The sequence below is a fragment of the Ensifer adhaerens genome, from assembly GCF_001270265.1.
Taxonomy (GTDB): Bacteria; Pseudomonadota; Alphaproteobacteria; order Rhizobiales; family Rhizobiaceae; genus Ensifer; species Ensifer adhaerens_B.
This window is the reverse complement of record NZ_LGAP01000046.1, coordinates 1-40716: the sequence shown is the minus strand read 5'-3', so window position 1 is coordinate 40716 and position 40716 is coordinate 1. Positions and strand designations below refer to the sequence as shown.

At 61.7% G+C, this 40716-nt stretch carries 37 protein-coding genes; 24 read left to right on the top strand and 13 right to left on the bottom strand.

What is annotated here, in order from left to right; all coding sequences use genetic code 11:
• Nucleotides 1–844 precede the first annotated feature (844 nt).
• Nucleotides 845–1156 (bottom strand): hypothetical protein, encoded by a 312-nt coding sequence (locus AC244_RS32950; RefSeq protein ID WP_152976220.1) that lies wholly within the window; start codon nucleotides 1154–1156, stop codon nucleotides 845–847.
• A gap of 253 nt (nucleotides 1157–1409) precedes the next feature.
• Entirely contained in the window at nucleotides 1410–2309 is a 900-nt protein-coding gene (locus AC244_RS32945; RefSeq protein ID WP_053253036.1) for a GGDEF domain-containing protein, read from the bottom strand.
• A 141-nt stretch (nucleotides 2310–2450) separates the two neighbouring features.
• Between AC244_RS32945 and AC244_RS32940 the strand changes: the two genes are divergently transcribed.
• From AC244_RS32940 to AC244_RS32920, 5 genes are all read left to right on the top strand, one after another.
• The gene (locus AC244_RS32940; protein ID WP_053253035.1) at nucleotides 2451–3554 is read left to right on the top strand and encodes an IS110 family transposase; all 1104 of its coding nucleotides are present in this window, start codon (nucleotides 2451–2453) and stop codon (nucleotides 3552–3554) included.
• A 610-nt stretch (nucleotides 3555–4164) separates the two neighbouring features.
• A complete protein-coding gene (locus AC244_RS32935) occupies nucleotides 4165–5100 on the top strand; it encodes a LysR substrate-binding domain-containing protein (RefSeq protein WP_152976219.1) in 936 nt (311 codons plus the stop codon).
• 72 nt (nucleotides 5101–5172) lie between these two features.
• On the top strand, nucleotides 5173–6336 hold the full coding sequence (locus tag AC244_RS32930; protein WP_053253034.1) for an adenosylhomocysteinase: 1164 nt from the start codon (nucleotides 5173–5175) through the stop codon (nucleotides 6334–6336).
• Between the two features lie 12 nt (nucleotides 6337–6348).
• A complete protein-coding gene (locus AC244_RS32925) occupies nucleotides 6349–7356 on the top strand; it encodes a Gfo/Idh/MocA family protein (RefSeq protein WP_053253033.1) in 1008 nt (335 codons plus the stop codon).
• Between the two features lie 180 nt (nucleotides 7357–7536).
• Nucleotides 7537–7899 (top strand): hypothetical protein, encoded by a 363-nt coding sequence (locus AC244_RS32920; RefSeq protein WP_053253032.1) that lies wholly within the window; start codon nucleotides 7537–7539, stop codon nucleotides 7897–7899.
• 114 nt (nucleotides 7900–8013) lie between these two features.
• Here AC244_RS32920 and AC244_RS32915 read toward each other — a convergent pair whose 3' ends face one another.
• Nucleotides 8014–8394, bottom strand: a complete 381-nt coding sequence (locus tag AC244_RS32915) for a pyridoxamine 5'-phosphate oxidase family protein (protein ID WP_053253031.1) — start codon at nucleotides 8392–8394, stop codon at nucleotides 8014–8016.
• A 48-nt stretch (nucleotides 8395–8442) separates the two neighbouring features.
• On the opposite strand from AC244_RS32915, the gene AC244_RS35975 reads away from it, so the two are divergent.
• The 4 genes from AC244_RS35975 to AC244_RS32890 all read left to right on the top strand — a co-directional run bounded on the left by AC244_RS35975 (nucleotide 8443) and on the right by AC244_RS32890 (nucleotide 12975).
• Nucleotides 8443–9162, top strand: a complete 720-nt coding sequence (locus AC244_RS35975; RefSeq protein ID WP_234717105.1) for a low temperature requirement protein A — start codon at nucleotides 8443–8445, stop codon at nucleotides 9160–9162.
• Nucleotides 9163–9258: 96 nt separating this feature from the next.
• Nucleotides 9259–10479, top strand: a complete 1221-nt coding sequence (locus AC244_RS32900) for an NAD(P)/FAD-dependent oxidoreductase (protein WP_053253028.1) — start codon at nucleotides 9259–9261, stop codon at nucleotides 10477–10479.
• A gap of 74 nt (nucleotides 10480–10553) precedes the next feature.
• Nucleotides 10554–12494 carry an AI-2E family transporter gene (locus AC244_RS32895; RefSeq protein WP_414735987.1) on the top strand — a complete coding sequence of 647 codons (1941 nt, stop codon included), beginning with the start codon at nucleotides 10554–10556 and terminating at the stop codon, nucleotides 12492–12494.
• A 226-nt stretch (nucleotides 12495–12720) separates the two neighbouring features.
• Nucleotides 12721–12975, top strand: a complete 255-nt coding sequence (locus AC244_RS32890) for a hypothetical protein (RefSeq protein ID WP_053253026.1) — start codon at nucleotides 12721–12723, stop codon at nucleotides 12973–12975.
• Between the two features lie 126 nt (nucleotides 12976–13101).
• Here the strand turns inward: AC244_RS32890 and AC244_RS35970 are convergent, their stop codons facing one another.
• Entirely contained in the window at nucleotides 13102–13248 is a 147-nt protein-coding gene (locus tag AC244_RS35970) for a DUF1127 domain-containing protein (protein WP_082367316.1), read from the bottom strand.
• A 405-nt stretch (nucleotides 13249–13653) separates the two neighbouring features.
• The gene (locus tag AC244_RS32885) at nucleotides 13654–14589 is read right to left on the bottom strand and encodes a LysR family transcriptional regulator (RefSeq protein WP_053253025.1); all 936 of its coding nucleotides are present in this window, start codon (nucleotides 14587–14589) and stop codon (nucleotides 13654–13656) included.
• A 199-nt stretch (nucleotides 14590–14788) separates the two neighbouring features.
• On the opposite strand from AC244_RS32885, the gene AC244_RS32880 reads away from it, so the two are divergent.
• Nucleotides 14789–16483 (top strand): GMC family oxidoreductase, encoded by a 1695-nt coding sequence (locus tag AC244_RS32880; RefSeq protein ID WP_053253024.1) that lies wholly within the window; start codon nucleotides 14789–14791, stop codon nucleotides 16481–16483.
• Nucleotides 16484–16639: 156 nt separating this feature from the next.
• Here AC244_RS32880 and AC244_RS32875 read toward each other — a convergent pair whose 3' ends face one another.
• The 3 genes from AC244_RS32875 to AC244_RS32865 form a co-directional block, all read right to left on the bottom strand.
• Nucleotides 16640–17503: an alpha/beta fold hydrolase gene (locus AC244_RS32875; RefSeq protein ID WP_053253023.1), complete on the bottom strand. Its 864-nt coding sequence runs from the start codon at nucleotides 17501–17503 to the stop codon at nucleotides 16640–16642.
• Between the two features lie 232 nt (nucleotides 17504–17735).
• On the bottom strand, nucleotides 17736–18575 hold the full coding sequence (locus AC244_RS32870; protein WP_053253038.1) for a type 1 glutamine amidotransferase domain-containing protein: 840 nt from the start codon (nucleotides 18573–18575) through the stop codon (nucleotides 17736–17738).
• A 41-nt stretch (nucleotides 18576–18616) separates the two neighbouring features.
• Complete coding sequence (locus AC244_RS32865; RefSeq protein ID WP_053253022.1) at nucleotides 18617–19324, bottom strand: type 1 glutamine amidotransferase domain-containing protein; 708 nt, start codon at nucleotides 19322–19324, stop codon at nucleotides 18617–18619.
• A gap of 102 nt (nucleotides 19325–19426) precedes the next feature.
• Here AC244_RS32865 and AC244_RS32860 point away from each other — a divergent pair, with 102 nt between their 5' ends.
• A complete protein-coding gene (locus tag AC244_RS32860) occupies nucleotides 19427–20332 on the top strand; it encodes a LysR family transcriptional regulator (RefSeq protein ID WP_053253021.1) in 906 nt (301 codons plus the stop codon).
• Nucleotides 20333–20340: 8 nt separating this feature from the next.
• Nucleotides 20341–20766, top strand: a complete 426-nt coding sequence (locus tag AC244_RS32855; protein ID WP_053253020.1) for a hypothetical protein — start codon at nucleotides 20341–20343, stop codon at nucleotides 20764–20766.
• Between the two features lie 24 nt (nucleotides 20767–20790).
• On the opposite strand, the gene AC244_RS32850 is transcribed toward AC244_RS32855, so the two are convergent.
• On the bottom strand, nucleotides 20791–22860 hold the full coding sequence (locus AC244_RS32850; protein ID WP_053253019.1) for a prolyl oligopeptidase family serine peptidase: 2070 nt from the start codon (nucleotides 22858–22860) through the stop codon (nucleotides 20791–20793).
• A gap of 153 nt (nucleotides 22861–23013) precedes the next feature.
• The gene (locus AC244_RS32845) at nucleotides 23014–23961 is read right to left on the bottom strand and encodes a LysR family transcriptional regulator (RefSeq protein ID WP_053253018.1); all 948 of its coding nucleotides are present in this window, start codon (nucleotides 23959–23961) and stop codon (nucleotides 23014–23016) included.
• 142 nt (nucleotides 23962–24103) lie between these two features.
• Between AC244_RS32845 and AC244_RS32840 the strand changes: the two genes are divergently transcribed.
• Entirely contained in the window at nucleotides 24104–25561 is a 1458-nt protein-coding gene (locus AC244_RS32840; RefSeq protein ID WP_053253017.1) for an MFS transporter, read from the top strand.
• A 147-nt stretch (nucleotides 25562–25708) separates the two neighbouring features.
• A complete protein-coding gene (locus AC244_RS32835) occupies nucleotides 25709–26908 on the top strand; it encodes a serine hydrolase domain-containing protein (protein ID WP_053253016.1) in 1200 nt (399 codons plus the stop codon).
• 68 nt (nucleotides 26909–26976) lie between these two features.
• Here AC244_RS32835 and AC244_RS32830 read toward each other — a convergent pair whose 3' ends face one another.
• A complete protein-coding gene (locus AC244_RS32830; RefSeq protein WP_053253015.1) occupies nucleotides 26977–27759 on the bottom strand; it encodes a hypothetical protein in 783 nt (260 codons plus the stop codon).
• Between the two features lie 26 nt (nucleotides 27760–27785).
• On the bottom strand, nucleotides 27786–28628 hold the full coding sequence (locus AC244_RS32825; RefSeq protein WP_152976218.1) for a hypothetical protein: 843 nt from the start codon (nucleotides 28626–28628) through the stop codon (nucleotides 27786–27788).
• A gap of 491 nt (nucleotides 28629–29119) precedes the next feature.
• Between AC244_RS32825 and AC244_RS32820 the strand changes: the two genes are divergently transcribed.
• Entirely contained in the window at nucleotides 29120–29563 is a 444-nt protein-coding gene (locus AC244_RS32820; protein WP_053253013.1) for a hypothetical protein, read from the top strand.
• A 124-nt stretch (nucleotides 29564–29687) separates the two neighbouring features.
• On the opposite strand, the gene AC244_RS32815 is transcribed toward AC244_RS32820, so the two are convergent.
• Complete coding sequence (locus tag AC244_RS32815) at nucleotides 29688–29933, bottom strand: hypothetical protein (RefSeq protein ID WP_053253012.1); 246 nt, start codon at nucleotides 29931–29933, stop codon at nucleotides 29688–29690.
• 276 nt (nucleotides 29934–30209) lie between these two features.
• Between AC244_RS32815 and AC244_RS32810 the strand changes: the two genes are divergently transcribed.
• From AC244_RS32810 to AC244_RS37780, 9 genes are all read left to right on the top strand, one after another.
• Nucleotides 30210–30464, top strand: coding sequence for a DUF1127 domain-containing protein (locus AC244_RS32810; RefSeq protein WP_152976217.1), 255 nt, complete (start codon nucleotides 30210–30212; stop codon nucleotides 30462–30464).
• A gap of 7 nt (nucleotides 30465–30471) precedes the next feature.
• Nucleotides 30472–31302 carry a helix-turn-helix transcriptional regulator gene (locus tag AC244_RS32805; RefSeq protein ID WP_053253010.1) on the top strand — a complete coding sequence of 277 codons (831 nt, stop codon included), beginning with the start codon at nucleotides 30472–30474 and terminating at the stop codon, nucleotides 31300–31302.
• A gap of 552 nt (nucleotides 31303–31854) precedes the next feature.
• Nucleotides 31855–33639 carry an IucA/IucC family protein gene (locus AC244_RS32800; protein WP_053253009.1) on the top strand — a complete coding sequence of 595 codons (1785 nt, stop codon included), beginning with the start codon at nucleotides 31855–31857 and terminating at the stop codon, nucleotides 33637–33639.
• On the top strand, nucleotides 33623–35362 hold the full coding sequence (locus tag AC244_RS32795; RefSeq protein WP_053253008.1) for an IucA/IucC family protein: 1740 nt from the start codon (nucleotides 33623–33625) through the stop codon (nucleotides 35360–35362). The genes AC244_RS32800 and AC244_RS32795 overlap by 17 nt, the downstream gene beginning before the upstream one ends.
• Nucleotides 35359–36639, top strand: a complete 1281-nt coding sequence (locus tag AC244_RS32790; protein WP_053253007.1) for an AMP-binding protein — start codon at nucleotides 35359–35361, stop codon at nucleotides 36637–36639. Before AC244_RS32795 ends, AC244_RS32790 begins: the two co-directional genes overlap by 4 nt.
• Nucleotides 36636–37961, top strand: coding sequence for a DUF6005 family protein (locus tag AC244_RS32785; protein WP_053253006.1), 1326 nt, complete (start codon nucleotides 36636–36638; stop codon nucleotides 37959–37961). Before AC244_RS32790 ends, AC244_RS32785 begins: the two co-directional genes overlap by 4 nt.
• Nucleotides 37958–38803 carry a sugar phosphate isomerase/epimerase family protein gene (locus tag AC244_RS32780; protein WP_053253005.1) on the top strand — a complete coding sequence of 282 codons (846 nt, stop codon included), beginning with the start codon at nucleotides 37958–37960 and terminating at the stop codon, nucleotides 38801–38803. The genes AC244_RS32785 and AC244_RS32780 overlap by 4 nt, the downstream gene beginning before the upstream one ends.
• A 378-nt stretch (nucleotides 38804–39181) precedes the next feature.
• Complete coding sequence (locus AC244_RS32775; RefSeq protein ID WP_082367315.1) at nucleotides 39182–40240, top strand: PQQ-binding-like beta-propeller repeat protein; 1059 nt, start codon at nucleotides 39182–39184, stop codon at nucleotides 40238–40240.
• Between the two features lie 118 nt (nucleotides 40241–40358).
• Nucleotides 40359–40520, top strand: coding sequence for a hypothetical protein (locus tag AC244_RS37780; RefSeq protein WP_202596151.1), 162 nt, complete (start codon nucleotides 40359–40361; stop codon nucleotides 40518–40520).
• The last annotated feature ends 196 nt before the right edge of the window (nucleotides 40521–40716 follow it).

Here is a 40716-nt window from a genome sequence, read left to right as displayed (position 1 = left end):
AATCAACGGGTTCATCATCGACGTCCGCAATGCTCCCAGACAAGTCCAGCAGCTCGCATTCGATAACGGCCTTATCCCCTACATCCCTGACGAAAAGCTGTAGATGTTAAGTCCGACAGGCTGCTAGCCGGGAGCGGGTTCGTCCGCGGTTATCGCTTTGCGCGAACGGGGCGTAAAATTGAAAACATGTGCATAATAGTCAAGTTTAAAATTCCGACTGGCGCCAACTTTTCCCGCGGAAGAAGGTGAGTGTGTCTCAATCGCCGCCATAGCGGGCGCCACCACTCTTAAAGCGCGTCGCGATCTCTAGGATTCGCTTGCCGCACTTTAAGTTCTTGTTTTTGCGCATGTCGTTATCGCAAAAACGCTGCACACTTTTGCGCGACAAGCATTAGGCGTGCCAGGCGCCACGAACGACGCGAAGCCGGCCAGTTTGCGAGACGCGAGATGGCTGCCACGGCAGCCCACCGGCATGACCAAAGCCCCGCGGCGATGGCGTTTGTGGCAATCCTCAAGCCGCAGAATCTGGCTGCCGCGGCAGCTTGGTCATTGATTGGGCGCAGGGCCGCCACTCCGTGCTGAACGCGCTTCCGGTCACAAACCGCGGACCACGATCCCGGTACGACCGAAGTGCTGCGTGCGACGATTGGCCTGGACGGGGAATACACAGCGGCGGTCGGTATTGGTGGAAGTGCCCGAAACCTGGTGATTGCTCGCGGGCACCCTGCCTGAACCCACAGGTCGCGCCAGCTCCGGACGGCGTATCCAATCAGCGGCCAACGCTGAACCTTCGCGGATGATGGGCGGCATGCATGCGCCAATGCCGCAGTTGACGGATTGGCGGCTAGCTCCGCATAACTTTCCGCATGGTATCGTCGCGGACGGTGGTATCGGAGGCGCCACCGACGAGGAGAACCTTCTTCGCCGCGTCTTCCGCGAGCGCCTCCCAGCTGTTTCTGATCGTTGTCGCCATCTGGATCCAGGATCGGTCGACACCGTTCTCCTCAAGCGCCACGATCAAAACATCCATCCGCTCGACGCACTCGTCGATGTTCACATGCAGCCGGGATACCTGGTCGAGGGTAATGCCGGGATGACCCAAGAGCCTTGGTATGGTTGTCGCCGCCTTTTTGACGAGCTCGTCTTCTTCGATCAACGATCGCTGCCACGCCTCACACATACGCGCCCCCATACTCATACTCCGCACGACAGGATCGGCGCAGGCTCCACGACGGTCAACTCACCAAAACGGGCATGAACGCGGCCATGCATCCGTCATACGGTGGAACCTTAGTCCCTCTGGACAGGTTGCGCGCCGCGAAAGATCGCGAACGAGCTAGGGAGTGATGATGGCAACAGATGTTTTCCGGCGGATCTACGGACGTAGCACGCCGCCGATCGCCATGGCGTCAAACGACCGTGATCTGATTGCGGCCGTTGCGTTTGGATTGATAAAGGCCCTCATCGGCCCGCCGCAAAATATCGCCGATCGCCGCGTCCGACCGGGAAATTTCCGTGAGGCCACCGCTGATCGTGGAGAAAAGCTCCAGCTTGTTCTGCAGTTCCAACGAGATCTGCTGACGCAGCCCGTCTGCGATCAGCTCGCCCTCGCCGCACGTCGTCGCCGGCATCAGCACAACGAACTCGTCGCCGCCAAGCCGTGCCAGGACGTCGTCCGGCCGCAGTGCCCGCCGGCAGACGGCCGCAATCGTCGCCAGCAGATCGTCGCCAACAGAGTGCCCAAGTTCGTCATTGACTGCCTTGAAATTGTCGACGTCGAACATCAGCAGGCATGTCGGCCGGCGAATACGTGGGGCCAGATCGAACTCGACCGCAAGCACGTCGAGCAGCTTTCGGCGATTGTAAACTCCGGTCAACGGATCGGTTTCGCTTTGCAGGCGCAGCTGATGCTCTACGGCATTCTTTTCAGTAATGTTGCTGGCAACCCAGACCACGGCGTCCTCGCCGTCGACGGGGAAATCGAGCGCCTGCACCCGCCCTTCAAACCAGATCGGATGATCGGGGCCGGCAGCTTCAAGGCCCTTAACATCGCTTCCTGCAAGACTGTATTCGACGATGTGCAACGCCTGGGACGCAAGCGCCTTTTCGATTTCCAGGGCAAACCACAGGGCCTTGTCATAGGCAAGAACATCAAAAACGCTTTGTCCGACAAGACTGCTGCCGTCATGATAGTAGCGGTGGTCGGCACCACCGAACAGGGCCGCATAGCGGCCGCTGCGCGTCAGGATAAACGCCGAGTCGGGCAAGGCGGCAAGAATGAGAGTGAGCTGATCGCGGGAGAACCGCACCTCGTTCTTCGCAGGTGCATCCTCAGCGGCATGACTAGACTAAATGTTCGCCTGGGACCGGGTGACCCGTCTCACAATATGCAGGTATCGAGGGTTGCGTAAGTTATCCTCGCACAGAGCCTCATGCATAGGAGACGGGCCATGGACGATAGTATCACGTATGTCGGTTTGGATGTTCACAAAGAGACGATCGCGGTGGCACTTGCCGATGGCGGGGGGCGCGGCGACGTGCGTGCATTCGGCCAAATCGTAAATACCCCTGCAGCTCTGGCGCGTATGCTGTCGAAGCTGTTGCAGCCAGGGCGGACGCTGAAGTTTTGCTACGAAGCAGGCCCCTGCGGCTATGGCATTCAGCGGCAGCTGTCTGCCGCAGGTCATGACTGCGTGGTCGTCGCTCCCTCTTTGATCCCTCGAAAGCCGGGCGATCGCATCAAGACAGACCGTCGAGATGCCAACAATCTGGCAAGGCTTCATCGCGCTGGGGAACTGAGCGCGGTTTGGATCCCCGATCCCGCCCATGAGGCGATGCGCGATCTGGTTCGGGCGCGCTTGGCTGCCGTGCGTAGTCTGCGGCAGGCTCGCCAGCAGCTCAGCGGGTTTCTACTGCGTCATGGCTGCCATTATGGCCGTCCAGCCTGGACGCAGATGCACCGCCGTTGGCTGGCAGGCCTTCGCTTCGAGCAACCAATCCACCACATTGTGCTCGAAGATCATATCGCGACGATCGAGGCTGCAACCGACCGGCGGGATCGGTTAACGAAACAAATCGAGATGATGTTGACCGACTGGTCGTTGGCACCCGTCGTGCACGCCCTGCAGTCGTTGCGCGGCATGGCTCTGGTGACGGCTGCCACGATGATTGCCGAACTCGGCGATCTCAGTCGCTTTACAAATCCTCGTCAACTCATGGCCTATCTGGGGCTTGTACCATCGGAGCATTCGAGCGGCGGAACTCGACGTCAGGGTGGAATCACCAAAGCAGGGAACACAACAGCACGTCGAATGCTGATTGAAGCGGCATGGAGTTACCGGTTTCCCGCAAGGATCAGCCGCGAACAATTGCTGCGCCAGGAGCAGCTCCCAAAAACGATCCGCGACACGGCATGGAAAGCGCAGGAGCGGCTGTGCCGTCGCTATCGAAAGCTCACGAAGGCCGGAAAGCCGGCCACGACCGTAACGACGGCGATTGCCCGTGAACTGTCTGGCTTCGTCTGGGCGATTGCCTGCCAGGTCGCGCCGCGTTGAACGCCGCCAAAGTGTAGATTAGCGAGGAGGAGAAGAGCCAATCAGAAAGCCATGTGCACCTGGGCAAGGCTGGGGGCACGGTCACGGCAGGAGAACCCTCGCTTCGACTATCAGCCGGTTTAATTCCGACGCTGCCAACTAGACTGAGGAAGCTCCGCGACGCATCAGGTCCGGCGGTAACCAACCCGCGTATCAGAGCATGATCAACCGTCGTTCATTGACCGTGCCTCCTGCTTTCCCCAGGACGCCCCCATACGAAACACCACGTCCGAGAAAATCGGGCGTGAGAATTTCTATTCCTGCTACTTGAAAAGGCGAACATGAGAGTCGATACGCTCATGACGATGGCATCCAGCATTATCTCCTTCCCTTGTCTCCTCTGCCAGGCACGGAAGAGCAGACGGCGTAGGCTTGCCTCGGAGCGAGGCTGTCGCACAAAACCTTCGAAATACTCAATTTTCCTAAGCTGCATCCATCAGCGTGCGTGGGGGATCCTCAAGGGCGCATCCGGAGGTGTGGAGGAACGCAAGCCACAAGTGGCAATGCCATGTTCGACAGCCGGTGGCCTCATGGTTTATGCACCAGACTCCGATGACGCCGGAGGCGCATAATGCAAACAGACGAACTGCAACTGAAATCCATGCGTCCGTTGCCGCCGCTCAATGCGCTGCGCGCCTTCGACGCGCTGGCCAGGTGCGGCAGCCTGCGTGCGGCCGCGATCGAGCTCGGCGTCGTGCCCGGTGCCGTGCGCCAGCAGCTTGCCAGTCTTGAGGAGCATTTCGGCTTTCCCCTGCTCGATCGCCAAGGTGGACGCGTGGCGCTCAATCCGGCAGGTCGACGGTTGGCCGATGCCGTCGGTGTCGCCTTCGACATCGTGTCCCGTGCGGCGGAAGAGATATCGTCGAGCGGCAGCACGGTCCGGCTGCGACTTGGCGCGCCGATGCCGATGGCATCGGCATGGCTCATGCCGCGCTTGGCGGCGTTGCAGCGCGCCGTCCCAGGACTCGAGGTCGACATCGTTCCGATTGCCGTCAACCAGTCGCTGACCGATATGCCCGAGATCGATGCCCTGATCGTCGGCGGCGAATACCGACCGCTGCCCGACATCGCTGCAACCGCTTTCATGGACGATCGGTTCGGCCCGGTGCTTGCGACCGGGCAACCGAGCCCCGGCAGTACGCCCGATCTCGCGGATATGACCGCGCTGGTCGCCCGAAACGTGCCCTACCTCTGGGACGACTGGTTTTGCGAAAGCGGCAATGCCCCGGTCCGCTTCCGCAAGCGGATCGAGATGGACGACCTCACGCTCGCGCTTAGTGCTGCCTGCAGCGGGCTCGGCGTCACCATCGCTCCTGCGGCATCGATCGAAGCGGAACTTGGTGCCGGTGTGCTCGAAGCGCCCTTTGGTTTTGTCAGCCGGCCGACCGGCTATCGGCTCTGCTGCCGCATTGCAGACAGGGATCGCAAGCCGATCGCAGCCCTTCGCACCTGGCTGCTCGCAGAGGGGCGGCGCCTGGAAGGAAAACTGCCCTCCGCCGCAGTTTAATGTCTCTGTCACGGCGCATGCTGCCCGGACTATCCTTGCCGGCACCATCGACAGACAGCCAGGACCATCACCATGAGCACCTCAAGCCAGCCATCCCGCATCGAGTGGGTCGGGCAAAGCTGCGCGCTTCTGCGCGCCACCGCCGCCGAGTTTCAGACAACCCGCCCGTTCAAGGGCTTGACGATCGGAACGGCGATCCATCTGGAGCCGAAGACGGTTGCGCTGCTGATGACGCTCAAGGCAGGCGGTGCAAAACTCGTGGCGACCGGCAATCTGAACAGCACCCAGCCGGCGACTGTCGACTATCTGAAAAGCCAGGGCATCGCTGTGATCGGCGGACAGACGACTGATGCGAAGGCGCATTCTGGCTTCATCGATGCGCTGCTCGATCATCAACCCGACCTGCTGCTCGACAATGGCGGCGACCTTTTCGCCCGTTTCGCCGAACGGCCCTATCGGAAACTGCTCGGTGGCACGGAGGAAACCACTTCCGGCCGGACACGGCTGGAGCCGATGCGCGGTGCCATCGGCCTACCGGTGCTGGTGATCAACGACAGCCCTATCAAGCAGTTTGCAGAAAACCGCCATGCGGTCGGCCAGAGCCTGTTCGAAAGCTACATGCGCTTCACCAATCGCTCGACCAATGGCAAGCGCGTAACGGTTTTCGGCTATGGCGCCTGCGGCAAGGGCAGCGCCGCTTACTTCCGCAATGCCTACAGCGCCGTTAGTGTTGTCGACGTCGATCCGGTTGCGGCACTCGAGGCCCATCTCGACGGCTTCTCGACGCCGAAACGCGATGACGCCATAGGCTTTGCGGACGTGATCGTCACGGTCACCGGCGCCGCCAATATTCTGAGGGCTTCCGATCTCGCAGCCCTCAAGGACGGCGTGGTCCTTCTCAACGGCGGGCACTTCCCGCACGAGATCGACGTTGCCGGCATGCGTGCCGACAACGCGGTGGTGGCGGCAGAAGCCTACGTCGACGAGGGCATCGAGACGCTCGTCCTTGCCGATGGACGCCGCATCCATATTCTCGGTGCCGGCCACATGGCCAATCTTGCCGGGCCAAGGGCACTTGGCAATTCGGTCGAATCCATGGATCTCGGCTTTGCGCTTCAGGCCCGCTGCCTGGAGCGGGTGGCGAGCCGCACGCTTGACGCCTCGATGTGCGTCGTGCCGGTGCCGAGGGACATCGACGCCCTGGTGGCATCCGCCTATCTCGAACTGCATCGCTGAGGGAACTGACATATGCTGCGCTGGGGAATTCTTGGAACGAGCTTCATCTCCGACACCATGGCCGAAGCCATCGTCGGGAGTGATGGATCGCGCGTCGAGGCCGTGGCCGGGCGCGATCCCCAACGGCTTTCGGATTTTTCCGCCCGGCACGGTATCGCAAAGCACTATTCCGGCTATGACGCGCTGCTCGACGATCCGGCCATCGATGTCGTCTATGTCGGCCTGCCCAACAACATGCATCACGAGGCGGTGATGCGTGCCGCGAACAAGGGCAAGGCCGTTCTGTCGGAGAAATCACTGACCACGACGATGGCCGAAGCAGACACCCTGGCGCAGGCCGTGCGCGCCAACGGCACCTTCTTTCTCGAGGGCTTGATGTATCTCTGCCATCCGTTGATGGCCAAGGCTGGCGGAATCCTCCAGTCCGGCCGGCTTGGGGCGATCCGTTCGGTATCCGGTCTCTACGCCGCCGATATCTGGAAATTCGTCAACCCTATGGGCAAGGGCACGATCTTCAATCTCGGTTGCTATCCGGCTTCGCTGCTGCATTACGTGATCCAGACGGCCTGCGGACAGGATGTCTTTTCGAGACGAGCGACCACCGCCTTCGGAAACGTTTCGCCGCATGACGGCAATATCTGCGACGCAAGCCTGTCGGTTCGTTTCGACAATGGCGTCCTCGCCACGCTGCAGTCGACCGACAGCTTCGGCATGTCCTTCGCATTTGCCATCCATGGGGAGCGCGGGTCCTTGCGGTTCCTGACCAATCCGTGGCTGCCGGTGGCGGGCGAAAATCGCTTGGAGTTTTGCGAATATGGGCATCCGCCCGAGGAGATCGTGGTGTTCTCCGAACACGACGCGTTCGGGCATCAGGTGCGACTGGTGGAGAGATGCCTGAAGGCAGGGCTGAAGGAAGCGCCGCGCTCCGCGCCACGGCTGGCAGATTCGCTTGAGATCATGTCGCTGCTGTCCGACTGGGACGAGCAGGCGAGAATGTCATCCGCCGGAAGCAGCGCGTAGCCCTCCCCTCCAAAAAGAGCTGCCGCGCCGTCGCCGCACATTTTCGACCTCCCGGGCGTGCCGAGTGGCGACGCCACCAAAAATGAATGCGGCCACACCTTGCACACCGTTTCAAACGTCATGGTTTGTGCGTAACAATTTCGAACCGCGCGAGGGGCGCGCGGCTTTTTTGGGGGACTTATGAAAAGATTGTTGCTCACTGCAGCGCTGTTTCTGGCCGCAGCCGCGGCCGGAAACGCCCAGACCGTCAATGCCGGCAAGTACACCGTCGAAGGCACGAACCTGGATGGCTCCAGCTATTCCGGTACGGCGGAAATCACGCTTGCCAGCGAGACCACCTGCGTCATCGAATGGGACACGGCCGGCGTGAAATCAACCGGCGTCTGCATGCTCAATGGCAACGCCTTCGCCGCCGCCTACGTCCTGGGCGATGCCCTCGGCCTCATCGTCTACAAGGTCAACGGCGACGGTTCGCTGGACGGCACCTGGACGATTACCGGCAAGGATGGAAGCGGCACCGAAACCCTGACCGAAGCGAAGTAACCTTCGCCACGGGGTGCCCGCGAACGGACGGGTGAAATCGAGACGCCCAGAAAGTAAGCAAACACCTGCGACGAGCAATTACCCCTCGCAGGTGTTTTGTTTTGGGCGTGAAGCCTAAGAGAGTTCCACCTTCGCGGTTTTCTCCCTGTACTCCTTCTTTGGATCGCTGCCCAAGAGTAGCTTGAGACCGGCAAACAGGCTGGTCTCATTGAGCCAGATTTCACCCTCGCTCGGCTCGAAACGCAGCAGGGCGAGTTGGGGGTCGTCCTTGCCTCCCTCGTACCAGGCGGCGATATACTGGTTCCACAGCCGATCGATCACGGCGCGGTCGTTATCGACGCGAAGGAACCCGTGAACAGTTGCAAACAGTTCGTGATCCTTGGATGCGAAGGCGAACATGGCAGGCGTCTTCGCGGCGGCATTCTGCGACACGACGGCACTCCTGACGGTGAAGAACCAGATCGGGCCTTGCTCGCCCTCGATCTGCGCCGTCATCGGACGCGTGTGCCCATGCTCCGTTCTCTCCTGCTTGCCGGCGGGTTGATGGAACTCGAGGGGCGCATCGTTATGTGGACGCTCGCCCTCATCGTCGAATACACCTCACCAGCCTTCAGATACAACGTGCCGCTCATCGGCAAATCGCATGACGAGACGCTCCATGTGTCCGGCGCCCACATGGCGGAGCGCTGCGCGCTGTTCGTGATCATCTGCCTCGGCGAAACGATCCTGACCACCGGCCGCAATGCGGCGGAGCACATGGCGGATGACATGACCTTTGTCGTGTTCTGCAGCGCATTCCTCAGCACCGGCTTCATGTGGTGGATCTATTTCCACCACGGCCAGGAGAAGGCCGCGTCGAAAGCCGAGGCGACATCGAGGCCGGAAACCTTGGCACTCAACCTTTTCACCTACGGCCACCTGCCTGTTGTCGCCGGCATCATCCTCACGGCGGTCGGGGAGGATTTCAGCCTGTCGCACGCCGAAGAACCCAGCTCGCTGACACATGCGTCGCCATGCTCGGCGGCCCGGCCTTCTTCCTCAGTGGAAACATCTGGATCAAGGCCGTGGCAACCCGGCAGTTCCCCGTCTCGCATATCGCTGGGCTCGCGCTTCTCGCCGCCGCGGTCCTCATTGTGCCTGTTGCCCCCAACTACATCGTACAGGCCGTGGCGACTGCGGTGTTGTTCATCGTGGCCCTGTGGGAATACCTGGCCCTGCGTCGTCTTGCAGCTTCGACCGCCTGAAGCTCGCGGCCCTAGGTGAACACTACCGCCTCTCAGCAGCGACCCGCCTCTTGGGCGCTGCGAGGAACTTAATCGGCGTCTGCGCATTCACGAATGCGCAGACCTGGAGGGACACTTGCACACATTGACCCGCAAACGGGACCTTCGGAAGGCCGAGCCTCTCTGGGCCGACACGCCGCGCCACGCGGTGAGAACGCAGAAGCGGCTCGCCGCTCACGATATCGACGTTCTGATCGTCGGCGCCGGGATCAGCGGTGCGCTGATGGCCAATGCTCTGATCGGCCACAATCTGCGCATACTGGTGGTCGATCGCCGAAAGCCGATAAGCGGCAGTAGCATGGCCAGCACCGCGATGATCCAGCATGAAATCGACGTGCCGCTGAACCAGTTGAATCGTCTGCGTGGAACGGTTGAGGCAGCGCGTATCTGGCAGCGCTCAGCGAAGGCTGTCGAACACCTTGCATCGCTCGTCGATGCCCTGCAGATCGCCTGTCAGTTCGAGCGCAAGAAAACGCTCTACCTCTCCGGCTCGTGCTACGGCGCGCGCGCACTTCAGGTGGAAGTCGAGGCACGTGAGGCTGCCAATCTTGCAGCAACGCTTCTGCCTCGGGCGGAGCTGCGCGACAGGTTCGACATCGATCGAACGGCGGCGATCGAGACCCAAATTTCCGCAGCGGCGAATCCGGCCCAGTTGACAGCCGGCTTTCTCCGGCATGTCCAGGCCAATAAAATCCCCATCGTCGAAAATGTCGACATCACCGATATCAGGGAGGTCGAAAGCCGAAATGCGGTTGCAACGTCCGACGGCCGGATCATCATCGCGACCCATGTGGTCTTCTGCACCGGCTACGAGTTTCTGGAAGCTGTCGCGAACAAGAACCATGCCATTGTCTCGACCTGGGCACTGGCGACCAAGCCTCGCCATCCGCGACCGGAATGGCTCGACGACTATCTCGTCTGGGAAGGCGCCGACCCGTATCTCTACTTCCGTTCGACTAAAGACGGCCGCATCATCGTCGGCGGCGAGGACGAGAAAAGCGAGGACGCGTTCCAGGATCCGGCGAAGCTAAAGGCCAAGTCTGACGTCCTGCGCGAGAAGCTCTCCGACGTCATCGGGATAAAGATCGGCGAGCCAGACTACCGCTGGGCCGCCGCCTTCGGCGTTACCGCGCAGGGCCTGCCGATGATTGGTCGTGTTCCTGGCATGCGGAACGCCTTCGCAACCGTGGGCTATGGCGGTAACGGCATCACTTTCAGCCAGATCGCCGCCGAGATCATTTCGTCGAACATATTGGGCCATGCCGACCCGGACGGTTCGCTGTTTCCTTTCGTCTAGGGTCGGCGGGCAGGCGAGCGCCTTTACGGGCCGATCGTTGGTGATAGTTTCCGATAAAACATGGGGGAATAGGCTTGGGCAAGGCAATCGATCAAATCCGGGATCTCGGCGCGCCCTCGATGCAGGGCGTGCGCCCGGCCATGCCCACGTCGCTGACCCTTGTCGGCGCCGCTGCCGTTCTCTACCTCGCGCGTGACGTTTTCCTTCCGATCGCCGTCGCGCTGCTGCTGACCTTCGCGCTGGCACCTGTCGTCGCGGCGCTGCGCCGGATCGGCCTGCCCCGGGCATTTGCGGTGATTTCCACCGCGTTGATTACCTTTACCTTGATCGGCATATTCAGCCTCATCGTTGCGCTGCAGGTCGCAGAACTGGCGAAGAACCTCCCGGCCTATCAATCAAACATCGTCATGAAGGTGAAGACCCTGAAGGAGGCCGGTTCCGAAAACGGCATCATCGATCGAATTGGAAACGTCGTCGAACGCATCAACCGCGAAATAAACCGCCCGACGGCGGAGACTCCGATCGGTGTTGAAAGCCCTGCGAGAGACCCGCTGCTGGTCGAGATCTATTCTCGCGACAATCCGATACAGGTCCTCACCAATATCATCGCGCCGCTCATCGGTCCGGTGGCGATGGCCGGCCTTGTGGTGGTGGTTGTCATCTTCATGCTGCTGGAGCGGGAGGATCTGAGAGATCGGTTCATCCGGCTGGCCGGTTTCGGCGATCTGCACCGAACCACCGAAGGCCTGCAGGACGCAGGTACGCGTGTCGGCCACTACCTGCTGATGCAGCTGATCGTGAACTCTGCCTATGGCCTGCCCGTCGCTGTCGGCCTCTGGTTCATCGGTATACCCAATGCGGTGCTTTGGGGGCTGCTGGCAATCGTCCTGCGTTTCGTCCCCTATATCGGGCCGATCATTGCCATGGTGCTGCCGCTCTTCCTGTCGGTGGCGGTCGACAGCGGCTGGTCCATGCTGCTGTGGACGGCCGGCCTGTTCGTCGCGATGGAGCTGGTGATCAACAATGTGGTCGAGCCAATGCTCTACGGCTCCAAGACCGGACTGTCTCCGCTCGCGATCATCGTATCCGCAATTTTCTGGGCCTGGATCTGGGGGCCGGTCGGCCTGATCCTGTCGACACCGCTGACGGTCTGTCTCGTCGTTCTCGGCAAGCATGTGCCGCAATTCGAATTTCTGCAGGTGCTTTTCGGCAGCGACCCGGTGCTCGCGCCGCACGCACGTCTCTACCAGCGGCTTCTGGCCGGCGATCCGGACGAAGGGACCGATCAGGCCGAGGAAATTCTCGAGGAGGAATACCTCGTCGATTACTATGCCGCTGTCGCAATGCCCGCCCTGGCGCTGGCGGAACAGGATCGTGCCCGTGGGGTAATGAACGACGAGCAGCGGCTGCGCGTGGCTGCAAGTGGCATGTCGCTAGTGTCCAACCTCGAAGACATTGCGATCGAGGAAAGTCAGGATGATGATCAGGGTGAGGTCGAGAACCTGGACGAGAAGGGCGAACCGGCAAACCAGCCCATTCCGGATGGCGAAGGAATGACCATCCTGTGCGTCGGCGGGAGGGGCGAGATCGACGACGTCTCCGCCGCCATGCTCGCCCAGGTGCTGCGCGCCGAAGGGGCCGCTGCGACGGCACTGAGTTTTCACGAGATCGAACCGGCCAATATCCGCAAGCTCCACACCGACGCCATCGACGCGATCGTCGTTTGTTTTCTCAACCGGGATTCGATCAAGCACGCGCGCTTCGTCGTGCGCCGCCTCAAGCGCGTCAATGCCAATGCGAGGGTGGGCATCGTTATCTGGGACACCTCTACCTACCGCGAAGCGGGCCAGCGCAAAGCAGATATAAGCGCGGAGGAAATGCCAGGCGCCGACTTCGTTGCATCAGACATGACGATGGCGGCAATTGAAGCGCTGACGAAACGACCATCGATCCCGCTTGCGACCCCAAGCAAGACCAAGGCACGACGGCGACTGGTGCCGCAACACGCACAATGACGCCCGTGGTGCAGGTCATCGGGGCTTACGCCGGCGACGGAAAGAGACTTAAGGATCCCGCAATCGAGCGCCTTCCCGCTCCATCGCAAGCAGGCTTCCGACCAAAGCGGAAGCCACTAATTACGCTTTAGTCAAACATTTCAGGTTCGGAACAGAGCCATACCTCGCGCGTTGACTGACGAGACCCAACCGACAAATCCGTCGGTCGGCCAAGGAGGATATCCCAATGTATGGCAAATATTTGTATGCAGCAGCGATGGTTTTCGGTCTGGCGACGCCGGCGGTTTCGCAGTCCGACATCGTGTGCGACGAGGCATCACTGACGAAGCTCGAGTCTGAGGTGAATTCGATTTCGGATGGCGCCAAGAAGATCGAGGTGACGAAGGAAGTCGGCATGGCCAAGGATGCCATGGCTGCCAACGACATGGAAAAATGCAAGTCTCATATGGGCAACGCGGTCAAGGGCAAGGACGCGATGTAGTCCGGCCGGCTTCGTCCATCCGGTCGCTCCCCATCAACAGCACATCACGATGGGCGGACAAATCAAAAGCGCCCGCTCGGGTCCGAGCGGGCGCTTGATGAAATCGTCAACGGGTCTCAGGCGCGATTAGCGGCCGAAGGCAGCCCGGGCAATGCTCGGGATGTCGGCGCGCTCGATGCCGAGGTCGCGCAGTTCGCGCGAGGACATGCGGCCCAGTTCGGAGACCGTCTGCCGGTACTTGCGCCAGTTGTTGAAAGAGCGTGCTACGTTCATGATGATCCCCTTTCCGTGGGCTTTCGAAGCCTAGCTGCCAGTCCTTGGCGCTTCGTTCGCTTCGATGAGGGGAACATAGGCGATAGCCCCCGCTTGCAGCAGCGCTAAGACTTCACTCCACCCCTGCAAGCCGCGCATGGATCATTGTGTTCGTGGCATGCCGCTGTCGAGACATGGAATGCGATGGACACTGCTGGTAAGGTCAAAGCGAGCGACGGCCGGCCTCCTGTTCGCTGGCGCTTTCCATCGCCATTTTCAGCCGGGTCCACCCGGGGCATGGGTGCCTCCCCTGTCGCAAAGACGATCCCAACACTGGGTCTGATCTCGCGGATAGCCACGGCCAGATCGCCGCCCTGCCTATCCGGCAGCCCGATATCGGTTAGCCGGAAATCGCCTGCCCGCCCCTCAATGGTCCATCCGCCATATCCGATCGATGACTTCGAAGGCGAGCGCGACGTTGGGATCAGTGCGTCGGGGCCGAAGACAGACGAAGCCGAGCGTGGTTTCGAGTTTGACCCGGTCGGCAATGACAAGGCCGTTCGCCTGGTGTTCGCTGAGCGCGATCGATTCCCGGCAGAGGCTGAGGCCGAGCCCCGTGCGAACCATGGCCAGCATCGACGTTTCCTGATCGACGAGGGCAACGACGTTCTGCCTGAGGTTCAGATCGCCGAGCTTCCTGGCAAGCAGCCGATGATGAACGGACGCCGGCGGCGTTCCGATCCAGGGCAGTGCCGCAAGCTCGCTCCAGTCCTTACCCGTGACGATGCCGGCAAACGCCGGCGGTGCGACGACGCGATAGGTCAGCCTCGACAGCGGCTTGACGAAGAACTGCGCCTCTGACTCCTGAACCTGGACATCCGTGCTTGTGCCGAAATCATCGAGGTCGCCGAGAAAGAACCCGACATCGAGTTCGTTGCGCTTCAGACCGATCGCGACTTCACCACTCATGCCCTGGCGTAGGGTGGTTTCAATACCCGGCCCGCTTTCGACCAGGGCCTGGAGAAAGGCGCCAAGCCGGGTGAACTCCGGGTCGATGATCGTGCCGATCCGCAGCTTGCCGCGAAGCTGCGCCGTCAGGTGCATCGCCGTCTGCCTGAACTCGGTCACGGACGCCAGCACCTGCTCGCCCTTGGCCGCCAGCAGCGCGCCGTCGCGCGTCAGTTCGAGCCCACTTGCGGTTCGATGAAACAGTTTAAGGCCGAGTTCCTGGGACAGGCGCTTCACCTGCAGGCTGACGGCAGGCTGGGTCAGATGCAAGAGCTCGGACGCCCGCGTGACGTTTCCTTCCCGCGCCACGGTGACGAAGGCCCGCAGCAATCGCAGGTCCAGATGATCAGCCATATAAATATCCTCTATAATTCTTAGGCGTATTTATCATTGGATTTCACCATTCGGTAGCCGTTTACTGATTTTTGGAGGATCGCAATGCCGCGATCGTCGATGGAAATTATAAACGGCACGATGGTCTTCGGCCGGCGCGCGACCTTTTTCGCCGCGGTCCGCCCATCGCCCTTTCGCCTGTATTTGGAATGTGCCTGGGATGAAGACCGACACCTCGACTGCTGATGCCGCCACCTTCGACTATGTCGTCGTCGGTGCCGGCTCGGCCGGCTGCCTGCTCGCCAACCGCCTCAGCCGCGACCCCGGCAAGCGGGTCCTGCTGGTCGAGGCGGGCCGGCGCGACAACTATCCCCGGATCCATATCCCCGTCGGCTATCTCTATTGCATCGGCAACCCGCGCACCGATTGGCTCTACAAGACCGAGCCGGAAGCGGGATTGAACGGACGAGCGCTGCGCTATCCGCGCGGCAGGACGCTTGGCGGCTGTTCCTCGATCAACGGCATGATCTACATGCGCGGGCAATCGCGCGACTACGAGAGCTGGGCGGCCCAGACCAACGACCGCGAATGGTCCTGGGAAAATTCGCTTCAGGATTTCAAGGCCCATGAGGATCACTACCGGCTCGACGATGGCGCCGATCCGGTCACCGGCGACAATAGCCGCTTTTCCGACATGCATGGCCACGGCGGTGAGTGGCGGATCGAAAAGCAGCGGCTGAAATGGGACATCCTGGAATCCTTCGCCGAGGCCGCAGTCCAGGCAGGCATTCCGCGGTCCGCCGACTTCAACAGCGGTGACAACGAGGGGGTCGGCTATTTCGAGGTCAACCAGAAGGCGGGCTGGCGATTGAACACCTCCAAGGCCTTTCTGCGGCCGGTGCGCCATCGCCGCAATCTGGTTGTCTGGACAGAGGCCGAAGTCGACAAGCTGCTGATCGAAGCCACCGCGGATGGCGCCAAGCGCTGTACGGGCGTCTCGCTCTATCGCGGCAACGATCGGGTGACGGTGCGAGCGAAGTCCGAAGTCATTCTTTCGGCAGGGGCCATCGGCTCACCGCAGATCCTGCAACTGTCGGGCATCGGACCGACCGCCCTGTTGCAGGCCATGGGGATAGCTGTCGAACGCGACGTCGCCGGCGTCGGCGAGAACCTGCAGGACCACCTGCAGATCCGCGCCGTCTTCAAGGTGAGGAATGCCAGAACGCTGAACACACTGGCGAGCAATCTTGCCGGCAAGGCCCGGATCGGGCTCGAATATGTGCTGAAGCGCAGCGGACCGATGAGCATGTCACCGTCGCAGCTTGGCGCCTTCACCCGCTCCGATCCCGACCGCGCCCATGCCAACCTGGAATATCACGTGCAGCCGCTCAGCCTCGACGCCTTCGGCGAGCCCCTGCACAGCTTTCCGGCCTTCACCGCCAGCGTCTGCAATCTCAACCCGACGAGCCGCGGCAACGTGCGGATCCGGTCGCGCCATCGCGGCAACGCACCGGCGATCGCCCCGAACTATCTGAGCACGGACGAAGACCGCAAGATCGCCGCCGACAGCATCCGGCAGATCCGGTCGATCGTCAGCCAGCCGGCGCTGGCACGATACGATCCGGTCGAATGGAAGCCTGGCGTCGAGTTCCAGAGCGACGGCGAACTGGCGAAACTTGCCGGCGATATCGCCAACACCATCTTTCACCCCGTCGGCACCGCCAGGATGGGCGACAAGGACGACGACATGGCCGTCGTCGACAGCCGGTTGCGGGTTCGGGGGATAGAGGGACTGCGCGTGGTCGATGCCAGCGTGATGCCGACCATTACCAGCGGCAACACCAGCGCGCCGACAATGATGATCGCGGAGAAAGCCGCACGCTGGATCATCGCCGACGCCCAAAGGCGGGCGTAGTCAGGGCAACGCCGGCGGTACCAGCCGTCTGACGGGGGCGCAATCAATCGGCGCGTCTCAGGCAATTGGAAGATTGCGGACAGCCCATGATGACCGGCGCATCGGAGCACGTCACCGGCGCACCTCGCTTGAGAAGGCGAGCCGCGCCGGCAATTGCTATTGGAACATGCCCTTCGGCGTCTCGCCCTTGAAGAAAGGCACGACCAAAGCCTCCAGCAGGTCCGTTTGATTGATGACGGCTGTGTGCGATGTTGCCGGCAGGATGGCGAGGCGCGACGCCGGCAGCGGCTTGCCCATGTCGCCCATGCCGCCGCCGCCGAGCAGCCGGAACATCGCCACTGTATGCTCCAGTGTCGCGACATCGGCGTCACCGGCAATAATCAGCACCGGGGTCTTCAGCGCCTTCACATCCTCTTCCCACGCCATCGGCTCCTTTTCCAGCGCGATCAGCTTGGCGGCGAGCGCGGGGAAGCCATCCGGATTGGCGGCAAGCTTGCGGTAGTCATCGGCAAACGGCATGCCCACCAACATCTCCACCGTCATCTGCGGGATGAATGCCTTGAACTCCGGCTGCCAGCCGTCGGCATCATAACCGACAGAAGCGGCCGCCAGCTTGTTGACCTTGTCCGGATGACGGATGGCGAGCTGCAGCCCGGCAGCCGCGCCCATGGAGTAGCCGAACACATCCGCCTTCTTGACGCCGACGGCATCCATGAACGCCGCCACGTCGTCCGCCAGGTTTGGATAGGTGATCGGCCGGTCGATGTCGGTTGTGCGCCCATGCCCCTGGAACTCGATCGCATAGACCTTGTTGGTCTCGGCGAGCTTGGGAATGATCGCGCCCATAGCCGGGATGTTCATATAGGCACCGTGCAGGACGATCAGCGGCTCGCCCTCGCCGGACACTTCGTAGTACATCTTCATGCCATTGACCTCGACCCGCTCGCCAACCGGCTGGCTGTCGGCAAGGGCCGGCCCGGCAATGACGAGGGCCGCGGCAATAAGGGCAGTACGGAACATATCTCTTTCCTCGCGGTTTCATGCGTTTTCGCCAACGCTGACAATAAGACGAGCGAAATCCTCGCGAGCCGACATGGGCTTGCAATTATTTTGATTGCAATCGCACAGGAACGCCAAACGGCCCTTGAGCGGGAGCGGATGGGGTTAAGGAAGCATAGTTCGACGACATGGAAAAGACCTCGCCGTCTCTGGGACAGCGAGGTCAATTTTCCGATCGTGAAGCTGATCGGCGCTATTTCAGCCGCTCGACGAGAATTTCGCCAACCTGCAAGGCAGAGGCGGGGTTTTGCCCGGTGATCAATTCGCGATCGACCACTACATTTGCCTGCCAGGGCGCCGCATTGCTCTCATATTTTCCACCCGCCGCCTCGAGCGCCGTCTGCGGATAGAACTTCATCGCGCCGCCATCGAGCAGGCCCTTGGCGAGTTCTTCCTCCTGGTTGCTGATAACGGTCATGCGGTAGCCCGAATAAATCCATGCGGGCCGATCGGGCTGCTGCGAGGCTTCGAGCTGGTCGGTGAACGTCTTTGCCTCCGCCAGTGCCGAAAGCAGCGCGATCGGGCCGTGGCAAACCAGAGCGGTGACCTTGCCGTTGTCGTGGAAGTGGGCGAGCAACTGCCCAAGCTGCCTGTCGTGCAGCAGATCCTGCATCGGCGCATGGCCGCCAGGGATGTAAACGGCATCGAAGGATGCATAGCCGATCTGCGCAACCCGGGCGAGGCCGATCACCGACGATTTTTCCGGCGAGGTGATGGCAAGCTCATCGAGCAAGTCCTGGTAGACTTTCATCTGATCGGCACTGCCGCCGAAATAGGCCGGGTCCACGGATGTCCTGTCGACCGTCGGCACTTGCCCTCCAGGCGTGGCGAAGGTGATCTCGTGGCCGGCATCGAGCAGGAGCTTCACCGGCTGCATCAACTCATTGAGATAGAAACCGGTCTGAAACACCTTGCCGTCCCTGAGGTCGAAATGATCGGAACCGGAAAGCACGACGAGCACCTTTGCGGCATTCGCATCGGCGGCGGCAAGGGTGAGCGCCAGCGCGGCGGCAAAGCCACGCAGCCATTTCATCGGATTGGTCATGATTTTCACTTTCAAAGAAGGGAGCAGCGTCAGTTTGTGTGGCCGGCAAGCAGAAGATCGCGCATGGCTTCACCGACGCCATGAGCCGATTGCGGGTTTTGGCCGGTGACCAGGCGTCCATCGACCACGACATTGGACGTCCAGTCGGGAGCGGGTTGGTGGCGGGCACCGCGCGCCGAAAGCGTGCTTGCCAACAGAAACGGCACGACCTCTTCGAGACCGACGGCGCGCTCCTCATCATCGGTAAAGGCGCTGACATTCCGGCCCGCCACGAGATAGCGGCCATCGCTGAGCTTCGTGTTCACGAGCGCCGAGGGACCGTGGCAGACCGCTCCGACCACGCCTCCCGCCTCATAGATCTCCCCGATGGCCGCCTGAGCATCGAGACTTTCGGGAAAGTCCCACATCGTCCCATGACCGCCGGCAAAGAAGATCGCCCGATATCGGGATGGGACGATATCGGCGAGGCGCCTGGTCGTCGCGATATCAGAGCGAAAGCGCGGATCGGCCCAATAGCGTGCATTGATCTCGTCCCTAAGATCGAGGCCGTCGACGGGCGGTTCACCGCCTGCCACCGAGGCGAACTCTACCGCAATGCCCGCCGCCTCAAGTACGGCAAGCGGATGCGTGACCTCGCCGAGAAAATATCCGGTCGGCTCGCCCGTCTTTCCCTTGGTGGCGTGGCTCGTCAATACAAACAGTACGGGCTTTGTCACCCCTTGGTCAGAAGCCTGCATCAGATCACCTCGTGGTTTCGCATGGTCTGGCAGGACTTTATTATCTCCCTCAGAGGCGATAAACGATCTCAACTTCAATTCATTTGTTCTCAGGAGATAAAAATGGCCCGTCGTTTCGATTATCTTGCCGATGTCGAAGTGTTCGTGGCGGTAGCCGAGCACGGATCGTTGACGGCCGGCGCCATCGCCCTTGGAACAACACCCTCCGTCGTCAGCCGCGCCATATCGAGGCTTGAAGCGCGGCTCGGCAGCCAGCTTCTGCGCCGCACCACGCGGCGGATAGGGCTCACCCACGACGGACAGCATTTCCTTGATCAGGCACGCTCCGCCTTCTCGACCATCGACGACGCCGAACGCGCGATCCAAGGTGGTGGCGGCCAGGTCGCCGGCCGCGTCCGCCTCAGCGTACCAACGACATACGGGCACTTCCGGCTGCCGCCTCAACTCTGCCGGTTCCGAGCCCTTCATCCCAAGGTCGAAGTCGAGCTCAACATCACCAACCGCAACGTCGACCTGGTTGCCGAAGGCTTCGATCTCGCCATCCGCATGGGTCCGTTGCCGGACAGTGGCCTTATTGCCCGCAAGATCGAGGACGGGGCGATGTGCCTTGTCGCCTCGCCCGACTATATCGCCCGTCGCGGCGCACCGGAGAGCATCGCCGATCTCGATCGTCACGACTGCGTGCCCTTCGTCATGCCGAGTACCGGCAGGTTCGCCCCCTGGATGTTCCGCGACAATGGCCAGGATCTCGACTGGGTGCCCACTTCCGGCGGGTTGCGGGTGAGCGACGACGTTCTCGGCGTCATGTCCATGGCCGAGCACGGTGCGGGCATCTGCCAGACCTACGATTTTGTCGTCGATCGCGCCGTCCAGCAGGGGAGAATGGTTGAACTCCTGCCCCATCTCACCGGGCGAACGAGGTCGATCTCGATTGTCTATGCCCCCAACCGCCGGCTTTCCGCCGCGTCCCGCGCACTGATCGACGTCTTGAGCGAACGGTGGGGTTGATCGGGAAAATGTGCGGCAGCATTGCGCGGCCCGACGCAATTCAGTCCGACCGCTTGCGGCGAACGCTGCTTGCCGGCGGGCTCTTTGCAGCCCTGATGGGCGTCGACGATTTCCTCATGCTGCATGAGGCGGTGGCGACCACGGGCATTCCGGAGGAAGTCGTTCTCGTGCCGCACATGCTGGTGCTTTGCGCCCTGTGCTACTGCGCCTATGCCGTTCGGGCAGCAACGCCGCGATTGCTGCTTGCCGGCTCGGTCCTGTCGATGGGACTGTCCTTCGCCGCCGACATGGCCCCGATCCATGTCGGAGGGGCCACCTTTGTCGAAGAGGCCTTCAAGCTCGTCGGCATTCTGTTCCTGACCGCCTATCCCGTCGCCATCAGCCACAAGGCGCTGCGACAGAGCGGGGCGTCGCGACGCCCGGCCGTCGGATAGGTGCCAGCATTGGCTGCACTGCGGTCATTTCGTCCCGCCGCTCAACGCCTGCTCCAGAAAGACATATTTCATCGCCGTCTGGGCTGCCTGTATCCGGCGGTCGCCGCGCCCGCCATGGCCGCCTTCCGTTTCCTCGAAGAACAGCGCATTCGAATGGCCGGCCTCCTGCAGCCGCGCGGCCATCTTGCGCGCGTGGCCGGGATGGACCCGGTCGTCGGCGGTCGACGTCGTCAACAGTACCGGCGGATAATCGGCGTCATCAGCGACGTGTTGGTAGGGCGAATAGGCCGCCAGCCAGCCCGCTTCCTCGGGCTCCGACGGATCGCCATACTCCGCCATCCAGGACGCGCCCGGCGGCAATTCGGTATAACGAAGCATGTCAAGCAACGGCACTTCGATGATCACCGCGCCGAAAAGCTCGGGCCGCTGGGTTAGTGAAACACCGGTGAGCAGGCCGCCGTTCGACCCGCCTTGAATGCCGAGCATGGCGGGGGTCGATATCCCGCGCCGCACCAGGTCTTCGGCAACGGCGGCAAAGTCATCGAACGCGTTCTGCCGCTTGTCCCTGAGCGCCGCCTGGTGCCACCGCGGGCCGAACTCGCCACCACCGCGGATGTTGGCCTGGACATAGGCGTAGCCCTTTTCGAGCCAGAGCTTGCCGCGCACGCCGGCATAAGCAGGCAGAAGCGGGACTTCGAAGCCGCCATAGCCATAGAGCAATGCCGGCACCGGCGACGGTTGGTCGCGACGTCTCACGACAAAATAGGGGATGAGGGTGCCATCCCTAGAGCGTGCCTCGAACTGTTCCGATATCAGTTCAGCCGCATCGAAACGCGCGGGCTGCGCCTTGACCGTCGCCAGCGTCTCGCCGTCATCGTCAGACCAGATGATCGAGCTCGGTGTCAGGAAATCGGTGAAGGAGAACGAGACGCTGGAGCCAAACTGGTTGATGTGGCTGATGCCGACATTACCGTTTTCGGGCAGGGCCACCGGAGTGAGCGACCATCCGCGTTCGCCACGCTCTGCAAAGACCACACGGCCACGGACATTGTCCATAAGGCTGATGAACAGACGGTCGCGCGTGTTGGCGACATGCGCGATCGAAACGCGCTCTGCGGGCGGCAGCACGGTTTCGATGGAGCCGATGTCACCCGTTTCCAGCCAACGCTTGAAATCGAAGGCGTAGAGCCCGTCCGGCAGGCATGTCACGCCCCCCGGTGCGGACCAGGCGCTACGCACGCCGAAGACGATCTGGCCTTTCAGAATGGCAATGTCGACGACATCGTCCGGCAGCGGCAGCCGCCGGTTTTCGCCGGAAGCCAGCCTCACGAAATGATGGCTGGAATAGAAATCGATCGTTCTCGTCAGCAGCAGATATTGCGCGTCGCCGTCGAACTCGAGCGAACCGCCGGCGGCCAGATCCTCGACCTGCGCTTCGAAGATCGGTGTCGCCTCGCTCAGGCTCGTGCCCCGCTTCCACAGCTTCACGACGCGAGGATAGCCGGACTGCGTCCGTTCTTCCTCCTCGAAGGCAGCGGCAACGATGACCGTATCGATGTCGAGCCAGCTGAAGTTCGATTTCGAAACGGGCGCCCGAAATCCGTCTTCGACAAAGGTCCCTGTTTCGATGACGAACTCGCGCATCTCGCTGGCGTCGCCGCCATCGGGCGACAGGCTCATGAGGCAACGATCGAACTCCGGATAGAGACGGCGCGCGCCACTGAACACCCATTTGACGCCTTCCTCATGCGAAAGCGCGTCGAAGTCGACGATCGTCTGCCAGTCCGGCTTGTCGGTCTTGTAGGAGGCGACGGTAGTGCGACGCCAGAGGCCGAGCGCATTGGTCTTGTCCTGCCAGAAGTTGTAGACATGACCGCGCAGTTCATAGCCGACCGCAATGTTGTCCTCCGCGGTCATCAGTTCCAGCGCCGTTTCGAACCGGGTCTGATAGGAAGGATCGCCCTGCAGCCTCTCCTTCGTCAGCGCGTTCTGGCGATGCACCCAGTCGAGCGCGGGCTTGGACGTCCTGTCCTCCAGCCAAAGGAAAGGATCGTCGGCAGTCGTCGAAAGATTTGGCAAAACGGGCTTGGTCATGAAATCTCCAGCGGCAATATCAGTGAAGCAATCGGCAGGTGTCGCAGCGGTATATGTTGTCCCGTCATCTGGCTTTGCAATGTCAAAGGTCGATTTAAGGCGTGCGCGGGTTGGGCCGGCACGGCTTGCCTATAGGTCGCCCGCAAACCTACGTCACTCCAACGGCATCGCGTCTGCCTCGAGCAGCTCGCCCGTGTGCCGATCGGCGAGGTGCGCCAGGCAGACGTCCCGAACGCAGGCACGCAGCCAACGATGCGCCGGATCGGCATCGAGCCGCGGGTGCCAGAGCATCGAAATCGTAACCTCAGGCACCGAGACAGGCAGAGGGAAACTGTGCATCCCGGCGCGCAGGTTTCCGGTATGCCGCTCGGGCACGCTAGCGATCAAGTCCGATCCGCGGGCGAGAGCCAGCGCCGCCGAGAAGCCCCCGACCGTAGTGACGATCTGCCGCTCCAGCCCGAGCTTTTCCAGGGCCTCGTCGATCGGTCCCTTGTCGAGACCCCGCCGGGAGACGAGCACATGCCGGCCGCCGGCATAGCCAGCTGAAGTCACTAGGCCCTGGCTCAAGGGGTGCTCCTTGCGCACGACGCCGATGAAGCGATCCCGGAACAAGGCCTGCGTGCGCACTTCGGGGCCGGTTGCCAGCCCGATCACGCCGGTTTCCAGATCGACGCTGCCATCGCGCAGCGCGCTGCTCTCCTTGTTCGGCTTTGGCAGGAAACGCAGACGAACACCGGGAGCTTCAGCACCAATTCGACGAAGGAGGTCGGGACCGAAATTCTCCACGAACCCCTCGCTCGTCCGCAGCGTGAAGGTGCGGGTGAGCCGGCTGAGGTCAAGCATCTCAGCCGGGCGCAGGACCGCCTCGGCATCGTCGACGAGCTGGCCGACGCGCTCGCGCAGGTCCAACGCCCGCGGCGTCGGAACAAGACCGCGCCCGGCCCGCACCAGAAGCGGGTCACCCGTCACCTCCCGAAGCCGCGCCAACGCCCGGCTCATGGCCGAAGGGCTGAGCCGCAGCCGTTCGGCGGCTCGCGCGACGCTGCCTTCCGCAAGCAAGACATCAAGGGTGACCAGCAGATTGAGATCGGGTTTCGACATTTGCTTGGTATAGCGCAGTTTTATCGAGATGTGGCGTTCTATGCATGAATAAGGTGCAAATCATGCGCGTTCCGCCATACCACCCAAAGGCCTAGCTTTCTGGCATCTCCATTTCGGAGACTGCCAGCAGACGGAGTTTGTTTTGAAGCGAGACATTGCAGCACCCACAGAGCCGAATGTTGAAGGTAGCGAGCGGACGCGTTCCGTCCGACTGGGGCTCGCCAGCCTGTCGCTCTCCATACTGTTGTCGGCGCTCGGCACCAGCATTGCCAATGTCGGCCTGCCGACCCTGGCCCACGCCTTCGAGGCGTCATTCCAGGACGTGCAATGGGTGGTGCTGGCCTATCTTCTCGCCATCACCGCGCTGATCGTCGGCGTCGGCCGGCTCGGCGATATCGTCGGGCGGCGACGGTTGCTTCTTGGTGGGATTGCACTCTTCACGGTGGCGTCTAGCCTCAGCGGCCTTGCCCCGGCACTCTGGCTGCTGATAGCCGCCCGCGCGGCACAGGGCCTGGGCGCGGCAATCATGATGGCGTTGACCATGGCCTTCGTCGCCGAGACGGTGCCGACGGCACGGACCGGCAGCGCCATGGGACTGCTGGGAACGATGTCCGCCATCGGCACTGCGCTTGGGCCGTCTCTCGGCGGCGCGCTGATTGCCGGTTTTGGCTGGCCCGCACTTTTCCTCATCAACGTGCCGCTCGGTATCCTGACATACGTTCTCGCACATCGTCATTTGCCTGCCGACAGTCAGGGAACCGCGCGAGCCCCTGCCCGCTTCGATGTCCCCGGCACTATCGTGCTGGCATTGACGCTGGCGGCCTACGCGCTCGCCATGACCATCGGCCGCGGCCACTTCGGCCCGCTCAATATCGTTCTTCTACTGGCGGCGGCCCTGGGAGGCGGGCTGTTTGTGTTCGTCGAAACAAAGGTCGCATCTCCCTTGGCGCGCCTGGCAATGTTTCGCGATCCGGCCTTGAGCGCGAGCCTGATCACCAATGGGCTGGTCTCCACGGTGATGATGACGACCTTGGTTGTCGGCCCCTTTTATCTCGCGCGCGCCCTAGGGCTCGATGCGGCCATCATTGGGCTGGTCATGTCGGTCGGCCCGGTGGTAGCGGCGATCAGCGGCGTGCCGGCGGGCCGCTTCGTCGACTGGTTTGGCGCACGACCGGTGATGATGGCCGGACTTGCTGCAATCGCGGCCGGCGCCGCCCCGCTATCCATCCTGCCGGCAACACTGGCCATCCCAGGCTACCTCGCACCGATCGCCGTCGTCACCGCCGGCTATGCCTTCTTCCAGGCGGCCAACAACACCGCCGTCATGGCGGGCATCGCCGCCGATCGCCGCGGTGTTGTTTCCGGCATGCTCAACCTGTCGCGCAACCTGGGGCTCGTCACCGGCGCCTCTGTCATGGGCGCCGTCTTCGCCTTGGCATCGGCCGCGTCCGACATCGCCACGGCCTCGCCCGAGGCCGTGGCGTCGGGCATGCGCGTCACGTTTGCAGTCGCCGCAGGTCTCATTCTCCTGGCAATCGCCGTTGCCCTTGCAGGTCGCGCGCTCGCGGCACGTCCTGCACTGCCTGACGACACGCTGTAAGGTTTGGAAGCTGCCTCGCCGGATCTGGAGGCGATTTCCTTGCGCTAGGGACTTGCGGCGCTCAAGATAGAGAGGCGAGCCGCACCTGCTAAAATAGGCGTACGTTTCTGCGCAGTCGGACAGGTTTGCTCATGAAGGAGAAATTCCATGAACACGACATTGAAGCCGGCGGCCGATGCCGTCTTGGACAAGGCCGTGTCGTCCGTGCCCGGTTTACCCGGTGTGGTGGCCGTGGCAACGGACAGGCACGGCAATATCTATGAGGGCGCTGCCGGCAATCGGCAGCTCGGTGGCGACCTCGACATGACCACCGACAGCGTCCTTGCTATCTTTTCCACGACGAAGGCCGTCACCGGCACCGTATGCCTGCAGCTCGTGGAAGAGGGAAAACTGGATCTCGATACCCCGGCACGGCGATATGCACCGGCGATCGGCAACTGTCAGGTGATCGAAGGGTTTGACCTCGACGGACGACCGACGCTGCGTGCTCCAAAGCGCGAGATCACGACCCGGATGCTTCTTCTTCACACTGCGGGCTTCGGCTACGACTTCTTCAATGAAACCTACTATCGCCTCGCGAAAGAACATGGCCAGCCGAGTGTGGTGGCGGCAACGCACGCCGCGATCGCGACGCCGCTTCTGTTCGATCCGGGCGATCAGTGGGAATATGGCTCGAACATCGATTGGGCCGGTCAGGTGGTCGAGGGGATCCTCGGCGAACGTCTGGGGTCGGCCATGAAATCCCGGGTGTTCGACCGGCTCGACATGTCTGATACGGCGTTCACCATGAATGCTGCCATGCGTGCGAGAATGGCGACGATGCACCAGCGCGATTCGGCCGGCGCCTTGGCGCCGCTCGACTTCATCCTGCCGCAGGATCCAGAGATCCATATGGGTGGGCACGGGCTTTATTCGACCGCTTTGGATTATGCCAAGTTCATCCGCATGTGGTTGAACGACGGCGACGGCCCTAATGGTCGCGTGCTGAAAGCCGACACAGTGAAAATGGCCGAGCAAAACGGCCTAGGCGAAATGAAGATCAAGCGCCTTCCCGGTGTCATCCCAAGTCTGTCGAACGACGCCGAATTCTTCCCCGGCATGCCGAAGTCCTGGGCCTTGACCTTCATGATCAACGACAAGGACGCACCGACCGGTAGGCCCGCGGGATCGCTCGCCTGGGCAGGACTGGCCAACCTGTACTACTGGATTGACCGCAAGAACGGTGTCGGGGGATTCTGGGGCACCCAGGTCCTGCCCTTCGCCGATCCGACGTCGGTCGGCGCCTACCTCGACTTCGAGACGGCCGTCTATCGATATGCCTTGAAACCTGCGGCTGCCGCGGAGTGACCGGCACGCATCGCTCGTTCTGAGAAAGCGGCATCGCGTTTGCACCCGTCAAGACCGCAAGCCGCTCGCTACTCCAGGTCCATCGTGGTGAAGACCCGGCAATTGTCGGGCGCGGGCGTGCCCCGACAGATTTGTGCATCGACCAGTTGGTCGACTGCGAGCGTGCTCGTCACCAGAAGCGCCTTGAACAATTGCCAATGACCGAGATTGCCGTCCTCGTCACGGAGGCCTTCGACCAGGACCTGATGTCGCACGCCCATTTCGCCGTAGTACGCCACCAGCTTTTTGGTGCCGGCCTCGCTGGCAGCTCCGATCGGAATATCCTCGACGGCCGTTCCATCGCCCGCGAGCCGTCGAACGCCGGCGGCCAGAACCAGAGCGCATGCATGCGCACATCGTCCTTCCGAAACCGCCTCTCCGACATAGTCCGCGCCCCTGTTATCGTTTTCCCGGCATCCCTCGTCATCCGGCTCACATCCTTCAAAAACCGTCATGCCGACGGCCACGCCGAGCCCATTCCTGCGGATAAGGCGGCCGATCGCCATGGCAGCGGCCATGTCACCACCAGGCGATGTAAGGACCAGCGGCAGCTTGCGGTCACCGAGCGTCCTCAACGTCGCCTTCAGCAAAGTCGGCGTTCTGGGGCCGATCATCCCTTCGGCGGAAATCCATTCCGTGCATGTCGGCTCGCAACCGGCCTGGCTCGAGCGCACAACGACGAAACGCATCTGCTCGTCTGCCGCCATTGCCGGCTGTTGGATCAATATGCTTGAGGCCGCCAGGCAAGTCAGCAGCGCCACCCTTCGCAGACGGGGCAGGGTCTTGTCGGCAGCGGGACTCCATACGAACATCCCTATCTCCATCCAGATCCGCGGATCTAACGCTCCAAGTCCGACATCACGAACACGCGACAGTTGGCGGCTGCCGGCACCGTTCTGCAAGCCTCGACCGAGGTCAGCAGTTCGACCCCACCCAGCTTGGTCGTCAGCTTCATTTCCAACATCGCGACGGGCTCGATCTTGCGAATGTCGGCAGCGGGCGTGATCTTCATCAGATCGATGACGGACCGACCGACGCCCATTTCCGCGAGATAGGCCGCCAGCTTGCGCTCGGTCTCCCTGCTCATCTCATAGGTCTTGTAGCCGCCGACATTCCTGCGGCTGACGACTTTCTTGCTGGTCATCTTCTTCTTGCCGTTCACGACACGATATTTCGTCCGATATTGCGTCTCCGTCTGAACGTAAGTTGTGGTGATCTGGTGCACGCCCAGAAATGCCCACTCGCCGACCACGCGCCGGGTGCCGCCGGCAAGCAGCAACGGACAAGCCGAGTTGCAATAGGCTTCGCCGGAATAGGCGATGCCGATGTGGCGGGCGCCTTTGCCGTCGTTGTCACTGCAATCCTGCTGCTCGGGTTGACAACCGATGAAGCGGGTCTTGCCGACCGCAACTTCAAGCTTTCGCGCTCTGATCATGCGCCCGATCGCCATCGCAGCATCGACGTCTCCGCCCGGCGACGTCACCACGATCGGCAGGCGTCGGTTGCCGATGGACTTAAGCAACCTCTTGAAGCGCGCCGGACTTTCGTCAACGATCGTGCCCTCTGCAGATATCCACTCGGGACAGGTCGGCTCGCAGCCCGGCTGGCCGCTGCGAACGACGAAGAACCGCATGTCGGCGCCGTCCGTCTGCGATGCGCGAACCGTCGCGGCCGATAACATGGACCCAACCAACAGACAGACAAAGACCACCGAACGCCAAAACACTTCGCGTGGAAATGCCGTGCCGAGCAATTGAGCACACCTCCTCCCGCCTGTATCTGCGCCGGAGTTTCAGAGCGGAGTGATCTCCGGATCCTGTCTTGCATCCCCGTGCTGCGCCGGACTGAATAAATCTCTATTGCTGCAAATATGAGTGTCGAAACAAATGTCTCTTGCGACGCGATCTTTGAGATTGCGTGTCGCAAGGCGAAAAGCAAATTCGGGTTGCATCAATCAAGAATGAAATCAACGATAGCACATTCCGCAAATATAAGGCAATACTCATATGCGGAGCCGTGGCGCCCCGCGACGCCATCGGTATCGCGCCGTCCAGCCTCAAGTCACTGCGGCGAAATGATAAACGTTCGTTCCGCATCGATCGGACGTTCGGGGACTAGATACGCCGCCGACGCTTTGACAACATAGGCGCTCAAGGCAGGGTTGGCGATTCGATGACGATATTTTTTAAGGCAGCGATTTCCGAGGACGTGGCATTCGGGATGATCGAGCGGTGTTTTTCCGATCCGGACGACTATGACGGTTATCTCGACATCTTTGGCGATCACACCGAGCAGACCGTTTCGTGGAGCAAGGGCAGGTCGACAGACGAGTTCAAGGATCAGATTACAGAGGCGCTGCGTTCGGCCTGGGAGACAGCGCGTTTCTGGCAGGTTTACGAACGGCGCGAAGACAGAGACGACGCCGGCACCAATGAAATTCGAAGAGCCGCAATCGACCTGACGCGCACCTATGGCGGCGTGATCGTGATCACGCTCAGCCTGCTCGGGCGGCGCAGCAGCACGAACGATCTCGAGCTCGTATTCCTCTGCTTCCAGGAGGATGCCCAACGCCGGAATTTTCGCGTGCGTTACGACGGAAAGTTCATACCGGCCTGAAACCGGATCCTGGACGAAAGGAAGGTGAAGGCCTGCCCAGTGCAAGCACAGATTCGTCCAGCACCGAGGTGCTTTCCCCGGGCACGCGTGCTAAACGCAAATCGGTTCACATCGACGGCAGGCCCTAGTGGAGCTTTCGCGAAAGCAGCAGCGAAGATGTGATCTCTTCGAGCAGGTGGATGTCCTCGCTGAGTATCGTGCGATGCCTGTGCGACAGGCTGACAAGACAGTCCGCCACTTCGTCCGATGTCCAGCCCGCGGCCTCCGCGCGTTCGACCAGTTCCAGGAAGGCACCTTCAACCGCGCATTGACAATCCGGCTCCCGATCTGGATGTCCGTGACTGACCAGCGGTACGGCTATTTTGGTCATGAGCGATCCTCCCAGTGTAAGAATAGTGCCGCGTCAATGACCTGCAAAGCGACTAAAGTCGTACTTTTACGGCGACCTTGGTACTCGGCGAGGCCTGTTCTCCGCCCACGCCCCCCTCAAACAACGTCCCCTGCCTTAAGCCAGACCAAGAAGGCGGCGTTGCTTGCGTTCATGATCGCCGGCGACCCCTCACCGATCGCTAAATAATCTGACAGCGGCTGCGGCGACGACAGGTCATTCTGCTCCCATCGGAAACGAATGAAGGGAGATGATCCGATGTCGGACACAGCTTCATCCCATGGCAACCTGATCTATGTCTCCCCACGGCTGATCGCCCCGCGGGAGAGATTTGCGGCTTCGGCCGCACACGAAACACGCGGTTTTCCCTGGCGGCTGTTTGCGCGGCTTTCCCGCTGGATGGTCACGCGGCGCGGGCGTCTGGACCTGCTTGCGCTTTCGGATCATCAACTGAAGGATATTGGCCTGCCGCGTGGGGCCGCCTATAACGATTTCTACAAACGCGACGAATAGGGCCGCGATGTCCCAATTTTCGTGCCAGACGCTTCTCGACACCTCCACCGCCTCGCTTCGGGAGGTGGTCTGCGACGGCGCGTGCCGTGGCAAAAGCGGCGAGGAATGCAGCCACCGCACAAGCCTCGTCTATCCCTATCGCGGCGTCTTCATGCGGCATGTGGGCAAGGCCGACACCGTGGCTGAATCCAATCAGGTGATCTTCTTCAATCGCAGCGAAGACTATCGCGTCAGCCACCCGATCGAAGGCGGCGATGCCTGCCTTGACGTGCAGGTGGACGAAGCCATCCTCTGCGAACTTGCGCCGAAGGAGCAACTGCGCGTCGGCACGCTCGTTTCGTTCAAGAGACCGCGCCGGCGCATCGATCCACGGGCGCAGGCGCTTGTCGCCCTGTTGCGTTATAGCCTTCATCGCGGGATTGCCGAAACGCTCGAAGCCGAGACCCTGACGCTGACACTGATCCGGCGTTCGCTCGGTGAGAGGACATCGCACAGTGCTGCCTCGACCTATGGGCGCGAGAAGCTCGTCGATCGGGCGAAGCTGGTTCTTTCGACCGATCTTGCCCGCCGTTGGACCTTGGCCGAGGTGGCAACGGAAGTCGGCGTGTCGCCCGTCTATCTCACTCAGGTTTTCCAACAGGTCGAAGCCATGCCACTCTACCGCTATCAGTTGCGGCTGCGGCTTGCGCGTGCGCTAGATCTGCTCGGCTCCTGCCATGACCTGACGGCACTCGGCCTCGATCTCGGCTTTTCCAGCCACAGCCATTTCAGTGCGTCCTTCAAACAGGCCTATGGGCGCACGCCCGCCGAATTCCAGCGCGCCCTCCATCTTCGCTAGCACGGCAAAACGACCTGCCCGAAGGCATCATCGCTACACCCGCCCCGGCGGCCGCCACGTGCGGTCCGGCACCCGTATACTTGGGGGACGACGCGACAGGAATTTAACTGGACAATAATAATCATAAAAAATTCCGCGATCCGTGAAAAAAAATCCGGAGCCGGTCGTCTTTGTTTGAAAGCGCATGTTGAAGCACCGCGCCGAAAGCCGAGACGGGTGGAAGATGAGCTCACCGGAATGCCGTAACGGACGTCTGCCGTTTGCAGGGGAACGTGGCCACATTGGTCCGTTTCCCTCTAGAATTGTGGCAACCCGCGCATTTGCGTTCATAGCCTCGCAGGTTAGTGCGCCGAAACACATCGCCTCTGCCCGCAGGCTGCCAGCCGACCAGATCCTGCGCCAATCCCATCCGCCTCCACTGGCGGCTGACAGACAGAGCGTGACACATGTCGCGCCGACCTAAGCCCGTTCACTAAGAAAATTCGATGCGTTGCGCCTCCCACGCGACGCGATTGCGCGACTTTGCATGTCGCGTGCCGAGGATCGACAGACATGAAATCGTCTAGGCAAATCGCAGAAACTGCGACATTTCAAAGCTTCGCCAACTGCTATCTCAGGGAGGTCAATCCCGGCGTCCCGGTCATGCACCGGACCGCCGGCGGATCCTGCGACAGCATCGAATGGTCGCTTCCCCGCCAGCAAATGATCCTGCGCGTCGAGGTCACCTCATCGTCCGTTTGCGGTCCGCTTCATTTCGGCAGGGCATGGGGGCGCAATGTCTCCGATCCATCCTGGCGGCCGATCGAGCTGATGTCGGCGCTGCATATGCTGGTCCAGGCCGCCTATCGCCAGGACGATGCCGGCCAGACGGAGGCGCTGCGTGGCTTCGAACTGGAGCTACTGATCCGGGTGCTCGAAAGCTATCAGCAGACCGCCCTCTATATCGACAAGGCGCTGCCGGATCCGGAGGGAGCAGGCGAGTTTCTCGAGGCCGAGCAGTCGCTTGTCTTCGGGCACTGGCTGCACCCGACGCCGAAGAGCCGGCAGGGCATGACCTATTGGCAACAGGAGAGCTATGCGCCCGAACTGCGCGGCCAGTTCAAGCTGCATTATTTCGCAGCGAAGATGGACCACGTCAGTCACGCGTCCTCCCGCCCGACACCGGCGCCCGAGATCGTCCGCTCGCTTTTAGGGCTCGAAGCGGAAGGCTTGGGTCTTGCCGGCGACGAATGCCTGCTACCGATGCACCCGCTGCAGGCGGAAGCCTTGCTGCTCGACCCCGGCATTCAGGCGATGCAACGGGCGGGCATCCTGCGTCACCTGGGTCCGGCCGGTTCACTCTTCAGCGCAACGTCGTCCGTCCGCACGGTCTATGGCGCTGCGGAAGACTGGATGCTCAAGTTTTCGTTGCCGGTGCGCATTACCAATTCCGTCCGGCTGAACCGAAGGCAGGAGCTGGAGGCGGGCGTCGCGATGGCCAAGCTGATCGACCGGATCGGTTTTGCCAAGCGCTCGGCAAATTTTAGGATCATCCAAGACCCGGCCTATATCGCGCTCGATCGGCCGGGCCACAGCGAGAGCGGCTTTGAAGTCATCCTGCGCGAAAACCCTTTCGCCCATGGCAAGGGACAGGGCGTCATAACCTTGGCGGCGCTGACGGCAGACCCTCTTCCGCAGGCACCATCGAGGCTTGAAAAACTCCTGCGCACACTCGCCACCAGGAATCGACAGCCTCTCGCCGACGTCTGCATCGCCTGGTTCCAACGGTATCTCGAATGCGCAGTCGAACCGCTGATCCGGCTCTACGACGACTACGGCATCGCACTCGAAGCGCACCAACAAAACAGCCTGCTCGACATCGGCGCCGGCTACCCATCGGTCAGTTACTACCGCGACAATCAGGGATTCTACCTCTCCGAACGCTATCGCAGCCTTCTGGCGAGCCACGTTCCGGAAACCGAGACGATCCCGTCGCTCTATTTCCCCGAAAGTGAAATCCGCGACCGCTTCGCTTACTACCTCATCGTCAACCAGGTCTTCTCCGTCATCAGCCGCATGGGCCACGACGGATTGTGCGATGAAGGCAGCCTTCTGCGGGTGCTCCGGAACCACCTGGAGCAATGCGCATTCGGGATGACTGGCGCTGGACGCGACTTCGCCCGGCACGTCCTGGACCTGCCGACGATCGCCTCCAAAGCCAACCTGACCACCCGGCTGTTCAATGTCGACGAACTGCAATCCGACCACGCGCCGATCCTTTATCGACCCGTGCCAAACCCTTTAAGGGCACCGGCAGCGCTGACTGTCTCGAGGACAAGCCATGCCATTGCCTCTTGAAATCAAGGGGCGCGCCGACGACCGGGTGCTTCGCCAGCTTGTCGCCGCCCTTCTGTTCGAAGGCGTCATCGCGGCGCATCGGAGCGAGGGCGGCGATGGCGCGACGCATTTTTGTTGGACGCTCGGCGGCCGCGAGTTTCAGTGCGACGCCATCCTCGGCGCATTCGGGCGAATCCGCCCGTTGCCGGGATCGGTGCAGATGCGCACGAGCGACGGCTGCTGGGGCGAAGCTTCGCTCTCGCTTGTGGTTTCGGCCCTTCCCGGCACCGGCATCACCCGGGGAAAGCTGCTGAATGAGATGAAGCAGACGATTGCCTTTTCCGAGTGGAACGACCGCCATCTTATCGCCCGTCCCCGGCGGGAAATGTCCTTTGCCGAGCTCGAAGGTGCCATTGACGAGGGGCATCCCTACCACCCCTGCTACAAGGCCCGCACCGGCTTCTCCCATGCCGACCATGCTTTCTTCGGCCCGGAGGCCGGCCAGTCGTTTCAGCTCGTCTGGCTGCTCGTTGCCCGCAAGCATCTGCGCCAGGCGTTGCCCGACAACGAAGAGGCGTTCTGGAAAGCTGAACTTGGCGAGGAGACCTGGGCGCATCTTCAAGGCATGCAGCAGCAGCTTGGTCTCTCCGCCGACGATTTCGGGCTCGTGCCCCTGCATCCGTGGCAGTGGCGCAATCTGAGCGAGACGCTCCTTGTCCGCTGGATCTCAGCCGGGCAAGCCCATTGCCTCGGCCCTGCCGGCGACCACTACACCGCCACACAGTCGGTGCGCTCTTTGCTCGACCGGGATCGGCCGCTCGCCGCCAGCGTCAAGCTGCCGCTCAACATCGTCAACACGTCCTCTCGGCGCACCCTGGAGCCACATTCGGTCTGCACCGCTCCGGTCATCTCGCGCTGGATCGGCGAGATCGTCGCTTCGGACCCACTGTTCCGCGAACAATATCCCCTGACCATTCTGCAGGAATATGCCGGGATTATCGCCGATGCCGAGGAGCCGCTGGCAGGGCAGGTCGGGGCGATCTGGCGTCAGAGCGCGCGGGCAACGCTCGAAGCCGGAGAAGCGGTCGTTCCCTTTACCGCGCTCATGATGATGGAGACGGACGGACGGCCCTTTGCCGACGACTGGATCAAGCGCTTCGGGCTGATGCCCTGGATCAACCGGCTGATCGAGGTCGCCGTCCTACCCGTCTGGCATCTGCTCGTCTATCACGGCATAGCCGTCGAGGCGCATGGCCAGAACATGCTGCTCGTGCACCGCGACGGATGGCCGGTACGGCTGATCCTGCGGGATTTTCACGAGAGCATCGAATTCTCGCCTGGCTTCCTGCGCGAACCGGAAAAGACACCCGATTTTCTATCCCTGGATCCGCTCTACCAGGATGCCGAGCCGGACCAGTTCTACTGGACGGACAATCTGGACTCGCTGCGCGAACTGGTGATGGACACCCTGTTCGTCTACAATCTGAGCGAGATCAGCCATCTTCTCGCCCATTGCTACGCCCTCGATGAGCCGCTGTTCTGGCAGCGGGTCGAGAGCCTGCTGTCATCCTATCCGCACAAGCACGGCATGATTGGCAGGCAGGCTCAGCTCGGCCACGACAGGCCGGAAATTCTCACCGAATCCCTGATGACGAGGAAGCTCTTCGCGCGCAAGCCGGAGTACCACCACGCGGTGCCCAATGCGCTCGCCGCGGACAAGCTTCAACGAAGGAGAAAGCCATGATCCGTATCGACGACAGGCTCTATGATCGCGCCTATTTCGACGAAACATCCGCACGCCTGGCCGGGCAGATCGGCCTGAAAGACCGCGACAACGGACGCTATGCGGTCTGCTGTGCCGACACCGCCGACTGGCTGGCGCTGTTCTTCGCCATCCGCAAGGCCGGCGCCAGCGTATTGCCAATCCACCCCGGCACGCCCTATGCCGCCGCGCGCAAGCTTGCGATCGGCGCCGGCTGCGACCGGCTGTTCTACAACAGCCTGACGGCCGAAGTGCTGGAACGACCGGCGAACGCCTCACCCGTCGGCACGCTCCTGCAGATGAGTTCGGGCACGACAGGAGCGCCGAAATGCGTGGTGCGAAGCTGGCAGGATATCGACGCCGAGATCGAAAGCTATATCACCACCTTCCGCGAACCGGCTGAGATGACCCCGGTCGTCGCCTGCCCGACCACCCATTCCTATGGCCTGATCTGCGGCATCCTGGTGGCGCTCAAACGCGATCAGACGCCGGTGGTCGTCAACACGGCCAATCCGAAATATCTCATGAAGGTTCTGCGCGAGGTCGAGCGGCCGCTGCTCTATTCCTCGCCGGCGATCCTGCACACGCTTGCCCGGCTCCTGCCCGAGGGCGAGCAGATCCATGCGACGATGACGTCGGGCACGTTGCTGCCGGATCCCTGGTTTGCCCAGATCAGGGCCAAGAGCCGGCACATGTTCCAGCAATATGGCTGCTCCGAAGCCGGATGCATCGCGATCAATCCGGATGTCACTGCCGCCGGAGACGTGGGGTTCGTGCTGCCGCATCTTCTCCCGCAAACCGGAAGCAGTGCCGAGGATACGGGCGAGATCGTCGTGGCGAAGGCCGATGGCATCGCCATCCACACCCGCGATCTCGGCTACCGCCGCGATGACGGCATGCTGGTCTTCGTGTCGCGGCTGGACGACATGATCAATGTCTCCGGTCTCAACGTCTATCCCCGGGATGTCGAGGATGCGGTGATGGCGATGGCCGGCGTCAGCGATGCCGTTGCCTTCCGCATCGGCGACCGCTTTGCCGGCGAACGCGTGGCGCTGCTGTTCAGCGCCGACGAAGCCATTGCACCGCAAGCGATCCGCCAATGGTGCAGTCAGCACCTCGCCAGCCATCAGCTGCCGATGGATATCCGCCAGGTCGATGCCATCCCGCGCCAGGCGAACGGCAAGATCAGCCGCCGCGAGGTTGCCGCCCGGCACACCGCCGGCGAATTCAGCAAACCGATCGCTGGAGCGGCGTCATGACCAGCAACGAAACCCTGGAAGCAATCCACAAGGTCCTCAGCGAGCATATGATGCATCCGCATCTCGACGGCTTCGGTCCGCAAGCTCGCCTCAACGAGGACCTCTATCTGGATTCCGTCCTGATCCTGCAGATCTTTCTCAATCTGGAGCTGGAGTATGGGCTGAGCGTTCCTGAAGAAGCGATCGCCCGGCAGGATGTCCAGACCGTCGCCGACCTCGCCGCGCTCTATGAACCGAAGGTTGCTGCAACGGTGGTCCCGTCGTTTCCGCTGACCGGCGGCACGACCGACGAAGGCGTGCATGGCGAGGCCTATTACGACATCAAGGTGCATTGCTTCGTCAGTTGCGTCTGCGACGGGCTAAAGCGCCAGGGCCTCGATCACCGACCGTTCTACTTCGGGGTCTGGGATGCGAAATTTGCCCTCAGCGACCGCTTCCAGCTTCTTTATCACGCACCCGAGATCAGCCAGGAATTCTTCCGAAGCTGGTTTGAGCGGCTATACCGCGTCACCGTGCGCGAATGGTATGACCCTGAGATCAGCAAGAGCGACAACCTCGCTGTACTGCTCGATCTCGTCAGCCGGCGCTCCGAAACCGGTTCCGTCATGGTCATGCTCGACATGTTCCACCTGCCGGAGCGCGAGAACAAGTTCAACCAGAACCCCTTCCCGCATTACCTCATGCTGCAGGAAACCGCCGATCCCGACACGTGGTTCGTGCACGATCCCGATTACCGTTGGGAGGGCGAGATCGCCCGGGAAAAGGTGATCCATGCGATCATGCAACCGACCGTCGGTGGCGGTTATGTCTTCGACAATGCCGAGGCGCGGGCCCCCGCCGCCGAAGACCTCAGGGCCTATTTCGAAGCTTGCTTCATCAGGGACAACAATCCGCTGGCCGACGCCATGCGCGCGATCGTCATGGCTCATCTCGAGGGACCCGGCGGCATCGACCTCTCGGACCTGGCGGAGGCTGTGCGCGAGCTGCCCGTCATCACCATCCGCAAATATGCCTACGAGCACGGCTTTGCCTTCTTCTGGCGGGCGTTGAAACTGCCGGCGGCCGAGTTCGAAGGCTGGTGCGAAGAGATCGAGGCGCTCGTCCAGGCGTTGAAAACGCTGCACTACGACTGCATGAAGCTGAGCCAGACCGGCGACCGCGCATTGGCAGCCCCGGTTTTCGAGCGGCTGGCGGAAGCCGACCGCATCGAGCGGAAGCTGAAAGGCAAGCTGGCGGAGATCTTCGATCTCTGGTGCGAGCAGAACATTGCCGCTGACATTTCCATGCTGAAGAGGCCCATGCTGAAAAGGGTTGCGCGATGAACATATCGCTGTGCACGATCACGTTCCGCCATCATCTGATTTCGCTCGGCGAAATCGCCGCCTGGGCTCAGTCGAACGATTTCCAGGGCATCGAGCTTTGGGGCGCGCATGCGCGCAACCTGGCGCAACAGCCCGACCGCAATGCCGATTGGCTCGACACCTTTGGGCTGAAGGTGCCGATGATCAGCGACTACTTGCCGCTCGACGGCGATCCGGAGACGCTCAGGCACAAGACCGTCGAACTCTGCAGGCTCGCCCGCCGTTGGCGAACCCGCAAGATCCGCACCTTCGCCGGCAATTGCGGCAGCCTCTCCGTCTCCGATGAAGAGCGGCAACGGATCGTGGAGCGGCTGAAGGAGATATGCGCAATCACCGCTGGCTATGGCATTCAACTGCTGGCGGAGACACATCCGAAGACGCTGGCCGATACCGCATCCTCGACATTGCGTCTCATCGAGGAAGTCGCTCATCCCGCCTTTGCGATCAACTTCGATACGCTCCACGTCTGGGAGGGCGGCGACGACCCCATCGTCGTGCATCGCCAGATGAAGCCGCACATCCGCCACTACCACCTGAAGAACATTCACGACCGGTCGGACCTCTCGGTTTTCGAGCCGGCAAACGTCTATGCCGCAGCCGGCCGCCGCGACGGCATGACGCCGTTGTTCGAAGGCACGGTCGATTATGTCGGTTTTCTCCTGGAGATCGCGGGCGACGGCCAGCCCGATGCATCGCTGGAATGGTTCGGCAATGATTGCCTCGATATCCTGCGCCGCGATCGCAGGCAGCTTCGCCGCGTGATCGAGGGGCGTGAGCCCGTTCGCAGAACAGTCAACTTTTAGTGATCGCCTTTGGCGGCGTCATCGGCTCGTGCCGGTGCGCCCCATAAAAAAATGGCCCTAGCTGTACATGCTGGGGCCCATTTTTTGTTTTTGTTTTCGTCTTGCAAATGTCTATCGGTATAGTGTCGGAGCACCGAAATACTGCCTCGTTCGCGGCTTAGCTCATTTTTGACTTGAAGCGGACGAGCTGTGCTCTACCCCACCACTTTGGCGATCTTGCAGCCGAAAATCAATCAACTTTTATGGGTCTATTTTTGTTCGGCGTCGTGCTGGAGCATGGGAGATCATCGCGGTGTTTGCGAGCCCCCTTCCCCCTCGGTGAATGACTGAATAAGCATCTGCCGCCACGGGGGTCAGCGGCAAGGATCAAGGCGGACGATGAGTTTAACAGCAGTGTGGTCGGTCAGGCTCGCCAACGAGCGCAACGTCAAATCGAGGGGGCCGGTGCTTGCCGACGGTGTCGTCTACCAACTGTTCCATTATGACAAGCGCGACTTCTCCGAAAGCAGGTTGATGGCGCTGGCCTTGGCCACGGGCGAAGAGCTCTGGCATGCGACCGTCGATCATGTCGCCAATCGCCCGACAATCGGTGCGGACGGCACCGTCTTCCTGAGCAGCTTCGATGGAGCGGTGGCCGCCTATGATCCGAACGGCGACCAGATCTGGCGGTGCGATGCAATCGACAGCAATATCGGCCCGCCCACGCTGGCAGGCAGCGACCGCCTTGTTCTGGCGGAAATCCATGGCAGAGCCCGGCGAACCTGGTGCCTGAATGCCCGCACCGGGGCCGTTCTGTGGACGTTCGACAATGGCGGCCACAGCTACACGCTGGCGGCAACGCAAGACGTGGTCGTGCACGCGACCGTCGTCAGCGGCGCGAACTTCGGCGAAAGCACCGTTCGCGTGTTTGCCCTTTCGGCACGGGACGGCTCTGTGCGTTGGTCGGCGACCCATACCGAATACATGTTCGTGCCCGCCATTATCGACGACACGGTCATCGTCGGCGCCCGCGGCGCGGTGATGGGCTACGATCTGGCGAGCGGCAAGGAGCGCGCACGCCTCGCCTTGCCCGAGGGAACAGCCGCCATGCATCTGTTGGCACTCCCGGAAAACAGCATGGCCGTTGCCGACGATGCGACGACGCTCCGGCATCTGGAGCTGCGGCGCCAAAAGCGTTTCTTTCGCAGCAATACGAAGCTGATGGAGCGCTGGGCAAGCCCCCTTTCCAACCCGGCTGTCGGCGGGCCGGTCGAACTCGGCACCTCGATTTCCATTCTGACGGAGAACGGACGGCTGGAGATGTTCGATGCGCGGCAGGGCCACAGGACCGGCGCGCTGGATTTGCGCACCGGCCATCACCAGTCCGGTGGCACTGCGCGGTCCGGTGAATTTCTCGCCGTTGCCCATGGCCGCACGGTGTGCGCCTACCGATACTGAGGTATCGGCTCGCCACCCTCCGTTGCTCGCGTCGATCGCTAAAGAATCTGACAGCGACGCCGGCGTGCAGATGGTCTTCTCTGATGGTCGAAACCACGGCAAAGAGGAGACGAGGACGATGAGCCAGAAAACCTGTGCGGCCTGCGACTGTGAGCTCGATCAGAACAGCATCAAGGTCAAGTTGGGCGGCAAGACGGTGGAAGTCTGCTGCGAGGAATGCGCCGCTGCCATCGGCGAAGCGGAAGCCGCAAGGACGGCTGCCGCTTCAGCCGGAAAGTAAACAGGAGACCGGCCGCCACGGCGACCGGTCTCCGACCACACGTCGGTACCTGAAGGCTGCAATTCCCGGCTAGGTCGTGTGGACTCTTGGGCTTTCCAAGGGTGAGCAAATCAGATTCAAGACTGTCTTTTGGAGGCAGTCATGGGTGTTTTGGATCGTCTGATCCTTCGGGACGAGCAGTGGGAGCGGATATCGC

What these genes read in the sequence shown, in the direction of transcription:
- AC244_RS32865 (WP_053253022.1), bottom strand. Translation starts at nt 19,324, where the DNA reads ATGCAGGCTTCTGACCAAGGGGTGACAAAGCCCGTACTGTTTGTATTG.
- AC244_RS35975 (WP_234717105.1), top strand. Translation starts at nt 8,443, where the DNA reads ATGGAACTCGAGGGGCGCATCGTTATGTGGACGCTCGCCCTCATCGTC.
- AC244_RS32845 (WP_053253018.1), bottom strand. Translation starts at nt 23,961, where the DNA reads ATGTCGAAACCCGATCTCAATCTGCTGGTCACCCTTGATGTCTTGCTT.
- AC244_RS32775 (WP_082367315.1), top strand. Translation starts at nt 39,182, where the DNA reads ATGAGTTTAACAGCAGTGTGGTCGGTCAGGCTCGCCAACGAGCGCAAC.
- AC244_RS32855 (WP_053253020.1), top strand. Translation starts at nt 20,341, where the DNA reads ATGTGCGGCAGCATTGCGCGGCCCGACGCAATTCAGTCCGACCGCTTG.
- AC244_RS32795 (WP_053253008.1), top strand. Translation starts at nt 33,623, where the DNA reads ATGCCATTGCCTCTTGAAATCAAGGGGCGCGCCGACGACCGGGTGCTT.
- AC244_RS32920 (WP_053253032.1), top strand. Translation starts at nt 7,537, where the DNA reads ATGAAAAGATTGTTGCTCACTGCAGCGCTGTTTCTGGCCGCAGCCGCG.
- AC244_RS32925 (WP_053253033.1), top strand. Translation starts at nt 6,349, where the DNA reads ATGCTGCGCTGGGGAATTCTTGGAACGAGCTTCATCTCCGACACCATG.
- AC244_RS32940 (WP_053253035.1), top strand. Translation starts at nt 2,451, where the DNA reads ATGGACGATAGTATCACGTATGTCGGTTTGGATGTTCACAAAGAGACG.
- AC244_RS32810 (WP_152976217.1), top strand. Translation starts at nt 30,210, where the DNA reads ATGTCGGACACAGCTTCATCCCATGGCAACCTGATCTATGTCTCCCCA.
- AC244_RS32935 (WP_152976219.1), top strand. Translation starts at nt 4,165, where the DNA reads ATGCAAACAGACGAACTGCAACTGAAATCCATGCGTCCGTTGCCGCCG.
- AC244_RS32850 (WP_053253019.1), bottom strand. Translation starts at nt 22,860, where the DNA reads ATGACCAAGCCCGTTTTGCCAAATCTTTCGACGACTGCCGACGATCCT.
- AC244_RS32805 (WP_053253010.1), top strand. Translation starts at nt 30,472, where the DNA reads ATGTCCCAATTTTCGTGCCAGACGCTTCTCGACACCTCCACCGCCTCG.
- AC244_RS32870 (WP_053253038.1), bottom strand. Translation starts at nt 18,575, where the DNA reads ATGAAATGGCTGCGTGGCTTTGCCGCCGCGCTGGCGCTCACCCTTGCC.
- AC244_RS32820 (WP_053253013.1), top strand. Translation starts at nt 29,120, where the DNA reads ATGACGATATTTTTTAAGGCAGCGATTTCCGAGGACGTGGCATTCGGG.
- AC244_RS32800 (WP_053253009.1), top strand. Translation starts at nt 31,855, where the DNA reads ATGAAATCGTCTAGGCAAATCGCAGAAACTGCGACATTTCAAAGCTTC.
- AC244_RS32835 (WP_053253016.1), top strand. Translation starts at nt 25,709, where the DNA reads ATGAACACGACATTGAAGCCGGCGGCCGATGCCGTCTTGGACAAGGCC.
- AC244_RS37780 (WP_202596151.1), top strand. Translation starts at nt 40,359, where the DNA reads ATGAGCCAGAAAACCTGTGCGGCCTGCGACTGTGAGCTCGATCAGAAC.
- AC244_RS32930 (WP_053253034.1), top strand. Translation starts at nt 5,173, where the DNA reads ATGAGCACCTCAAGCCAGCCATCCCGCATCGAGTGGGTCGGGCAAAGC.
- AC244_RS32785 (WP_053253006.1), top strand. Translation starts at nt 36,636, where the DNA reads ATGACCAGCAACGAAACCCTGGAAGCAATCCACAAGGTCCTCAGCGAG.
- AC244_RS32830 (WP_053253015.1), bottom strand. Translation starts at nt 27,759, where the DNA reads ATGTTCGTATGGAGTCCCGCTGCCGACAAGACCCTGCCCCGTCTGCGA.
- AC244_RS32825 (WP_152976218.1), bottom strand. Translation starts at nt 28,628, where the DNA reads ATGTTATCGGCCGCGACGGTTCGCGCATCGCAGACGGACGGCGCCGAC.
- AC244_RS32860 (WP_053253021.1), top strand. Translation starts at nt 19,427, where the DNA reads ATGGCCCGTCGTTTCGATTATCTTGCCGATGTCGAAGTGTTCGTGGCG.
- AC244_RS32875 (WP_053253023.1), bottom strand. Translation starts at nt 17,503, where the DNA reads ATGTTCCGTACTGCCCTTATTGCCGCGGCCCTCGTCATTGCCGGGCCG.
- AC244_RS32780 (WP_053253005.1), top strand. Translation starts at nt 37,958, where the DNA reads ATGAACATATCGCTGTGCACGATCACGTTCCGCCATCATCTGATTTCG.
- AC244_RS35970 (WP_082367316.1), bottom strand. Translation starts at nt 13,248, where the DNA reads ATGAACGTAGCACGCTCTTTCAACAACTGGCGCAAGTACCGGCAGACG.
- AC244_RS32890 (WP_053253026.1), top strand. Translation starts at nt 12,721, where the DNA reads ATGTATGGCAAATATTTGTATGCAGCAGCGATGGTTTTCGGTCTGGCG.
- AC244_RS32790 (WP_053253007.1), top strand. Translation starts at nt 35,359, where the DNA reads ATGATCCGTATCGACGACAGGCTCTATGATCGCGCCTATTTCGACGAA.
- AC244_RS32885 (WP_053253025.1), bottom strand. Translation starts at nt 14,589, where the DNA reads ATGGCTGATCATCTGGACCTGCGATTGCTGCGGGCCTTCGTCACCGTG.
- AC244_RS32880 (WP_053253024.1), top strand. Translation starts at nt 14,789, where the DNA reads ATGAAGACCGACACCTCGACTGCTGATGCCGCCACCTTCGACTATGTC.
- AC244_RS32915 (WP_053253031.1), bottom strand. Translation starts at nt 8,394, where the DNA reads ATGACGGCGCAGATCGAGGGCGAGCAAGGCCCGATCTGGTTCTTCACC.
- AC244_RS32815 (WP_053253012.1), bottom strand. Translation starts at nt 29,933, where the DNA reads ATGACCAAAATAGCCGTACCGCTGGTCAGTCACGGACATCCAGATCGG.